Raw genomic sequence first — 55,381 nt, forward strand, 5'->3', positions numbered from 1 at the left:
CGCTTAATATCAATAACCGAAATGGGGTCAACGCCGGCAAACGGCTCATCAAGTAAAATGAATTTGGGATTCGCCGCCAGCGCGCGGGCAATTTCCACGCGTCGACGTTCGCCGCCGGACAGCGCCTGGCCCATGCTGTCGCGCAGGTGCTCAATATGGAACTCTTCCATCAGCTCTTTAGCGCGATCGTCACGCTGCTCGGCCGTCAAATCGTCACGTATTTGCAGCACTGCCATCAGGTTGTCGTAGACGCTCAAACGGCGAAAAATTGACGCTTCCTGCGGTAAATAACCAATACCGCGACGCGCGCGTGCATGCAGCGGCAGCAAGCTAATGTCTTCGTCATCAATGATGATATTACCGGCGTCACGCGGCACGATACCCACAACCATATAAAAGGTGGTGGTTTTCCCTGCGCCGTTAGGACCGAGAAGGCCGACGATTTCGCCAGAGTTCACCGTCAGGCTGACATCTTCAACAACACGACGGCCTTTATAAGCCTTGGCGAGATTCTTTGCAGTTAAGGTTGCCATAACGAATTAGTTACTCTTTTTTTGCGCCGGAGCCGGGGTTTTGTTGCCGTTTTTATCCTGCAACTGCGAAGGCACCAGTACGGTAGTTACGCGTTTACCTTTCTCACTGAATGCCTGCATTTTCTGCTCTTTGACCAGATAGGTGATTTTGTCGCCCTTGATATTGCTATCCAGTTGTTCGAGGTAAGCATTGCCAGTTAACACCACGAAGTCGTTAGCCAGTTCGTAATGCATCTGCGAGGCGTGGCCTTTTACGGGTTTACCGTTATCCTGCATCTGGTAGAAGGTGGCCGGGTTGCCATAGCCATCGATGATCTCTTTGCCCTGCTCACCGCCCGGGCGGGTAACCACGACTTTATCGGCATTAATTTTGATTGTCCCTTGTGTGACCACAACATTGCCAGTGAACGTCACAATGTTGCCTTGCATATCCAGTGACTGCTGATCGGAGTCGATATGGATCGGCTGCTCGGTGTCACCCGTGACGGCAAGCGCCGGAAGCGCAGCGGCAAAAAGCGTACTGGCCAGGATAAGATTAAGGCTGAGTTTGTTTGTTTTGGATTTCATAGGAGCTTTTAACCTTTTCAATCAGCTCGGCGTTTTTGCTGCGTAAATTGCCGCGCATTTTCAGGCCGGTGGAATTAAATGTTGTACCGTACAACGTGACCTGAACATCGGAGGTAACATCCTGCGTTACCAGGTTGATCTGGGCGTTATCCGTGGTGATTTTTCGTAACTGTGCGTCCGCTGTCAGGGCGTTGACCTCAACATGTCCGTAAAGATAAAGCATTCTGTTATCGGTCAGCTTTGCTTTATCCGCCTTGATTGACCAGGTCGGGACCTTATCCTTATCAAAGGTGGTCAATAGCGGCTGAGCGAACCAGCTCACACCCTCAGCGGAAAAATATTCTACATTTTGCGCGATCAAGCGGTAGTTCAGCGCCCCTTCCGGGCTGTAGGCCACTGAGTCGGTATGCTGGCTCTTATAAGTCGGCTCGTTACTGTTAGTCGCAACCGGCTCTGGTGCATCCTGAGTCGTCAGGTTGATACCAATTAGCACCAGTACCGCCAGCGACAGCAGAATGATGACCCAACGTCTGGTTTTACTCATATTGATTGCCCTTTGGCCTCATCCAGCTTGCCCTGCGCCAGCAGCAACAAATCACAGACTTCCCGAACAGCGCCGCGCCCGCCGTTAATACGGGTGACATAGTCTGCACGCGGGACGAGTAACGGGTGCGCATCCGCCACGGCGACGCTTAAACCTATTTCTGCCATCACAGGCCAGTCGATCAGGTCATCACCAATATAAGCGACCTGATCCGGCGCCAGATCCAGCTTCGTCAATAATTCACGATAAGCCAGCAGCTTATCGGATTGTCCCTGATACAGGTGTGTGATGCCAAGTGTCTCGCAACGATCTTCTACCAGTTTAGCTTTTCGTCCGGTAATAATGGCGATCTCAATGCCGGAGGTGAGCGCGCTACGGATGCCGTAGCCGTCACGGACGTTAAACGCTTTTAATTCTTCGCCGTTGTTGCCCATATAAATGAGCCCATCGGACAACACACCGTCGACATCCAGGATTAACAGCCGGACGTTACGGGCTTTTGCCATGACTTCCGCGCTTACCGGCCCGTAGCAGGTTGCAAGCGACGCGTCAGCGTTACTCATTCTCGTGTCCTTCTTTACACTACGCCTGCGCGCAGCAGATCATGCATATGTAACACACCCAGCAACTGGTCGCCATCGGCAACCATAACGGAGGTAATATGCCGGGATTGCATCAGGTTAAGGGCATCGACGGCCAGCGTGTTCGGACGTACGCGAACACCTCCCATCGTCATCACATCTGCAATACCTAAGTTGCGTACGTCGCCGCCCATATCGAACACGCGGCGCAAGTCACCATCGGTAAAAATGCCTTCAATCTTCATGAGGTCGTCGCAAATCACCGTCATGCCGAGATTTTTGCGCGTAATTTCCAGCAGGGCATCGCGCAGGCTGGCGCTTTTGCTCACATGCGGGATCTCGTCGCCAGTATGCATAATATCGTTGACCCGCAGCAGTAGCTTCCGACCCAGCGCGCCGCCAGGATGCGACAGCGCAAAATCTTCGGCAGTAAAGCCGCGGGCTTTCAGCAAGGCGACAGCCAGCGCATCGCCCATCACCAGCGCTGCTGTGGTACTGGATGTCGGTGCCAAACCCAGAGGGCAGGCCTCTTTTGGCACTTTTACGCAGAGATGGATATCCGCCGCGCGCGCCATGCTGCTTTCCGGGCGGCTGGTCATGCAGATCAAGAAGACTTTCAGTCGTTTCAGTACCGGGATCAGCGCAAGGATCTCATTCGATTCGCCGGAGTTCGACAGCGCAATAACCACATCCTGTGGGCTGACCATGCCCAAATCACCGTGCGCGGCTTCTCCGGGATGCACGAAGAAAGAAGACGTGCCGGTACTGGCAAAAGTGGCGGCCATTTTTCTGCCAATGTGGCCGGATTTGCCCATGCCCATGACGACCACTTTACCTGCGCAATAGAACATCTTCTCGCACGCCTGTGCGAACGCCTCATTGATGTATTGATCCAGCTCAGCGAGGCCTTCACGTTCAATCTCCAGGACCTCTTTTCCTGCCTGTTGAAAGTCAAAACCCGGCTGCAAATCTCTCTGCGACATAATGCGTATCCGATTATCCAGTCAAAAGCGGCGACAGCCAGTAAAGCAGCGCCAGCCATACGATAAACCCGCTTAACAATAGCGCGCCTACGCCCCGGGTGATTTGCTTACGCTTCCAGCAAATAAGGGCAAAAATGGCGCTGACCAGCAACATCACGCCGTAATCACGCGTGAAGGCCATTGGGTTGAAACTGCCCGGCGCAATCAGCGCAGGCAGGCCCAGCACAATGGCGATGTTAAAAATGTTTGAGCCGATAATATTGCCAATGGCGATATCATCCTCACCTTTACGCGCGCCGGCGATGGCTGTTGCCAGCTCCGGCAACCCGGTACCGATGGCGATGACCGTCAGACCAATGGTGAGTTCGCTGATGTCAAAATAGTTCGCCACCACGGTGGCGTTATCCACCACCATGCGTGTTGCCATCGGCATAATAATTAATGCTACGCCAAGCCACAGGCAGGCTACCGAGAGACTTCCTTCTCGCGGTAATTCGGCGAGTTGCTCGCGGGTCAGGCTGTCGTTACCCTGTCGTTCGGCCAGGCGGGCGATTTTAACAATGAACACCAGCCATAGCACAGCTAATATCAGTAAAATAATGCCGTCGAAGCGGCTGAGTTCCCCATCATACAGCACGGCGCCCGCCAGCAGGCTGGCAACTAAGGTTAGTGGCAATTCACGGCGCAGAATATCGGAATGCACGGTAAAAGGGTGAAGCAGAGCGGCAACACCGAGAATCAGCAGAATATTCGTGATGTTGGAGCCGATAGCGGTACCGATAGCCAAATCCAGTTGGCCGTGAAGCGATGCGGCGACAGAGGTGATAATTTCTGGCAGGGACGTCCCGATGCTGACCACCGTCATCCCGATAATTAATGGCGGAATGCCGAGTGCCCGGCAGAAGATGGAGGCGGCAAAAACCAGACGATCGGCGCTGTAGACCACCAAGAGTAAACCAATTATCAATAGCGCCGTCGCTAAAAGCATCTAACGTCCTTTCTTCAGGTATAATCGCCGGTTCGCAGGCTGCCATGCCGGAGGATACCGGGTGTTCCGCGTAGCGTAATGATTCCTAATTTTGACTTTATGCGGCTCAAAAGTAAAACAAATGCCAGCTTTCGCTAACCTCTGCGGGTAATATTCTGTAAAAATGTTGTGTTTGTAGTGTTATCCGGCGTCATGCTTACACCCGGTAAGGCTTATAAGGAAAAGTCAATGAGCCAGAATGTGGCGAATTTGGTCGATGTTCGTGGCGTCAGCTTCTCCCGTGGCAGCCGCCCCATCTTTGACAATATTTCACTCACGGTGCCGCGCGGTAAAATCACCGCCATTATGGGGCCGTCGGGGATCGGTAAAACAACATTGCTGCGCCTTATTGGTGGGCAGATCCCGCCGGACAGCGGCGAAATTCTGTTCGATGGCGAAAATGTGCCGGAGATGACCCGTTCGCGCCTGTTCACCGTGCGTAAAAGAATGAGCATGCTGTTTCAGTCTGGCGCTCTGTTTACCGATATGAACGTGTTTGACAATGTCGCTTATCCCTTGCGCGAACATACGCAATTATCTGAGTCGCTGTTGCACACCACCGTCATGATGAAGCTGGAAGCAGTGGGGCTGCGCGGCGCGGCAAAATTGATGCCTTCTGAGCTTTCCGGCGGCATGGCGCGCCGTGCGGCACTGGCCCGCTCGATTGCGCTGGAGCCGGACCTGATTATGTTCGATGAGCCGTTTGTCGGTCAGGATCCGATCACCATGGGTGTGCTGGTGAAACTGATTTCGGAACTCAATAGCGCATTAGGCGTCACATGTATCGTTGTTTCCCACGATGTACCGGAAGTGCTGAGCATCGCCGATTATGCCTACATTGTGGCGGACAGAAAGATCGTAGCCCATGGCAGTGCGCAAGGATTGCAGGAGAATAGCGATCCCCGGGTACGTCAGTTTCTTGATGGTATTGCCGACGGACCGGTTCCATTCCGTTATCCTGCCGGCGACTATCAGCTCGATTTATTAGAAACAGGGAGTTAAGCACTCATGCTGTTAAATGCACTGGCATCGCTTGGGCATCGCGGGATCAAAACGATCGCGACGTTCGGGCGCGCCGGTTTGATGCTCTTCAACGCGGTGGTCGGTAAGCCCGAGTTCCGCAAGCATGCGCCGTTGCTGGTACGCCAACTCTATAATGTCGGCGTATTGTCGATGCTCATCATTATTGTCTCCGGCGTGTTCATTGGCATGGTGCTGGGCCTGCAAGGGTACCTGGTGTTGACCACATACAGCGCGGAAACAAGCCTTGGCATGCTGGTGGCCCTGTCGCTGTTGCGTGAGTTAGGACCCGTTGTCGCCGCACTGCTGTTTGCCGGGCGCGCCGGATCGGCGTTGACCGCCGAAATCGGTTTGATGCGCGCAACAGAGCAGCTTTCAAGCCTTGAAATGATGGCGGTAGACCCGCTGCGTCGCGTGATTTCTCCGCGCTTTTGGGCCGGGGTTATCTCGCTGCCGCTGCTGACGATCATCTTTGTGGCCGTTGGTATTTGGGGCGGTTCCCTGGTGGGCGTTAACTGGAAAGGCATTGATACCGGCTTCTTCTGGACTGCGATGCAAAACGCCGTTGACTGGCGTATGGATCTGGTCAACTGTCTGGTCAAAAGTGTGGTGTTTGCCATCACCGTGACCTGGATTGCGCTGTTTAACGGTTATGACGCGATCCCGACGTCCGCCGGGATCAGCCGTGCGACAACACGTACCGTTGTGCACTCCTCGCTGGCCGTCCTTGGCCTTGATTTTGTGCTCACCGCATTGATGTTTGGGAATTGAGTTCATGCAAACGAAAAAAAGTGAAATTTGGGTAGGCGTTTTTCTGTTGCTGGCGCTGCTGGCTGCACTGTTTATCTGCCTGAAAGCGGCAGATGTCGCCTCAATGCGTACCGAGCCCACTTACCGTGTCTACGCCACGTTCGACAATATTGGTGGTCTGAAAGCCCATTCGCCAGTACGTATCGGCGGGGTAGTGATTGGCCGTGTGGCGGATATTACCCTCGATCCTAAAACCTATTTGCCGCGTGTGGCGCTGGATATTGAAGAGCGCTACAACCAAATACCCGATACCAGTTCGCTTGCGATTCGCACGTCTGGTCTGCTTGGCGAGCAATACCTGGCATTAAATGTCGGGTTTGATGACCCTGAGCTGGGAACTTCTATGCTTAAAGAAGGCAGCACCATTCAGGATACAAAATCCGCCATGGTGCTTGAGGATCTGATAGGACAATTCCTTTACAACAGTAAAGGCAGCGACAATAAGAATTCAGGCGATGCGGCGGCGCAAAGCGAAGCAAATACTCAAGCCGCACCGTCTGCAGGTCAGACGAAATAACGAGGAGAAGCGACGCATGTTCAAACGTTTATTAATGGTTGCCCTGCTGGTAGTTGCACCGCTGGGCGCGGCCGTTGCCGCCGACCAAAGCAACCCTTACGCAGCCATGAAAGAAGCAGCGCAGAAAACATTCGATCGCCTGAAAAGCGAACAACCCAAGATTCGCGCCAATCCCGATTACCTGCGCGATGTGGTTGATCAGGAATTGTTGCCATATGTACAGGTGAAATACGCTGGTGCACTGGTCCTGGGGCGTTACTACAAAGATGCTACCCCTGCACAGCGTGAAGCCTATTTTGCCGCTTTCCGTGAATACCTGAAGCAGGCTTACGGCCAGGCACTGGCAATGTACCACGGTCAGACTTACCAGATTGCGCCGGAACAACCGCTTGGCGATGCCACGATCGTGCCGATCCGCGTCACTATCATTGATCCTAATGGTCGCCCACCGGTACGTCTCGACTTCCAGTGGCGTAAAAATACCCAGAGCGGCAACTGGCAGGCATACGACATGATCGCCGAAGGCGTAAGTATGATCACCACCAAGCAGAATGAGTGGAGCGACCTGCTGCGCACAAAAGGGATTGATGGCCTGACAGCGCAACTGCAATCTATTTCCCGCCAGAAAATTACTCTGGACGAGAAAAAGCAATGACCCCTCAGTTGAGCTGGTCGCGCGATGGAGCACGATTGACGTTGCTGGGCGAGCTGGATCAGGATGTGCTCAACCCACTGTGGGATGCGCGCGTGCAGGCGATGAAAGGGGTGACCTGCATTGATTTGCACGGATTATCGCGCGTCGACACGGCAGGCATCGCGCTACTGGTTCACCTCGTGGCGCTGGGTAAAAAGCAGGGTCTGAGCGTGCAGCTTGATGGTGTGAGCGAGAATGTCGCCACGCTGGCAGCGCTCTACAATTTGCCCCTGGATGTATTGCCCCGTTAACTTTTTCAATACGTTACTACCTAAAGCCCCATCCTTTATATTGATGGGGCTTTTTGCTTGTTTAAGCCTGCGTCACTTTCCTCTAAGATGTGTGACTGTTTTCACTATCAGATGATATTTACGCCCATGGAAAATCATGAAATTCAGGCAGTGCTCATGAAAGCACTCCCTCTCGAGGAAGCCCACGTCACTGGCGATGGCAGTCACTTTCAGGTTATTGCTGTGGGTGAAATTTTTGATGGCATGAGTCGGGTCAAGAAGCAGCAGACCATTTATGGCCCATTGATGGAATACATTGCGGATAATCGTATTCATGCCCTGTCGATCAAAGCATACACTCCTGCGGAGTGGGCACGGGATCGCAAACTTAACGGCTTTTGAGCGCTGGGGGGATACTCCTTAGCGCGTGTGAATTCTTAACAGAGATCAGATTAATGGATAAGTTTCGTGTACAGGGGCCGACGCGCCTCCAGGGCGAGGTGACAATTTCAGGCGCGAAAAACGCTGCGCTGCCGATCCTTTTTGCCGCATTGCTGGCGGAAGAGCCGGTTGAAATTCGTAACGTTCCGAAACTGAAAGATATCGACACCACCATGAAGCTGCTCAGTCAGCTGGGCACCAAGGTGGAGCGCAATGGTTCCGTGTGGATCGATGCGAGCAATGTCAATGTGTTCTGCGCACCCTATGAACTGGTGAAAACCATGCGTGCCTCGATTTGGGCTCTGGGTCCGCTGGTGGCGCGTTTCGGTCAGGGTCAGGTTTCCCTGCCTGGCGGCTGCGCTATTGGTGCGCGTCCGGTGGATCTCCACATCACCGGCCTGGAACAATTGGGCGCAGAGATCACCCTCGAAGAGGGTTACGTTAAGGCTTCTGTTAATGGCCGCCTGAAAGGCGCGCATATCGTAATGGATAAAGTGAGCGTTGGCGCCACGGTTACCATTATGTCTGCGGCCACGCTGGCTGAAGGCACCACAATTATTGAGAACGCGGCGCGTGAGCCGGAAATTGTTGATACGGCGAACTTCCTTAATACCCTTGGTGCGAAAATCACCGGTATGGGAACCGACCGTATAACCATCGAAGGGGTGGCGCGTCTGGGCGGTGGTGTGTACCGCGTTCTGCCGGACCGTATCGAAACCGGTACCTTCCTGGTGGCGGCGGCGATCTCTGGTGGTAAGATTGTTTGCCGTAATGCACAGCCAGATACGCTGGATGCTGTGCTGGCAAAACTGCGTGATGCAGGGGCTGACATTGAAGTTGGCGATGACTGGATCAGCCTGGATATGCATGGTAAACGTCCGAAAGCCGTTAACGTGCGCACCGCTCCGCACCCGGGATTCCCGACAGACATGCAGGCGCAGTTTACGCTGCTGAACCTGGTGGCTGAAGGGACCGGCGTGATAACGGAAACCATCTTCGAAAACCGTTTCATGCACATTCCTGAGCTGATCCGTATGGGAGCTCATGCCGAAATCGAAAGTAATACTGCTATCTGTCACGGTGTGGAGAAACTGTCCGGTGCTCAGGTAATGGCAACCGATCTGCGTGCCTCCGCAAGCCTTGTACTGGCGGGCTGTATTGCCGAAGGGACCACTTTTGTCGATCGTATTTATCACATCGACCGTGGTTACGAACGTATTGAAGACAAGCTCAGCGCCCTCGGGGCTCATATCGAGCGAGTTAAGGGCGAATAAGTTTTACCCGCGTAAAAGGGAGCTAAAGCTCCCTTTTTTATGGGCTTACTGAAAGGATGCCAGGCTAATGACGACTGCACCGTTTAGCGGTTTTGACCTCAGCGAATTCTGGAACGATAGCAAATACGCGCATGAGGCTTATATTAATGCCCCGTTTAGCGACGAGGAACTGGCTGCGATTGAAACCGCGCTTGGATACCGTTTGCCGGCTTCGTATGTCTGGTTAATGAAGCAGCACAATGGCGGCATCCCTCACAAACAGAATTTCCCAACCTGTGAGGCGACCAGTTGGGCGGAGGATCATATTGCCATTACTGGCATTTTTGGCATCGGCAGTAAACGTTACTCGCTTGGCAGTGACTTCGGCAGCCGTTTCTGGATCGAGCACTGGGGTTACCCGGATATTGGTATTGCAATTTGCGACTGTCCCTCCGCAGGGCACGATATGGTCTTTCTTGATTACCGGCATTGCCGGACACCGGAAGATGAGCCCGCCGTCGTGCATATTGATCAGGAATCTGATTACCAGATCGTGCATCTCGCGGATAATTTTGAAGCCTTTATACGTGGTCTGGTCGATGATGATGCTTTTGATATGTAGCCGGTCATTTGTGGCTCGCACCGTTCTCTGATCCCGCCCGTATAGCCCCTTGCGAAGAGACGCAAGGGGGATTGCTGCTTGATACGCTACCGCCTTACTTCGTGGTTCGCTTCTTTCTCATCAGCTTTGTTTTATCGATAAATTCATGGGTGATTGGATCGTGATAGCGCGAGGGCCAGATAACCCAGGGATCGGTGTCCAGTGCCTGGGCGATGATCCATTCCCCTTTAGGCCATGAGCGGGTTAATGCATTGGCAAGCGTCGAAGAGCTAAGGCCGTTCTTGCGTGATTCCGCCGCAAGCGATGTGCCTTTCTTGCGCAAGCCGGCAATAATATCGGCCTGGTGCCAGTCGGTAAATTTCGTTTCCATACTACCTCCCTGAGAATAAAACGCTCTGTACTTAAGTTGCGTAATGGCACTTACTATACGCATACAAGTGCATATGCTCTAAAAGGTTCATGTAGTGATGGCGCGTTTTAGGATTACGCCAGGGAGCGTAGTATAAGGTTGTGGGTGTTTTTTGATTTTTTATATGAACTTATTGGAGCTTTCCCGCAACAATATGCGGGAAAGTAAAGCGGCTTAGCGGTCGCGCTGAACGGCGATATGGGCAAGGCCAATCAGTGCTTCGCGCCAGGGGGTATCCGGCAGAACCTGTAAAGCTGCAATGGCTTTATCCGCCTCTTCTTCCGCACGACGACGTGTCCACTCCAGTGAGCCGCACGCGGCCATAGCTTCCAGAACTGGCTCCAAAAGGTGCCGGCCATTACCTTGTTCAATAGCATTGCGGATCATCAAGGACTGCTCAGGGCTACCATGGTGCATTGCATGCAGCAGAGGCAGGGTTGGTTTGCCTTCGTTGAGATCATCGCCGGTATTTTTCCCAAGCGTTTCGCCGTCAGCACTGTAGTCCAGCAAGTCGTCAATCAGCTGGAAAGCAGTGCCAAGATAACGGCCATAATCCTGCAACCCTTTCTCCTGCGCTTCGCTGCATCCAGCAAGAAGACCCGAGCATTGTGCCGCCGCTTCAAACAGACGTGCTGTTTTGCTGTAGATCACGCGCATGTAGTTTTCTTCGGTGATGTTCGGATCGTTGACGTTCATCAACTGCAGTACTTCGCCTTCTGCAATAACGTTCACGGCTTCTGACATCACTTCCAGCACTTTCAGCGAGCCCAGGCTGGTCATCATCTGGAAGGCGCGGGTGTAAATGAAATCGCCAACCAGAACGCTTGCAGCATTGCCAAACGCCGCATTGGCCGTCGCCTTGCCGCGTCGCATATCTGACTCATCCACAACGTCATCATGCAGAAGCGTAGCTGTATGAATAAATTCGATTAACGCGGCGATAGTGACATGCGAGTTGCCTTCATAACCTACTGCGCGAGCCGCCAGTACGGCAATCATGGGGCGGATACGTTTTCCGCCGCCGCTAACGATGTAATAACCCAACTGGTTGATTAACTGAACGTCCGAGTTGAGTTGGTTCAGGATCGTCGCATTCACACCCGCCATGTCTTGCGCGGTTAACTCATTGATTTTTTCTAAATTCATCGCAAAAGCCGGGCTTTCAGTCCTGTTTACCACATATCAAAATGGGATAACGAAGGGTTACGGGTTAGAATAGTATCGCTGATTGTACTGAAAAAACGCGCCAGATAAACGTTACCTTACATGTTGTGTTTTTTTTCTTCATGGATCGCTGATCGCTCTTGTCAAAGGCTCACGACTTGCGTAATATTCGCGCCCTATTGTGAATATTTTTAGCGCGCTCTGAATCATTCAGAAGAAGTGCGCGGAAGCGGAGTTTTATATGTACGCGGTTTTCCAAAGTGGTGGTAAACAACACCGAGTAAGCGAAGGTCAGACCGTTCGCCTGGAAAAGCTGGACATCGCAACTGGCGAATCTGTTGAATTCGCAGAAGTTCTGATGATCGCAAACGGTGAAGAAGTCAAAATCGGCGTTCCTTTCGTTGATGGCGGCGTAATCAAAGCTGAAGTTGTTGCTCATGGTCGTGGCGAGAAAGTTAAAATCGTTAAGTTTCGTCGTCGTAAACACTACCGTAAGCAGCAGGGTCACCGTCAGTGGTTCACTGATGTGAAAATCACTGGCATCAGCGCCTAAGACCTGAGGAGAGATTTAAATGGCACATAAAAAGGCTGGCGGCTCAACTCGTAACGGTCGCGATTCAGAAGCTAAACGTCTGGGCGTAAAACGCTTTGGCGGCGAAGCAGTTCTGGCAGGTAGCATCATCGTTCGTCAGCGTGGCACCAAGTTCCACGCCGGCTCTAACGTTGGTTGCGGCAAAGATCATACTCTGTTCGCTTTGACTGACGGTAAAGTTAAGTTCGAAGTTAAAGGCCCGAAAAACCGTAAATTCATCAGCATCGTTGCTGAATAAGTTTTTCGAGTCCCGGTAACGGAAGAAAGCCCCGCAACACGTTGCGGGGCTTTTTACATTAGAAGTCCGGAAAAATTCTGGCAGGGAATACGGGCATGAAACAGCAGGCTGGCATCGGTATCCTCCTGGCGCTCACTACCGCGATGTGCTGGGGTGCGCTACCCATTGCGATGAAGCAGGTGCTGGAAGTGATGGAGCCGCCGACGGTGGTATTTTATCGCTTTTTAATGGCAAGTATCGGCCTCGGTCTGATCCTTGTCTGGAAAAGAAAACTTCCGCCTGTGCGTATTTTTCGCAAGCCACGCTGGCTAATTCTGCTTGCTATTGCGACAGGGGGGCTGTTCGGGAATTTCATTCTGTTCAGCTCTTCCTTGCAATATGTCAGCCCTACGGCTTCCCAGGTGATTGGGCAGCTTTCACCAGTGGGGATGATGGTTGCCAGTGTCTTTATTTTGAAAGAGAAGATGCGCGCGACGCAGGTCGTGGGTGCCCTGATGCTGATTAGCGGGCTGGTGATGTTCTTTAATACCAGTCTGGTGGAGATTTTTACCCGGCTCACGGATTACACCTGGGGCGTAATTTTTGGCGTAGGCGCTGCCACCGTGTGGGTCAGTTATGGCGTGGCGCAAAAAGTATTATTGCGGCGACTGGCGTCCCAGCAAATTCTCTTTTTGCTGTACACTTTATGTACAATTGCTTTGCTGCCGCTGGCGAAGCCAGCCGTAATATTGCAGTTAAGTGACTGGCAACTGGCATGCCTGATATTTTGCGGGCTGAATACGTTGGTCGGTTATGGCGCGCTGGCGGAAGCCATGGCGCGTTGGCAGGCGGCGCAGGTCAGTGCGTTAATCACGCTGACACCGCTGTTTACCCTGCTATTTTCAGATGTGTTATCAATGGCCTGGCCCGATGTTTTCGCCAGACCGATGTTAAACCTTGTAGGTTATCTCGGTGCGTTTGTCGTGGTTGCGGGCGCGATGTTTTCCGCTATTGGCCATCGTCTTTTGGGACGCTGGCGCAGTCGTGAAGTGGTCGCCACTGTGCCCCGCTCAGGCGAATGAGTTACGGAGAGTAAAATGAAGTTTGTTGATGAAGCTACAATCCTGGTTGTAGCGGGTGATGGCGGTAACGGTTGTGTAAGCTTCCGCCGCGAGAAGTATATTCCGAAAGGCGGCCCTGATGGCGGTGACGGCGGTGACGGCGGTGATGTCTGGCTGGAAGCCGACGAGAACCTGAATACCCTGATCGACTACCGTTTTGAAAAATCTTTCCGCGCTGAACGCGGCCAGAATGGTCAGAGCCGTGATTGCACCGGTAAACGTGGTAAAGATATCACGGTAAAAGTCCCTGTCGGTACGCGTGTCATTGACCAGGGTACGGGCGAAACCATGGGGGATATGACCAAACATGGTCAGCGCCTGCTGGTTGCAAAAGGCGGCTGGCACGGTTTGGGTAATACCCGTTTCAAATCTTCAGTTAACCGTACTCCGCGTCAAAAAACGATGGGCACGCCAGGCGATAAGCGCGATCTGCAACTGGAACTGATGTTGCTGGCAGATGTCGGTATGCTCGGTATGCCGAACGCCGGTAAATCGACATTTATTCGTGCGGTTTCTGCTGCAAAACCGAAAGTGGCGGATTACCCGTTTACGACGCTGGTACCCAGCCTTGGCGTTGTGCGTATGGACAACGAAAAGAGCTTTGTGGTTGCCGACATTCCGGGCCTGATTGAAGGCGCAGCGGATGGCGCAGGCCTTGGCATTCGCTTCCTGAAGCACCTGGAACGCTGCCGTGTGCTGCTGCATCTCATCGATATTGATCCAATCGACGGTTCCGATCCCGTTGAGAATGCGCGCATTATCGTGGGTGAGCTGGAGAAATACAGCGATAAGCTTGCGGCTAAGCCACGCTGGCTGGTGTTCAACAAAATTGACCTGATGGATAAAGCCGTAGCGGAAGAAAAAGCGCAGGCCATCGCGCAGGCGCTGGGTTGGGAAGAGAAATACTACCTGATTTCCGCCGCCAGCCAGCAGGGGGTTAAAGACCTGTGCTGGGACGTAATGACCTTTATCATCGAAAACCCTGTCGCACAGGCGGAAGAAGATAAACAGCCTGAGAAAGTCGAGTTTATGTGGGATGATTACCATCGCCAGCAGCTCGAAGAAGCGGTAGAGGAAGACGACGAAGAGTGGGATGACGACTGGGACGAAGACGACGAAGAAGGCGTCGAGTTCATTTACAAGCGTTAGTTCCGCTATCTCCCCGCTCAGCCGGGGAGTGTGCCGCTAAAATGCCGGGGCAGCTTTTTTGCTCCCCGGCATTTTTGTTAGTTGTTTTGGTAAATGTCTTTGTAGAGACGGCTCTCAAAACGTACCAGCGGGATACGGCGGTTACGCTGATCTGCTGGCTCCACAGCATAGCCTGAAAGGTACTGTACAAACGCCATCCGCTGACCGCTGGCAGTGGTAATAAAGCCCGCCAGATTATACACGCCCTGCAGCGAACCCGTTTTCGCAGAGACTTTGCCATCGACACCAGCCTGATGTAGTCCCGCGCGATATTGCAATGAGCCGTCATAGCCCGCTAATGGCAACATTGAGATAAAGTTAAGCTCCGTATCATGCTGTGCGATGTATTGCAGCACCTGCATCATGGTTGCTGGTGCCAGCAAGTTATGTCGCGACAGGCCGGAACCGTCGGCAATGATCGTATTGCCGAGATCTACACCGGCTTGCTGACGCAGGATCTGACGCACCGCATCTGAGCCGGCGCGCCATGTTCCGGGGACGCCAAATCGCGCATGGCCGATCATGCGAAAGACGGTGTCGGCAATCATATTGTCTGACTTTTTAAGCATGATCTTCAGCAGATCGTGTAACGGCGCTGATTGTTTGCTGGCAATCACTGTGCCTGGCTGGTTCTCTTGCGTCTGGCGGAGCAGCGTGCCGGTGTAAGTTATCCCCGCGTCTTTCAGCTCATCTTTAAGAATGGCACCAGCGTAACTGGCGCCGTCCTGGATAGCGAAAGCCAGCGGCAGCGGATCGGCTCGTTGGGGCAGGCAACCCGTTAAGGTAAAGCGGTTGAGGTCCCCTGGCACCACATCCAGCTCGCAGTATTGCGCATCAGACGATCCCCGGGCGAGGGTACGCACCTGACTGAACATGTTGACCGGATAATAGGAAGCGACACGGATGTACGCCAGGTCGCCAGGTTTCTGCGCGCTGTACAGTGAAATTGAGAAGCAGTTGCGGTCCACGATCGCCGCAGCAGGTGGCGCGCTAAAGCACTGCGTCATATCGTTCCACGGCCAACCAGGCGCTTTATCATGGCTGGCGAAAATGGAGGTATCGACAAATACATTGCCGTCGATCTTCTGCACGCCTGACTTTTTCAATGCTGCGACCATGTTGCGAAGATCCTGACGTTTAAATGTCGGATCGCCGCCAAATCGCGCAATTAAGTCGCCTTTTAATGTGCCATTGTCGACGGAGCCTTTGCTTTCCAGCGTTGTGGTAAAGCGAAAGTCTGGCCCAAGTTGTAGCAGTGCCGCCAGTGCAGTAATCACTTTCTGGGTACTCGCAGGCAGCGCCATTTGCTGACCGTGATAGTCGATTTCTGGCGCTTGTGCTCCCACTTTTTGCACCATCAGTGCCAGGTTCGCCCCATCCGGAAGCTGGTTAATGTATTCGTCGACATTCGCGGCCTGAACATTCAAGGCTATACTGGTGGTCAATCCGATGATAAAGCTGGAAAATCGCATAATCTCGCGCTAAGAACCTGGAAACAAGACGCCATACTACGGCGCATCGCCCTCGAAAGTAAACGATGACCCATAGTGAACTTCCGGGTAAAATACGTATCAAATTGAAAAATTGCTGCTGACCTGGGGCTTTGTCTCCGGGTCAGTTTTCTTTTGCTTCTGCCCGGCGGTATGCGCCTGTAATCGGGCAGGTAGAGCTGTCGGGGCGGGGCAACTGCTCCTTACAGGAATGTTCAAGAGGTATAAAAAATGCAAGCTATTCCGATGACCTTACGTGGTGCTGAAAAACTGCGCGAAGAACTGGAGTTTCTGAAATCCGTTCGTCGCCCTGAAATTATCGCCGCTATCGCAGAAGCCCGCGAACATGGCGATCTGAAAGAGAACGCGGAATATCACGCGGCGCGCGAGCAACAAGGCTTTTGCGAAGGCCGGATTAAAGACATTGAAGCAAAACTGTCTAATGCGCAGGTTATCGATATTTCAAAGATGCCGAAGAGCGGACGTGTCATTTTTGGTTCGACGGTTACCGTGCTAAATCTGGATAACGACGAAGAGCAAACCTACCGCATTGTGGGCGACGATGAAGCTGATTTTAAACAGAACCTCATCTCGGTGAATTCACCCATCGCGCGCGGTCTGGTCGGTAAAGAGCAGGATGATGTGGTGGTGATCCGCACGCCTGGCGGCGAAGTGGAATACGAAATCATTAAAGTAGAGTATTTGTAATTACGCTGCGGACTTAGTTGTTGACGCATTGTAAAGAAAAGAAAAAGGCCGCATTGCGGCCTTTTAACAACTTCAGGAGCGTGGCATTTTGCACGTCTGCTGGCGGAAAACCCCTCGTTTTACACAGATTTTGTGTTCAATTCAGGATATTCTTAGCGTGGCAGCGAGATTTTACGCTCTGCGGTTGGGCGATAAAGCACCAGCGTTTTCCCGATGACCTGTACGTTACAGGCGCCGGTTTCGCGAACGATAGCTTCCACAATCAAGGTTTTAGTTTCTCTGTCTTCAGAGGCGATCTTCACCTTGATAAGTTCATGGTGTTCTAACGCTTGTTCAATCTCGGCCAGTACCCCTTCGGTCAAACCATTGTTGCCAAGCATAACTACTGGCTTGAGCGGATGTGCCAGACCTTTCAGGTGCTGTTTTTGTTTAGTACTCAGATTCATCGTATATTTTGCTTACGTTGGGATTGAAAACGGTTCATTCTACCGCCATCTCCTCTGTATCGCCAAATTGCGCGTCGAAATTTATCGATGTCTACGATGAACCCGGATGGAAAGTTAAATGACAGGTAAAAAGCGTTCTGCCAGCTCAAGCCGCTGGCTCCAGGAACACTTTAGCGATAAATATGTTCAACAAGCGCAGAAAAAAGGGTTACGTTCCCGTGCCTGGTTTAAACTTGATGAAATACAGCAAAGTGACAAACTTTTTAAACCAGGGATGACGGTTGTTGACCTGGGTGCCGCACCCGGTGGGTGGTCGCAATATGCGGTCACGCAAATCGGTGGCAATGGTCGTATTATCGCTTGCGACCTTTTACCGATGGATCCAATCGTCGGCGTTGACTTCCTTCAGGGCGATTTTCGTGATGAATTAGTCCTGAAAGCATTACTGGAACGCGTCGGCGACAGTAAAGTGCAAGTTGTCATGTCAGATATGGCGCCAAACATGAGTGGAACGCCAGCGGTAGATATCCCTCGCTCTATGTATCTGGTAGAGCTGGCGCTGGATATGTGCCGTGATGTATTGGCGCCTGGCGGTAGTTTTTTAGTGAAGGTGTTCCAGGGCGAAGGTTTCGATGAGTACCTGACGGAAATTCGCTCCCTGTTTACGAAGGTGAAAGTTCGTAAACCGGACTCTTCGCGTGCACGTTCTCGCGAAGTGTATATTGTAGCGACCGGGCGAAAATGATACCCCGTTGACTTCGGCCTTTGGTTTGAATGAGATGGGATATGTTGTATCCTGACGCTGTTTTTAACACAGTTGTAATATGAGGTTAATCCCTTGAGTGACATGGCGAAAAACCTAATACTCTGGCTGGTCATTGCCGTCGTGCTGATGTCAGTATTCCAGAGCTTTGGGCCCAGCGAGTCTAATGGCCGTAAGGTGGATTACTCTACCTTCCTGCAAGAGGTCAACCAGGACCAGGTTCGCGAAGCGCGTATCAACGGACGTGAGATCAACGTTACCAAGAAAGATAGTAACCGTTACACGACTTACATCCCGGTCAACGATCCGAAACTGCTCGACAACCTGCTGACGAAAAGCGTCAAGGTTGTAGGCGAACCCCCTGAAGAGCCGAGCCTGCTGGCTAACATCTTCATTTCCTGGTTCCCGATGCTGCTGTTGATTGGGGTCTGGATTTTCTTTATGCGCCAGATGCAGGGCGGTGGTGGCAAAGGTGCCATGTCGTTCGGCAAGAGCAAGGCGCGCATGCTTACGGAAGATCAGATCAAAACCACCTTCGCCGATGTTGCTGGCTGTGACGAAGCAAAAGAAGAAGTTGGCGAACTGGTCGAATATTTGCGTGAGCCGAGCCGTTTCCAGAAACTGGGCGGTAAAATCCCGAAAGGCGTCCTGATGGTCGGGCCTCCGGGTACCGGTAAAACGCTGCTGGCGAAAGCTATCGCGGGTGAAGCAAAAGTACCGTTCTTTACTATTTCTGGTTCTGACTTCGTGGAAATGTTCGTAGGTGTGGGTGCATCTCGTGTGCGCGACATGTTCGAACAGGCCAAGAAAGCTGCACCGTGCATTATCTTTATCGATGAAATCGATGCCGTTGGCCGTCAACGTGGCGCCGGTCTCGGCGGTGGTCATGATGAACGTGAACAGACCCTGAACCAGATGCTGGTTGAGATGGACGGGTTCGAAGGTAACGAAGGTATCATCGTTATCGCCGCGACTAACCGCCCTGACGTGCTTGACCCTGCGTTGCTGCGTCCTGGTCGTTTTGACCGTCAGGTTGTGGTCGGACTGCCGGATGTGCGTGGTCGCGAGCAAATACTGAAGGTGCATATGCGTCGCGTACCGCTGTCTCCGGACATTGATGCGGCGATCATTGCGCGTGGTACGCCAGGCTTCTCAGGTGCCGATTTGGCTAACCTGGTGAACGAAGCAGCGCTTTTCGCCGCGCGCGGTAACAAACGCGTTGTTTCTATGGTGGAATTCGAAAAAGCGAAAGACAAAATCATGATGGGCGCGGAACGCCGCTCTATGGTGATGACAGAAGCGCAAAAAGAATCCACGGCATACCATGAAGCAGGCCACGCGATCATTGGCCGTCTGGTTCCTGAACACGATCCAGTGCATAAAGTGACGATCATTCCTCGTGGACGTGCGTTGGGTGTGACGTTCTTCTTGCCAGAAGGCGATGCTATTAGCGCCAGCCGTCAGAAACTGGAAAGTCAGATTTCAACCCTGTACGGTGGTCGCCTGGCTGAAGAGATTATTTACGGCGTCGAGCATGTCTCTACCGGTGCGTCGAACGACATTAAAGTCGCGACCAACCTGGCGAGAAACATGGTCACTCAGTGGGGCTTCTCCGACAAGCTGGGCCCGTTGCTGTATGCGGAAGAAGAAGGCGAAGTATTCCTTGGCCGTTCCGTGGCAAAAGCGAAACATATGTCGGATGAAACGGCACGTATCATCGATCAGGAAGTGAAAGCATTGATTGAGCGTAACTACAATCGTGCGCGTCAGCTCCTGAATGAGAATATGGACATCCTTCACGCCATGAAAGATGCGTTGATGAAGTATGAAACCATCGATGCGCCGCAGATTGATGACCTGATGTCACGTCGTGATGTACGTCCGCCGGCGGGCTGGGAAGAGCCGGGTACGAACAATTCTGACAATAATGGTACGCCTCGTGCGCCACGTCCGGTTGATGAACCACGTACGCCGAATCCGGGCAACACCATGTCAGAACAGCTGGGCGACAAATAAGTTATCCGCTGTGTGGAACCTGTTCTTCTTTGAAACCCCGGGGCTTGCTCCGGGGTTTTTCTTTACCGATTAACTGCAATAATTTCAGGGATTTTAGTCATGAAACTTCATGCTCAGGGCTCAATGCTCGATCTCTCTCATCCTCATGTGATGGGGATCCTCAATGTCACGCCAGATTCGTTCTCTGACGGCGGCACGCACAATACACTGATTGAAGCCGTCAAACATGCCAATCTGATGATCAATGCTGGTGCGACAATTGTGGATATCGGCGGCGAGTCAACGCGGCCAGGTGCAGCGGATGTGAGCGTCGAAGAAGAACTGCAGCGAGTTATTCCGGTGGTCGAAGCCATTGCCCAGCGCTTTGAAGTGTGGATTTCAGTCGATACGTCAAAACCGGAAGTCATTCGCGAGTCGGCGCGCGTTGGGGCGCATATTATCAATGATATTCGCTCGCTTACCGAGCCGGGGGCACTGGAAGCCGCAGCAGAAACGGGCCTGCCCGTCTGCCTGATGCATATGCAAGGTCAGCCGAAAACCATGCAGGAAGCACCAAAATATGATGATGTGTTTGCTGATGTGAATCGCTTTTTTGCGCAGCATATCGCGCGGTGTGAGGAGGCAGGCATCGCAAAAGATAAATTGTTACTCGACCCGGGATTCGGTTTCGGTAAAAATCTCTCCCACAATTATGCGCTGCTTGCCCGGTTGGCTGAATTTCATCACTTTGGGCTGCCGTTGCTGGTGGGAATGTCCCGCAAGTCTATGGTCGGTCAGCTATTAAATGTCGGTCCTTCCGAACGGTTAAGCGGCAGTCTGGCCTGTGCGGTGATTGCCGCCATGCAGGGTGCGCAGATTATTCGTGTTCACGATGTGAAAGAAACAGTAGAGGCTATGCGGGTGGTGGAAGCCACGCTGTCAGCGAAGGAAAATAAGCGTTATGAGTAATCGTAAATATTTTGGCACCGATGGCATTCGTGGCCGTGTTGGCGACGCACCTATCACCCCTGATTTTGTTTTGAAACTGGGCTGGGCTGCGGGTAAGGTTCTCGCCCGTCACGGTTCGCGTAAAATTATTATTGGTAAAGATACGCGAATCTCTGGCTATATGCTGGAATCAGCGCTCGAAGCGGGCCTCGCCGCTGCCGGTCTTTCCGCATCGTTCACTGGTCCAATGCCGACACCGGCGGTTGCTTACCTGACGCGCACTTTCCGTGCGGAAGCGGGTATTGTCATTTCTGCCTCGCATAACCCTTTCTATGATAATGGCATTAAATTCTTTTCGATTGATGGCACGAAATTGCCGGATGCCGTAGAAGAGGCCATTGAAGCTGAAATGGAAAAAGAGCTGACATGCGTCGATTCTGCTGAATTGGGGAAAGCCAGCCGCATTGTTGACGCCGCAGGCCGTTATATCGAGTTCTGTAAGGCGACGTTCCCTAATGAACTGAGCCTTAATGCACTGAAAATTGTTGTTGATTGCGCTAATGGCGCAACTTATCACATTGCGCCTAGTGTTTTCCGCGAGCTGGGGGCGAAAGTCATCGCGATGGGTTGTGATCCTGACGGGGTCAACATTAATGAAAAATGTGGTGCCACGGATGTTGCCGCGCTGCAGCAGCGAGTGCTGGCTGAAAAGGCCGACCTGGGCATTGCATTTGATGGTGACGGCGATCGGGTCATTATGGTTGACCACCAGGGCAATAAAGTCGATGGCGATCAGATCATGTATATCATTGCGCGTGAAGGGCTACGCCAGGGGCAACTGCGCGGTGGCGCGGTGGGCACGCTGATGAGCAACATGGGATTAGAAGTGGCCCTCAAGCAACTGGGTATTCCTTTTGCCCGCGCGAAAGTGGGCGATCGCTATGTGCTGGAAAAAATGCAGGAAAAAGGCTGGCGCATTGGTGCGGAAAACTCCGGGCATGTGATCCTGCTTGATAAAACTACCACCGGGGATGGGATCGTGGCGGCATTGCAAGTTGTGGCAGCGATGGTGCGCAATCATATGAATCTGCACGATCTGTGCAGTGGTATGAAAATGTTCCCGCAGGTGCTGGTGAATGTGCGCTTTACGGCTGGCAATGGCGATCCGCTCGAAGACGAAACGGTTAAAGCGGTAACGGCGGAAGTGGAGTCGACACTGGGCAACTGTGGCCGCGTACTGCTGCGTAAGTCGGGTACTGAGCCGCTGATCCGCGTAATGGTGGAAGGCGAGGATGAAGCACAGGTCACGGCGCTAGCGAATCGCATTGCAGATGCGGTAAAAGCGGTATAAGTGCATGTTAAGTGCTTAAAAAGGCGGCTATTGATACCTTTTTTGTGGACAGATATCGCAGTTTTGCTGTTTTTTTCCGCACTTGATAAAATGCGCTGAAATTGCCCTTGCGAAGGTCATTCGCTTTAGTTAGTATTCACACCCGCTTCAGTGGGAAAGCAAGAAGAGTCCCGCGTTTATTGGTTTGAAGCATTGGCTGCGGCAACCCCGCAAGGAACAGGTTGATTATGTACGAAGCTCTTTTAGTTATTTTCCTTATTGTAGCGCTGGCTCTGGTGGGTCTGATTATGCTGCAGCAAGGTAAAGGCGCTGACATGGGAGCCTCTTTTGGCGCTGGCGCGTCCGGTACACTGTTCGGTTCAAGTGGTTCTGGTAACTTCATGACCCGCATGACCGCAGTACTGGCAACTCTGTTTTTTATCATTAGCCTGGTGTTGGGTAATATCAACAGCAATAAAACCAATAAAGGAAGCGAGTGGGAAAATTTGAGTGCTCCGGCTAAAACCGAGCAAACTCAGCCAGCAGCGCCGGCGCAGCCGAGCAGCGATATCCCGCACTAATCAGTAAGTCGTGCCGAGGTGGTGGAATTGGTAGACACGCTACCTTGAGGTGGTAGTGCCCGATTGGGCTTACGGGTTCAAGTCCCGTCCTCGGTACCAATATTCCGGAAAAAAGACATCGAAAGATGTCTTTTTTTCGTCTGTAATCCGGGCGCTGAAATTCACTGGGTGTATTTGACTGTCAGAAACAAATAAACGCGTTTATCATAAGTGGCATGGTTGAGACCCTTGCGAACCTGCCCCCCTAAAAATAAGCCCTGCCTGTTCTGTCAGTTTTCACTTTAAACTCGCCATACCTGTTGCTTACCGCGCCCATGGGCGTGCTACTTAACTGGCAACAAAAAGGCGCCTTTCGGCGCCTTTTTCTACTCACATTCGCGATTACTTTTTATCATTGTGTTCCAGGTTTTCTACCTGCGGCAGGCCATTGCCGGAGGTGGTAGAGATCAAACCTGTCTGTACGTAGTTAAACAGTTTCTCACGCGTATCGGTAATATCCAGGTTCCGCATTGTTAACTGGCCAATACGATCGTCCGGGGAGAAGACGGACTCTCCTTTTTCCATGGTCAGACGCTCTGCTTTGTAGGTCAGGTTGTCAGACACGGTATTCAGGATGGAGTAATCGTTACCGCGACGCAGTTCCAGTGTGACTTCACCGGTAATGGCGCTTGCAACCCAACGTTGCAACGCATCACGCAGCATCAGCGCCTGCGGATCAAACCAGCGGCCCTGATACAACAACCGACCCAGCTGGCGACCATGCGCATGGTACTGCTCGATGGTATCTTCGTTATGAATACCGGTCAAAAGGCGTTCGTAAGCGATATGCAGCAGCGCCATCCCCGGTGCTTCGTAAATGCCGCGGCTTTTTGCTTCAATGATACGGTTTTCTATTTGGTCGCTCATACCCAGGCCGTGACGGCCACCAATGCGGTTGGCTTCCAGCATCAACTCTACATCATCAGTAAATGTTTTACCGTTCAGCGCCACCGGGTGACCACGTTCAAAACGCACTGTCACTTCTTCAGCCGGAATTTTGACGTTCTCATCCCAGAACTTAACACCCATAATCGGGTTGACGATTTTCACACTCGAATTAAGGAACTCAAGATCCTTCGCTTCGTGTGTTGCGCCCAACATATTGGAGTCAGTTGAGTAGGCTTTTTCTGCCGACATTTTGTAGTCAAAACCGGAAGCGGTCATGAATTCGGACATTTCCTGACGGCCGCCCAGCTCATCAATAAAATCGGTATCCAGCCACGGCTTATAGATTTTCAGTTCGGCGTTGGTCAGCAGACCGTAACGATAGAAGCGCTCAATATCATTACCTTTATAGGTGCTTCCATCACCCCAGATGTTTACGCCGTCTTCTTTCATCGCAGCAACCAGCATCGTACCGGTTACGGCACGGCCGAGCGGCGTGGTATTGAAATAGGTCAGGCCGCCAGTAGTATTGTGGAATGCGCCGCACTGAATCGCCGCAATACCTTCAGCAACGAGCTGTTTCCGGCAGTCGATCAGCCGGGCATTTTCCGCACCGTATTCTTTCGCGCGACGGGGAATCGCTTCATAGTCATCCTCATCCGGTTGGCCCAGATTTGCCGTATAGGCATAAGGAACCGCGCCTTTTTGGCGCATCCACAACAGCGCCGCGCTGGTATCCAGACCGCCAGAGAAAGCGATGCCAATACGTTGACCTGCGGGAAGATGCTTGAGAATCGTCGTCATAAAAAAATCCCTGCTTGATAGACCTATGGAGAAAGACTTTACAGCCACGCCACCACGTTTGTGCCATTCATTTGAGTTTCCTAATGAATGGTTATGCAAAATAAATGAGTTTTCATTTAATCATCTTTTGATGATGACCGGAAGAGAAGAGTGCAATTTTCATCGTAATATTGCCGTGATACCTCGACTGACCACGTTAAAATTTTGGGGGACTCTATGCATACTTCCAGGCGCACGGGATGCTAACGCTGTGAGGTTGACAGATAGTTATGTTTTTCAATATACTGCAAGCCGATTTTACGTCCCGTCTTCGGTACCAAATCCCAGCATTATTTGCAAATTCGCTCTCGAACGAGTAGAATTTGCCACGTTTCAGGCGCGGGGTGGAGCAGCCTGGTAGCTCGTCGGGCTCATAACCCGAAGGTCGTCGGTTCAAATCCGGCCCCCGCAACCACTTTCCCTAAGTGTTCTTTTTCAAATATACTATGAGGACTTAACGCCTTCGTAGCTGGATTTGAAAAAAACACTCATGGAAGGTTCTCCAGACCGCATTTGCGGTTATAGGGTTCAGTTATTTAAAGCCCCGATTTATCGGGGTTTTTTGTTATCTGACTACGGAATAACTGGGCTATAGGCCCTTTTTTTATGTCTTGGGGGTGGACTTGTCCACATTAGAGCAAAAGTTAACAGAGATGATTACGGCGCCGGTTGAAGCACTGGGCTATGAACTGGTCGGTATTGAGTTTGTACGTGGGCGTACATCCACGCTGCGCATCTATATTGATAGTGAAGATGGCATCAATGTTGATGATTGCGCTGATGTTAGCCACCAGGTCAGTGCGGTATTGGACGTTGAAGATCCGATTACCGTAGCTTACAACCTGGAAGTTTCTTCTCCAGGTCTTGAGCGTCCTTTGTTTACGGCTGAGCACTATACGCGTTTTAAGGGCGAAGAAGTCTCGCTGGTGCTGCGTATGGCGGTACAGAATCGTCGTAAGTGGCAGGGCATCATTAAAGATGTCGATGGCGAGATGATCACCGTTACGGTCGAAGGTAAAGATGAAGTGTTCGCATTGAGCAATATTCAGAAAGCGAACCTGGTCCCCCACTTTTAACAGTCTGAATTGAGGTGAAAGGCCCCCGATGAACAAAGAAATTTTGGCTGTTGTTGAAGCTGTTTCTAACGAAAAATCGCTTCCGCGTGAAAAAATCTTTGAAGCGCTGGAAAGTGCTCTGGCTACAGCAACCAAGAAAAAATATGAACAAGAGATCGATGTGCGTGTAAGTATCGATCGTAAAAGCGGTGATTTCGATACATTCCGTCGCTGGCTCGTTGTTGAAGAAGTAACGCAGCCGACGCGTGAAATCACTCTGGAAGCGGCACGTTACGAAGATGAGAGCCTGAACGTTGACGATTACGTCGAAGATCAGATCGAATCCGTCACCTTCGACCGCATCACTACGCAAACTGCGAAGCAAGTTATCGTACAGAAAGTACGTGAAGCTGAACGCGCCATGGTGGTAGACCAATTCCGCGAGCATGAAGGCGAAATCATCACCGGCGTTGTGAAAAAAGTGAACCGCGACAATATCACGCTTGATCTTGGCAACAATGCGGAAGCTGTGATCCTGCGTGAAGATATGCTCCCGCGTGAAAACTTCCGCCCAGGCGATCGCATCCGTGGTGTACTGTACGCAGTGCGTCCGGAAGCCCGGGGTGCGCAGCTGTTTGTGACCCGTTCCAAACCGGAAATGTTGGTCGAGCTGTTCCGCATTGAAGTGCCGGAAATTGGCGAAGAAGTGATTGAAATTAAAGCTGCGGCTCGCGATCCGGGTTCACGCGCTAAAATCGCGGTGAAAACGAACGACAAGCGTATCGATCCGGTCGGTGCTTGCGTTGGTATGCGTGGCGCGCGCGTTCAGGCGGTTTCAACGGAACTTGGCGGTGAACGCATTGATATCGTGCTGTGGGACGACAACCCGGCACAGTTTGTTATCAACGCGATGGCACCGGCTGACGTTGCCTCAATCGTGGTGGATGAAGACAAACACACGATGGATATCGCAGTAGAAGCGGGCAACCTGGCGCAAGCGATCGGCCGTAATGGGCAGAACGTGCGTCTCGCGTCTCAACTGAGCGGCTGGGAACTCAACGTAATGACCGTTGAAGACCTGCAATCTAAGCATCAGGCTGAAGCGCATGCGGCGATTGATACCTTCACTCGTTACCTGGACATCGACGAAGATTTCGCTGCCGTTCTGGTCGAAGAAGGTTTCTCTACGCTGGAAGAACTGGCCTATGTGCCAATCAAAGAGCTGCTGGAAATTGACGGTCTGGATGAAGATACCGTCGAAGCCCTGCGCGATCGTGCGAAAAATGCGCTGACCACTCTGGCGCTGGCACAGGAAGAAAGTCTGGGCAATAAAGAACCCGCTGAAGACTTACTTAACCTGGAAGGGCTGGATCGCGCACTGGCATTTAAACTGGCTGCTCGTGGTGTTTGTACGCTTGAAGACCTCGCCGAACAAGGCGTGGACGACCTGAGCGATATCGAAGGGTTAACCGACGAGAAAGCAGGTGAGCTCATCATGGCCGCACGTAATATTTGCTGGTTTGGTGACGAAGCGTAATAAACTGTAGCAGGAAGGAACAGCATGACAGATGTAACCGTAAAAACGCTGGCCGCTGAGATTCAAACCTCTGTGGACCGCCTGGTACAGCAATTTGCTGATGCAGGGATCCGCAAGTCTGCTGAAGACTCAGTAACAGCGCAAGAAAAGCAGACGCTATTAGCGCACCTGAACCGTGAACATGGCTCAGGTCCTGATAAGCTGACGCTGCAGCGTAAAACGCGCAGCACATTAAGTATTCAGGGCACCGGTGGTAAAAGTAAATCGGTGCAGATCGAAGTCCGTAAAAAGCGCACCTTTGTAAAACGCGATCCACAAGAGGCTGAACGTCTCGCTGCGGAAGAAGAGGCGATGCGCGAAGCGGAAGAGAAGGCCCGTCGTGAAGCACAGGAACTTGCTGAGCGCGAAGCCGAAGAAAAAGCAAAGCGTGACGCCGAAAGCCGTGTGAAACGTGAAGCCGAAGAAAAAGCTAAACGCGAACATGCTGAAAATGCAAAACGTGAGGCTGCGGAAAATAGCAAAGTGAGCAATCAACAATCTGACGAAATGACCAGGACTGCCCAGGCGGAAAAAGCCCGCCGTGAATCCGAAGCGCAAGAACTCAAGCGCAAAGCGGAAGAAGAGGCTCGTCGTAAACTGGAAGAAAACGCACGTCGCGTAGCGGAAGAAGCTCGTCGTATGGCAGAACAGAATGAAAATGGCTGGAAAGCCGGCGAAGAAGAAGAAACTGTCGGTGATTATCACGTAACCACTTCCCAGCACGCGCGTCAGGCTGAAGATGACAATGACCGCGAAGTTGAAGGTGGTCGTGGTCGTGGCCGCACCGCAAAAGCGCCGCGTCCGAAAAAAGGTAACAAACACGCTGAAAGCAAAGCCGACCGTGAAGAAGCGCGTGCTGCGGTTCGTGGCGGTAAAGGTGGGCGCCAGCGTAAAGGTTCTACTCTGCAACAGGGCTTCCAGAAGCCGGCGCAGGCGGTTAACCGTGATGTTGTGATTGGCGAAACCCTGACTGTTGGCGAACTGGCCAACAAGATGGCGGTGAAAGGTTCTCAGGTCATCAAAGCGATGATGAAACTGGGCGCAATGGCCACCATCAACCAGGTGATCGACCAGGAAACGGCACAACTGGTTGCCGAAGAAATGGGCCACAAAGTTATCCTGCGTCGTGAAAACGAGCTGGAAGAAGCAGTAATGAGCGACCGTGATACTGGCGCTGCCGCTGAACCGCGCGCACCGGTTGTGACCATTATGGGTCACGTTGACCACGGTAAAACCTCTCTGCTCGACTACATTCGTTCTACGAAAGTGGCTTCTGGCGAAGCGGGCGGCATTACTCAGCATATCGGTGCTTACCACGTTGAAACTGACAACGGGATGATCACCTTCCTGGATACCCCAGGCCACGCCGCGTTTACCGCAATGCGTGCCCGTGGTGCGCAGGCAACAGATATCGTGGTATTGGTTGTTGCTGCAGACGACGGCGTAATGCCGCAAACTATTGAGGCTATCCAGCACGCGAAAGCGGCGCAGGTGCCAGTGGTAGTTGCAGTAAACAAAATTGATAAGCCGGAAGCTGATCCGGACCGTGTGAAGAATGAACTGACTCAGTACGGGATCATTCCGGAAGAGTGGGGCGGCGAAAGCCAGTTCGTCCACGTATCTGCTAAAGCGGGTACCGGCATTGATGAACTGCTCGACGCGATTCTGCTGCAGGCGGAAGTTCTGGAGCTGAAAGCGGTTCGTAAAGGTATGGCAAGTGGCGTCGTTATCGAATCCTTCCTGGATAAAGGTCGTGGTCCGGTAGCAACGGTTCTGGTGCGTGAAGGTACGCTGCATAAAGGCGATATCGTACTGTGTGGTTTTGAGTACGGTCGCGTGCGTGCGATGCGTGATGAACTGGGTCGTGAAGTGACCGAAGCGGGTCCGTCCATTCCGGTGGAAATTCTCGGTATGTCCGGTGTCCCTGCAGCGGGTGACGAAGCGACAGTCGTCCGTGACGAGAAAAAAGCGCGTGAAGTGGCGCTGTATCGTCAGGGTAAATTCCGCGAAGTCAAACTGGCACGTCAGCAGAAATCCAAACTGGAAAACATGTTTGCCAACATGACCGAAGGCGAAGTTCACGAAGTGAACATCGTCATGAAGGCCGACGTTCAGGGTTCTGTGGAAGCGATTGCCGACTCTCTGCTGAAATTGTCTACCGACGAAGTCAAAGTGAAGATCGTGGGCTCTGGCGTAGGTGGTATCACCGAAACCGACGCAACACTGGCTGCGGCTTCGAATGCGATTCTGGTGGGCTTCAACGTTCGTGCTGATGCGTCTGCGCGCCGCGTTATCGAGGCGGAAAGCCTGGATCTGCGTTACTACTCGGTCATTTATAACCTGATCGACGAAGTGAAAGCAGCGATGAGCGGTATGCTTTCTCCGGAACTGAAACAGCAGATCATCGGTCTGGCTGAAGTTCGCGACGTCTTCAAATCGCCGAAATTTGGCGCGATCGCAGGCTGTATGGTTACCGAAGGTGTGGTTAAACGTCACAACCCAATCCGTGTCCTGCGCGACAACGTGGTTATCTATGAAGGCGAGCTGGAATCCCTGCGTCGCTTCAAAGATGACGTCAACGAAGTTCGTAACGGTATGGAGTGTGGTATCGGCGTGAAGAACTACAATGACGTACGTACTGGCGATATGATCGAAGTGTTCGAAATTATCGAGATCCAGCGTACCATCGAGTAATCAACGCGATAGTGCAATGTAGGCCGGGGAAGCGCAGCGCCACCCGGCAAGAAATATCAAAAGGGGCTACGGCCCCTTTTTAGTCTGGAGAATTATTATGGCGAAAGAATTTGGTCGCCCTCAGCGCGTCGCTCAGGAACTGCAAAAAGAGATTGCGATTATCCTGCAGCGCGAGATCAAAGATCCGCGTTTGGGTATGATGACCACGGTTTCCGGTGTTGAGGTGTCCCGCGATCTGGCGTATGCCAAAGTGTTTGTCACCTTCCTCAACGATAAAGATGAAGCCTCGATTAAAGCAGGCATCAAAGCGTTGCATGATGCATCCGGTTTTATTCGTACCCTGTTGGGCAAAGCGATGCGTCTGCGTATTGTGCCGGAACTGACCTTCTTCTATGACAATTCGCTGGTCGAAGGGATGCGTATGTCCAATCTCGTCACCAGCGTGGTGAAACACGATGACGAGCGTCGTGTGAACCCGGACGACAACAAGGAGGACTGATGAGTCGTCCTCGTCGTCGCGGTCGCGATGTGCATGGCGTACTGCTGTTGGATAAACAGCAAGGTGCGTCCAGTAATGATGTACTGCAGAAAGTAAAACGTCTCTATAATGCCAACCGCGCTGGGCATACCGGCGCGTTGGATCCGCTGGCTACCGGCATGCTGCCGATTTGCCTCGGAGAAGCGACGAAATTCTCCCAGTATCTGCTTGATTCTGATAAACGTTACCGGGTCATTGCCCGCCTCGGGCAGCGTACCGATACATCGGATGCGGATGGGCAGGTTGTGGAAGAACGCCCGTTGACCTTCACCGCCGATCAATTGACGGTGGCACTGGAGAGTTTCCGCGGCGATACACAGCAAGTGCCTTCGATGTACTCTGCATTGAAATATCAGGGGAAGAAACTCTACGAATATGCGCGCCAGGGGATAGATGTCCCCCGTGAGGCACGCCCAATTACCGTTTATGAACTGTTGTTCATTCGCCATGAAGGTAACGAACTGGAGCTTGAAATCCACTGTTCGAAGGGCACCTATATCCGCACTATCATTGATGATCTGGGCGAAAAACTGGGCTGTGGCGCGCACGTTATCTATTTGCGCCGCCTGGCGGTCAGCAAATATCCCGTTGAACGCATGGTAACGCTGGAACAGCTGCAGGAACGTGTAACGCAGGCTGAACAACAAGGTATCCCGGCGGCGCAACTGTTGGATCCTCTGTTGATGCCGATGGATAGCCCGGCGTCAGATTTCCCGGTGGTGAATATCCCTTCTGTTGTGGCGGCGTACTTTAAAAACGGTCAGCCAGTGCGTGCCTCAGCCGCGCCAAAAGATGGCCTGGTTCGCGTCACGGAAGGTGAAGACGAGACGTTTATCGGGATGGGCGAAATTGATGGTGAGGGGCGTGTTGCTCCCCGTCGTCTTGTGGTCGAATATCCTGCTGTATAACGGGCCTGGCTTGCGGGAATCCGTGACTACGAGTAGAATATTGCCGCTTAATGTCTGGCTTAGTGGTTAACTGGGTCTGGCGTTAAACCTGGGGTCGCTGAATTAGAGATCGGCACCCTTTCCTTTTTTTATCACTGGAGTTCAAAATGTCTCTAAGCGTTGAAGCTAAAGCAAAAATCGTTTCCGAGTTTGGTCGTGGTTCTAACGACAGCGGTTCTACCGAAGTTCAGGTTGCGCTGCTGACTGCTCAGATTAACCACCTGCAGGGTCACTTTGCAGAGCACAAAAAAGATCACCACAGCCGTCGTGGTCTGCTGCGCATGGTTTCTCAGCGTCGTAAACTGCTCGACTACCTGAAACGTAAAGACGTTGCACGCTACACCGCGCTGATCGAGCGTCTGGGTCTGCGTCGCTAAGTCTGGCGAGTTTCAAGAAGGGGCCTACAAGGCCCCTTTTTTCAACCAGGCGGCAGCAATTGGCAGTAAACTAATGTATTGTTGCCATGTATGATCTTCTCTGCAGAGGTTCGCGCGGCTAATGAGAGCCTTTATCCGCAATGGGGCGGGTCAGGATTGTCATTAGTCGCGAGGATGCAAGAAGGTCCTGTTAAATAATCAGCACGCCTGAGGTGTGCTGATCTTCATTAAGAAAGGATAGAATTTTGCTGAATCCGATCATTCGTAAATTCCAGTATGGTCAACATACCGTCACGCTGGAAACCGGCATGATGGCGCGTCAGGCCACTGCTGCCGTAATGGTAAGCATGGATGACACCGCTGTATTTGTGACCGTTGTTGGCCAGAAAAAAGCTAAACCGGGTCAGGACTTTTTCCCACTGACCGTTAACTACCAGGAGCGTACCTACGCTGCCGGTAAAATCCCGGGCGGTTTCTTCCGCCGCGAAGGCCGTCCGAGCGAAGGCGAAACCCTGATTGCACGTCTGATTGACCGTCCGGTTCGTCCGCTGTTCCCGGAAGGTTTCGTTAACGAAGTGCAGGTTATTGCGACCGTTGTTTCCGTTAACCCACAGGTTAACCCGGACATCGTTGCAATGATCGGTGCGTCTGCTGCGCTGTCACTGTCCGGTATTCCGTTCAACGGCCCGATCGGTGCTGCTCGTGTGGGTTATATTAATGACCAGTACGTACTGAACCCGACCCAAGAAGAGCTGAAAGAAAGCAAGCTGGATCTGGTGGTTGCTGGTACCGAAGCTGCGGTGCTGATGGTTGAGTCTGAAGCAGAACTGCTGAGCGAAGATCAGATGTTAGGTGCAGTGGTATATGGCCACGACCAGCAGCAGGTTGTTATCCAGAACATCAACGATCTGGTGAAAGAAGCGGGTAAACCGCGTTGGGACTGGCAGCCAGAAGCCGTGAACGAAGCGCTGAACGCGCGCGTTGCTGCACTGGCTGAATCACGTCTGAGCGATGCTTACCGCATCACCGACAAACAAGAGCGTTATGCTCAGGTTGATGTTATCAAATCTGAAACCATCGCGACGTTGGTTGCCGAAGACGAAACGCTGGACGCTAACGAGCTGGGCGAAATCCTGCACGCTATCGAGAAAAATGTCGTTCGTAGTCGCGTGTTGGCTGGCGAACCGCGTATCGATGGCCGTGAAAAAGACATGATCCGTGGTCTGGACGTCCGTACCGGCGTTCTGCCGCGTACCCACGGTTCTGCTCTGTTCACCCGTGGTGAAACTCAGGCGCTGGTAACGGCGACGCTGGGTACGGCGCGTGATGCTCAGATCATCGACGAACTGATGGGTGAGCGTACTGACTCCTTCCTGTTCCATTACAACTTCCCTCCGTACTCCGTAGGTGAAACCGGGATGGTAGGTTCGCCGAAACGTCGTGAAATTGGTCACGGCCGCCTGGCAAAACGCGGTGTACTGGCTGTCATGCCGGATGCAGATAAATTCCCGTACACCGTACGTGTTGTTTCTGAAATCACCGAATCCAATGGTTCTTCTTCCATGGCTTCTGTGTGTGGCGCATCTCTGGCGCTGATGGATGCCGGTGTTCCGGTGAAAGCTGCCGTTGCGGGTATCGCAATGGGCCTGGTGAAAGAAGGCGAAAACTTCGTCGTGCTGTCTGACATCCTGGGTGATGAAGACCACCTGGGCGATATGGACTTCAAAGTAGCGGGTTCCCGCGACGGTATCTCTGCTCTGCAGATGGATATCAAAATTGAAGGCATCACCAAAGAGATCATGCAGGTTGCGCTGAACCAGGCGAAAGGTGCACGTTTGCATATTCTGGGCGTGATGGAGCAGGCGATTAACGCGCCGCGTGGTGATATTTCAGAATTCGCACCGCGTATTCACACCATTAAGATCAATCCGGACAAAATCAAAGATGTGATCGGTAAAGGCGGCTCCGTAATCCGTGCGCTGACCGAAGAAACCGGCACGACCATTGAAATCGAAGATGACGGTACTGTGAAAATTGCAGCGACCGATGGCGATAAAGCGAAACATGCTATTCGTCGTATCGAAGAGATCACGGCTGAGATCGAAGTGGGCCGCATCTACAACGGTAAAGTGACCCGTATCGTCGACTTTGGCGCGTTTGTTGCCATTGGTGGCGGTAAAGAAGGTCTGGTACACATTTCTCAGATCGCTGACAAGCGTGTAGAGAAAGTGACTGACTACCTGCAGATGGGTCAGGAAGTGCCAGTTAAAGTTCTGGAAGTTGACCGCCAGGGCCGTATCCGTCTGAGCATTAAAGAAGCAACTGAGCAAACTCAGCCTGCAGAAGCGGTAGAAGCGCCGCAAGCAGAGCAGGGCGAGTAAGTCAGGTTGCCTTTGCCCTCCGCATTAGCGGAGGGCTTATTAGCAGGCAGGACGCCATGTTTGCAGCCGGGGGACAGGACGTTCATCCAATTGTTGTCTTCGGGAGTGGGAAATGAAGCCTTTTTTGCGCTGGTGTTTCGTTGCGACAGCTTTAACGCTGGCAGGATGCAGCAACTCTGCCTGGCGTAAGAGCGAAGTCCTCGCGGTGCCATTGCAACCGACTTTGCAGCAAGAAGTGATTCTGGCACGTATGGAACAAATTCTTGCCAGTCGGGCTTTAACCGATGATGAACGCGCACAGCTTTTATATGAGCGCGGAGTATTGTATGATAGCCTCGGTTTGAGAGCCTTAGCGCGAAATGATTTCTCACAAGCGCTGGCGATTCGACCTGATATGCCTGAAGTATTCAATTACTTAGGCATTTATTTAACGCAGGCAGGCAATTTTGATGCTGCCTATGAAGCGTTTGATTCTGTACTTGAGCTTGATCCAACTTACAACTACGCGCACTTAAATCGCGGTATCGCATTACATTACGGCGGCCGTAATAAGTTAGCGCAAGATGATCTGCTGGCGTTTTATCAAGACGATCCTAATGATCCTTTCCGGAGTCTGTGGCTTTATATCGTTGAGCGGAAGCTCGATGAGAAGCAGGCTAAAGAAGCACTGAAACAGCGCTTCGAAAAATCGGATAAGGAACAGTGGGGATGGAACATTGTCGAGTTCTACCTCGGTGACATCAGTGAAGCAACGCTGATGGATCGCCTGAAGGCGGACGCAACGGATAACACCTCGCTCGCTGAGCATCTCAGTGAAACCAACTTCTATTTAGGTAAGTACTACCTAAGTCTGGGGGATAAGGACAGCGCCACGGCACTGTTCAAACTAGCGGTTGCCAACAACGTCCATAATTTTGTTGAGCACCGTTACGCATTGTTGGAATTAGCGCTCTTGGGCCAGGAGCACGACGACCTGGCAGAATCGGACCAGCAATAGCTGACGAACATATCAGCCCGTAATCTCTTTTGATTGCCATCATCTTCGCGGGTGAGGGCTTTATTGTTCGTTAATTAACCTACTTTGAGCCGGTTCACACTTTTCAATGAAAATTGCTAATTTTTTTCACGATGAGTTATGTAGACTGGCCGCCAATGACATAGAGGCACTTGTACTACATGGCTGAATTCGAAACCACTTTTGCAGATCTGGGCCTGAAGGCTCCTATCCTTGAAGCCCTTAACGATCTCGGTTACGAAAAACCATCTCCGATCCAGGCTGAGTGCATTCCGCACCTGCTTTCTGGTCGTGACGTGCTGGGTATGGCCCAGACTGGTAGCGGTAAAACCGCAGCGTTTTCCCTGCCACTGCTTAACAACATCGATCCGGACCTGCGTGCGCCGCAGATCCTCGTGCTTGCTCCGACCCGCGAACTGGCGGTTCAGGTTGCTGAAGCCATGACCGATTTCTCTAAACATATGCGCGGCGTAAGCGTGGTTGCCCTGTATGGCGGCCAGCGTTATGACGTGCAATTACGCGCCCTGCGCCAGGGGCCGCAGATCGTCGTCGGTACGCCGGGTCGTCTGCTGGATCACCTGAAACGCGGCACGCTGGATCTCTCTAAACTGAGCGGTCTGGTGCTGGATGAAGCAGACGAAATGCTGCGCATGGGCTTTATCGAAGACGTTGAAACCATTATGGCGCAGATCCCGGAAGGTCATCAGACCGCTCTGTTCTCTGCAACCATGCCGGAAGCCATTCGTCGCATCACCCGTCGCTTTATGAAAGAGCCGCAGGAAGTGCGCATTCAATCCAGCGTGACCACACGCCCGGACATCAGCCAGAGCTACTGGACGGTGTACGGCATGCGCAAAAACGAAGCGCTGGTGCGTTTCCTGGAAGCGGAAGATTTTGATGCGGCGATCATTTTCGTCCGTACCAAAAACGCAACGCTGGAAGTGGCTGAAGCGCTGGAGCGCAACGGCTACAACAGCGCCGCGCTGAACGGTGACATGAACCAGGCGCTGCGTGAGCAAACGCTGGAACGTCTGAAAGATGGTCGTCTGGATATTCTGATCGCAACCGACGTTGCTGCACGTGGTCTGGACGTTGAACGTATCAGCCTGGTCGTTAACTACGACATCCCGATGGATTCTGAATCCTACGTTCACCGTATTGGCCGTACCGGTCGTGCGGGTCGCGCCGGCCGCGCACTGCTGTTCGTTGAGAACCGCGAACGTCGTCTGCTGCGCAACATTGAACGTACGATGAAGCTGACCATTCCGGAAGTGGAACTGCCGAACGCAGAACTGCTGGGCAAACGCCGTCTGGAAAAATTCGCCGCTAAAGTTCAGCAGCAGCTGGAAAGCAGCGATCTGGATCAGTACCGTGCACTGCTGGCAAAAATCCAGCCTGCTTCCGAAGAAGAGATGGATATCGAAACGCTGGCCGCTGCACTGCTGAAAATGGCTCAGGGCGAACGTCCACTGATCCTGCCGCCGGATGCGCCGATGCGTCCGCGTCGCGAGTTCCGTGAGCGTGATGAGCGTTTCGAACGCCGCGGCGACCGTAACGATCGTGGCCCGCGTGGCGACCGTCCGGAACGTGCTGGTGAAGACCGTCCGCGCCGTGAGCGTCGTGATGTTGGCGAAATGGAACTGTACCGTATTGAAGTGGGCCGTGATGACGGTGTTGAAGTTCGTCATATCGTTGGCGCCATCGCGAACGAAGGTGACATCAGCAGCCGTTACATCGGTAACATCAAACTGTTCGGTACCCACTCCACTATCGAACTGCCGAAAGGCATGCCGGGCGAAGTTCTGCAGCACTTTACCCGTACGCGTATTCTGAACAAGCCGATGAATATGCAACTGCTGGGCGATGCACAGCCGCGTGAGCGTAGCGAACGTCGCGGTGGTGGTGAGCGCCGTGGTGGTGGTTTCGGTGGCGAACGTCGTGAAGGCGGTCGCGGTGGTGAAGGCCGCCGTTTTAGCGGTGAGCGTCAGGAAGGTCGTGGTTTCGGCGGTGAACGTCGTGCCCCGCGCCGCGATCGTGACGACAGCGCCCCACGTCGCCGTAACGACGCATAATTCGCGTTACATAGCGTAAAGAAATAGATACAGCCCCGATCGAAATGATTGGGGCTTTTTTTATCTGTAATGTACTCCTGTACTGGTACAATGTGGCGTTTTCACTTTCCGGCATTGACCATCACAGGAGAATTTTTCAGATGTCGACACTGACAACCACTCAGGCTTCCCCTTCGCTGTTCGGCGGGGTGGTGATTATCGGCGGCACGATCATTGGCGCAGGCATGTTTTCGCTGCCCGTGGTGATGTCCGGCGCGTGGTTCTTCTGGTCGCTGCTGGCACTGGTTTTTACCTGGTTTTGCATGTTGCACTCCGGGCTGATGATCCTTGAGGCAAACCTGAACTATCGCAGCGGCGCGAGCTTTGACACCATCACTAAAGATCTGCTCGGCAAAGGCTGGAACCTGGTCAACGGCGCCTCCATTGCCTTTGTTCTCTATATTCTGACTTATGCCTATATTTCAGCGAGCGGCTCCATTCTGCATCACACCTTTGCGGAAATGTCGCTGAATGTGCCAGCTCGTCTGGCAGGCTTTGTCTTTGCGCTGGCGGTGGCGTTTATCGTCTGGCTCTCCACCCACGCAGTGAGCCGTATGACAGCGATTGTCCTCGGCGCGAAAGTGATCACCTTTTTTCTCACTTTCGGCAGTCTGCTGGGGCACGTACAGCCCGCCACGCTGTTCAATGTGGCGCAAAGCAATGCGTCCTACACGCCCTATTTGTTAATGACGCTGCCGTTCTGTCTGGCATCGTTCGGGTACCACGGTAATGTCCCTAGTCTGATGAAATATTACGGCAAAGACCCCCGCACCATCATCCGTTGCCTGGTTTACGGCACGCTGCTGGCGTTGGGGTTGTATGTTGTCTGGCTGCTGGTGACGATGGGCAATATTCCGCGCCCTGCATTTATTGAGATCGCAGCGAAAGGCGGCAACATTGATGTGCTGGTACAGGCGTTAAGCGGCGTGCTGAACAGTCGCAGCCTGGATCTGCTACTGGTCATTTTCTCTAACTTTGCGGTTGCCAGTTCCTTCCTGGGCGTCACGTTGGGGCTGTTTGATTACCTTGCGGATCTGTTTGGTTTTGATGATTCGCCGCGCGGGCGTTTTAAAACGGCACTGCTGACATTCATCCCGCCGGTTATCGGTGGAGTGCTCTGGCCGAACGGTTTTTTATACGCCATTGGTTATGCGGGCCTGGCAGCGACCATATGGGCAGCCATTGTTCCGGCGCTGCTGGCAAACGCTTCCCGTAAACGCTTTGGCAGCCCGGCGTTTCGCGTCTGGGGCGGGAAAGCGATGATTGCCCTGATCCTGCTCTTTGGCGCAGGTAACGCCGTCGTACATCTGCTGTCCAGCTTTAACCTGTTACCCGTTTACCAGTAACGTCTGACACTTTGCCCGGCCCGCAAATCGTGCGGGCCGGGCAAAGAACGGTTTACCCCAATAGTTCTTCTTTCACCTGCATTGCCAACTCAAACGAGTAGAGCCGTGCCTGGTGATCAAAAATCTGCCCGTTCACCATGATCTCGTCGGCTCCAGTTTCACGCAGGATGGATTCGAGGCCGTGGCGCACTTTCGCTTTGTCCCCCACCAGCGACATACTCAATGCCTGCTGCACGCCATACTGCTCCGACGGCGACCAGAACTTATCCATATTCTCGATAGGTGGCGGCAGTTGCGCACTTTCACCACGACGCAGCCGGACAAACGCCTGCTGCATAGAGGTAAACAGAAACTCCGCATCGCGATTACTGTCGGCGGCAACAATATTAATGCACACCATCGCGTAGGGTTTTTCCAGCCGTTCGGAGGGTTTGAATTGCGTACGGTAAAGGTGCAGCGCCTGGAACAGCATATCCGGAGCAAAATGCGAGGCGAAAGCAAAGGGCAAGCCGAGTTGCGCCGCCAGTTGCGCACTGTACAGGCTTGAGCCTAACAGCCACACCGGGATCTTTTCACCATAACCCGGTACGGGGCGTACAGGCGGGTTCGGATCGCGCGCGTCAAACCAGTTCACCAGTTCCGCCACGTCGCGCGGGAAGTTATCAATATCGCCACTCATATGGCGACGTAACGCCATCATGGTGCGCTGATCGCTGCCTGGCGCACGGCCAAGCCCAAGATCGATACGGCCAGGATAGAGTGTATTCAACGTGCCGAACTGCTCAGCGATCACCAGCGGTGAGTGGTTAGGGAGCATCACGCCGCCAGAACCCAGGTGCAGGGTTTGTGTGTTCGCCGCCAGATAACCAATCAGCACCGACGTCGCCGCGCTGGCGATGCCGGTCATATTGTGGTGTTCTGCCAGCCAGTAACGATGATAACCGCGCTTTTCGGCAAGTTTCGCCAGATCCAGCGAATGGGTGAATGCCTCGCGGGCACTGGAATGTTGCGGGATCGGTGCCAGATCGAGCACCGAAAAAGGAATGGCTTTCTCAGACATAAAAGACTCACTTTGCTACAGCATCGTCATCAGATTGAAGGTCTTCTTCCAGCCTGGCGCAAAGTGCTGCACCCGGCCAGAAAAGCTGCAACTTTCATACTGCATGAGGATCGGTATATTGCTGTTAACAAAGTGAGCTATTTATTTACAACTGCAACGCAAGGCCAGGTAATCTGCGCCAGTAGCCATTACAATCGCTATTTGCTGCCAGCGGTAGCGGCGCTGCGCCGGTTTCATTTGCGCGAAAGGCATCAAGCATGGCAAACGTGTCATTACCCATCGGCGACAGACGCACCATATCAACGATCCCTTTCATGGACGCCAGTTCATTACCAAGGTTATACACATAACCGCTCATGGTCTGGATACCGTTCAGGACGAATACCTGCTGATTTTCCTGCGACAACATGCTGCGCCCGTTCGGGTATTTAATACAGCACGTTTCACATTCATCTTTCGGTCTGTCTTCCGAGCGGGCGGTAAAGCAGCGCGCGGAGTAGGCCAGCGGCAGGTGCCCGTAGCTCAACACTTCCACTTCAAAGTGCTGGCGAATGCCCAGGCTTTCACACTGCTCAAGCAGGTTGACAAGCCAGTCGCGGGAAAGCTCCACCGGCATGCACCAACGTACCATGCCCTGTTTTTGCAGCAGGCGCAGGGTAACCGCGTTATAGCAGTTAAGCGCATGGCCTGCGACGAACGGTAATTTACGTTCCGCACACAGGTTCACCACGCCTAAGTCGCTGGCTTCCAACAGGAAGTCGCCGTTATCGACATAGCGCTTAAGCTCATTCAGCTCGGAAGAGGCCTGCACAAGAGCCAGCGTGGAAAGCACCACCTGTTTGCCGCTGCCAGCCAGTGTTTTCGCCATATCCAGCCAGTCGCCCACTTTGGTCGCACGGCGTTTGCTGCACACGGTTTCGCCAAGATAAATCACGTCGGCAGCGCTGCCGGCGGCCTGCTGGTAAAAATCCTCCAGCGTCTCTTTTGCCCAGTAGTAAAGCACTGGCCCTAATGAATATTTCATTTTCTTCCTACTGCCATTTACGGTGGTATGCGCCGAGGGTGGTTTGAGTGCCTTCCGACATTGAGCCCAGCGTATCCATCCATGCGGGCTGCGGCACAAAGTTTTGCGGCGAGGCCATACAGCGATCGATGGCCTGACGCCACACTTTTGCCACCTGGCTAACATAGGCCGGGCTACGCTGACGACCTTCAATTTTTACCGACGCAATCTTGGCTGCCAGCAGTTCCGGCAGCAGTTCCAGCGTATTGAGACTGGTGGGCTCTTCCAGCGCGTGGTAACGCTCGCCGTCGACCAGATAACGCCCTTTACATAAGGTGGGATAACCGGCGTTTTCCCCATCCTGGTAGCGGTCGATTAACACATCATTAAGACGTGACTCCAGCCCCTGCGGCGTTTGCTGCCAGCGTACAAACCGCGCAGGTGAGCAGGCTCCAACGGTATTCGGTGACTCACCCGTCAGGTAAGAGGAGAGGTAGCAGCGACCCTCCGCCATAATGCACAAACTGCCAAAGGCGAAGACCTCCAGCGGTACCGGTGTAACGCGCGCCAGCTGTTTAACCTGGTGAATGGATAACACTCGTGGCAGTACCACCCGCGCGACGTCAAAATGGCGATGATAAAAGCGAATCGCTTCTTCGTTGGTAGCGGAGGCCTGCACCGAAACGTGACGTTCAATGTGCGGATAGCGCGCAGCGGCATATTCCAGCATCGCCAAATCGGCGAGGATCAACGCGTCGGCGCCAATTTGCGCCGCCATGTCTACCGCGCGTTCCCAGCGCTGGTAACCGTCCGGGTGCGCAAAGGTATTGATGGCGATATGCAACTTGCGGCGGTGCTGATGGACAAAATTGACCGCTTCCTGGAGTTTCTTCTCCGTAAAATTGAGTCCGGCAAAATGACGGGCGTTGGTGTCATCTTTCAGGCCGATATACACAGCATCGGCGCCGTTTTCAATGGCCGCCTTCAACGCCGGAAGATTTCCGGCAGGGCAGAGCAACTCCATAGTGTATCCTGCTGTCTGGGGCCGCTGTGGCCCGGTCGAACCCCTAAGGGTGCTAAGTTGTTAATGAACTGGGATTTTAGTTAACCTGCCTGCGACAATTTTTGATTTGAGGCAGTTAAATGTGCATTGGCGAGGCCAATAATTGCGGCCTGTTTATTGTGTAATTGTTGATTTGCGCCGCTATGCAAGGGCGCTAATGTGGCAGAATAGCCCCCATTATCATTTCAGGGAGTAAAGCTCGTGTTGGAAAAATTGCGCTCACATCTTGTTCACTTCGGTCCGTCGATACTGAGTGTGCCGGTTAAGTTGACGCCTTTCGCCATTAAGCGCCAGGTACTGGAGCAGGTGCTGCGCTGGCAGTTCCAACAGGCTCTGGCGGACGGAGAGCTTGAGTTTCTTGAAGGCCGCTGGTTAAGTATTCAGGTACGTGATATCGGCCTGACGTGGTATACCTCTGTTGAGGATGAACAGCTTATTGTGCGCGAGTCGGCAGAGGCCGATGTGAGTTTCAGCGCCGATGCCAGCGACCTGTTGATGATTGCGGCACGCAAACAGGATCCCGATACACTCTTCTTCCAGCGCCGTCTGGTTATTGAAGGTGACACGGAGCTGGGGCTGTACGTTAAGAATTTGATGGATGCGATTGAACTGGAGCAGATGCCAAAGCCCCTGCGGGTGATGCTGCTGCAGTTGGCGGAATTTGTTGAGGCGGGTCTGCAAGCACCGCCTCTAACGACACAACCTTCTGTAGGTGAGCCATGCTGATAAGAGTTGAAATTCCCATTGATGCGCCGGGTATCGACGCGTTACTCCGTCGCAGCTTCGGCGGCGAAGGCGAAGCCCGGCTGGTACACGATCTGCGTGAAGAGGGGTTGATTACCCTGGGATTTGTCGCGACGGATGATGAAGGGCAGGTCATCGGCTACGTTGCTTTTAGCCCGGTCACGGTCGAAGGTGAAGAACTGCAATGGGTCGGGCTTGCGCCGCTGGCCGTGGACGACCAATACCGCGGGCAGGGCATTGCCCGCCAGTTAGTGTACGAAGGGCTGGATTCGCTCAATGAATTTGGCTATGCGGCAGTAGTGACGCTGGGGGATCCCGCGTTTTATGGTCGTCTCGGTTTTGAAAAAGCCGCACAGTATGCGCTGCGCTGCCGCTGGCCGGACAGCGCCGATGCTTTTCTGGTGCATCGTCTGGCTGATGACGCTTTTAACGGCGTTAGCGGCCTGGTGGAGTATTCCGATCACTTCAATCGCCTGTAACCCCAGGCGATAACAAACTTTCCCGCAGCGCTTCGAATGAGCCATCTCCGGCAACGAGGCGCTCTTTCTGGCGCTTGTTAAGTTGTTTAATGCGGTATTCCAGCCGCAGCGCCAGCGATCTTTCGCCGACCGGCGCTGAAAAGACCAGCTCCAGTGCGCCTTTCCCCCGTAATGCTTTGGCCCCTTTTCCGCTTTGATGCTGCATAAAGCGGCGGGCAACATCAGTTGTAATACCGGTATAAAGCGTATTGTCGTTGGTGCGGATAAGATAGAGAAACCAGGGCGTCATGACAGCGTTCAGTATGTTAATGTCGACGAAAAATAACACGAGGAAGAGCAAAAATGGAAACTCTTGCAGCCATTAATCGCTGGCTGGCGAAGCAGCATGTGGTGACATGGTGTGTCGCAAACCGGGGAGAGTTATGGTGCGCGAATGCGTTTTATATTTATGATCCGCAGAGAGTGGCGTTTTACGTTCTCAGCGAAGATCAGACCCGGCATGCCCAGATGACAGGGTTGCATGCACCGGTGGCGGGCACGGTCAACGGCCAGCCTAAAACTGTTGCGCTGATCCGCGGCGTGCAGTTTAGCGGTGAGATCCGCCGTCTCGAAGGAGAGGAAAGCGCGGCACCGCGTGCGCAGTACAACCGACGCTTTCCTGTCGCCCGCATGTTGTCAGCCCCCATGTGGGAAATTCAGCTTAACGAGGTGAAATTCACCGACAACACGCTGGGGTTTGGCAAAAAACTTCACTGGCTTCGGGCATCAGGCACCCAGTAAGCGCAGCGCTTCGCGGTTAAATGCCGGTAAATCATCGGGGGTGCGGCTGGTCACTAACTGGTCTTGATCCACGACCACTTCCTGGTCATAGAATTCGCCCCCGGCGTTTTTCACATCGATGACAATCGGTTTGACCGCAGTGAGTTTACGCCCGCGTATCGCATCAGCGCTAATCAACAGTTGTGGCCCATGGCAGATGGCGAACACCGGTTTCCCACTGCTGATAAAATCTCGCGTAAAGGTGACAAAACGATCGTCGCCGCGCAGATGATCGGGCGAATGTCCTCCGGGCAGCAACAGGGCGTCGAAGTCTGCCGGGCGAACCTCATCAATCGCCTTATCGATGACCACATCGGCGTCGCCTTGCTTGCCGTGCACGGTTTTTCCCGCCTGCTTCTCAATGGTGATAACTTCATGTCCGGCCTGACGGAACTCCTGTGCCGGGGAAGTGAATTCTGAATCTTCGAACTCGTCGGTGATCAAGACAGCAATTTTCTTGCTCATAATTCCTCCGTTGTTTTGGCTTCAGAGTGGAGAGTTAACCATACTAATAACTCGCCAGAACAGTAAGCCTGGTTCAGCAGGCGGACAATGCAACACGGATTCATCTGCAAAGGAGGAGAAATGCGACGTGTATTACTGACCGGAGCGACAGGCCTGGTAGGCGGTCACTTACTGCGCCTGCTGATGACCGAACCGCGCGTTACTGCCATTGCCGCACCAACGCGGCGCCCGCTGAGCAATGCGCCCGGCGTCTTCAATCCTCACGATCCGCAGCTCACCGATGCGTTGCTACAGGTGACAGAGCCGGTGGATACCGTCTTTTGCTGCCTGGGAACGACGCAGCGCGAAGCGGGAAGTAAAGAGGCATTTATTCATGCCGACTATACGTTAGTGGTCGACACGGCGATAACCGGCCTGCGGCTGGGGGCGAAACAGATGCTGGTGGTCAGCTCGCTGAGCGCCAGTCCGCGATCGCCTTTTTTCTATAGTCGGGTGAAAGGTGAAATGGAAAATGCGCTGATAGCGCAGGAGTGGCCTTCGCTAATCATCGCCCGTCCGTCGATGTTGCTGGGCGATCGGCAGAGACCGCGGTTGAATGAATCTTTCCTTGCGCCGCTTTTCCGCTGGCTACCGGGTAACTGGCGTGCAATCGCCGCACAGGATGTTGCCCGCGCATTGTTGGCGTTGTCTCTGTCTTCTGATGAAAGGGGGGTGCAAATCATCAGGTCGGCACAGTTACGTGAGATCGCAGCCAGGGACGCGTTTGCAAAATAATTTTTCAGGCGTACTATTCGCAGGCTTAAAATTCCATTATCCCCGGTGAATGTTATGACTGGTCAGTCTTCATCTCAGGCGGCACCCCGTTTTCAGTGGTGGAAACCCGCACTGTTCTTTCTTGTTGTTATTGTTGGTCTTTGGTACGTGAAATGGCAGCCTTATTATGGCAAAGCCTTCACTGCTGCCGAAACACACAGCATAGGTAAATCCATTCTTGCCCAGGCGGATGCCAGCCCTATAAAAGCGGCGATCGATTACGCCATGGTCTATTTTCTCGCTGTCTGGAAAGCCGCCGTGCTTGGCGTGCTGCTTGGTTCATTGATTCAGGTGTTGATCCCGCGCGACTGGTTACTCAGAACGCTGGGGCAGCAACGTTTTAGCGGCACGCTGTTCGGCACTCTGTTCGCGTTGCCGGGCATGATGTGCTCCTGCTGTGCAGCGCCTGTGGCTGCAGGAATGCGCCGTCAGCGCGTTTCAATGGGCGGTGCGCTGGCATTCTGGATGGGGAACCCGCTGCTTAACCCGGCCACGCTAGTATTTATGGGCTTTGTGCTCGGCTGGCATTTTGCCGTCATTCGCCTGGTGGCGGGGCTGGTGACGGTAACGGGCGTGGCGATGCTGGTGCAGGCGCTGGTGAAAGAGAACCCGCAGCAGGCAGACGCAATCGATATTACCTTGCCGGAACCGCAGGGCAGCTTTATGGCGCGCTGGGCTAGGGCGCTGTGGCAGCTGTTCTGGAGCACCATTCCGGTGTATATCCTGGCCGTGCTGGTGCTGGGGGCTGCGCGCGTCTGGTTATTCCCACATGCAGAGGGGGCTATTGATAACACCTTACTGTGGGTGATTGCGATGGCGATTGTGGGTTGTCTGTTCGTGATCCCGACGGCGGCGGAAATTCCCATCGTGCAGACTATGATGCTGGCCGGTATGGGCATGGCGCCCGCGCTGGCGTTGTTAATCACTCTGCCAGCGGTCAGCCTGCCGTCACTGATCATGCTGCGTAAGTCATTTCCGGCAAAAGCCCTTTGGCTGACAGCGCTGCTGGTGGCGTTATGTGGAGTGATCACCGGCGCGATTGCGTTGTGGTGATAAAACAGAAAAGTGTTAGCCCGGCCAGTGCGCCGGGCTTTTTATTACTTGAGGATCGTAAAGGCTGTCGTGACGTGTTTTACACCGCTAACGCGGCTGGCGATATCTGCCGCCGCACGGCCTTCACGCTCGGTGACCAGCCCCATCAGGAACACTTCGCCGTTCTCGGTGGTGACTTTCACGTTGGAGGATTTTACCTGATCGCTGCCCAGCAACTGGGAACGTACTTTTGTCGTTATCCAGGTATCTGTGGAGGCCGTGCCCAGACCAATCGGCTGGCCCTGACGGATCTCGTTGAACACTTCGACCGTGCCTTCTACGCCAACGGCAATTTGTTTCGCCCGCGAGGAGAGATCGGTCGTCGGCGCCTGGCCGGTTAACAGGACTTTACCCTGATAGGCGGTGACATTCACACGCGCTTCTTTCTTGATCTGTTCGTCTTTCGACAACGCGCTGTTTACGCGCAATTCCAGTGTACTGTCGTCGACCTGAGTGCCAACAGTACGGGGATCTGTTGCGGCTTTGGTGCCCACGGCTGCGGAACCAACCACCACTGCGCCAACACAACCCTGTAACAGCAGCGCGGAAATAAGGACTGCGAGGGGCGTAATTGCCTTCATGTGTACTCCTTAATCATCCTGGTGAGGAAAAAGCGTGTTATCAATCAGATCGCATAAGCAATTTACCGTCAGCATGTGCATTTCCTGGATGCGTGCGCTGCGGTGGGAAGGAATACGAATTTCGACATCCTGCGGCCCCAGCAGACCCGCCAGCTCACCACCGTCATAGCCCGTCAGCGCGATAATAGACATGTCACGCGTCACCGCTGCTTCCACGGCTTTCACGATATCGCGACTGTTGCCCCGCGTAGAAATGGCGAGCAGAATATCGCCCGTATGGCCGAGTGCGCGAACCTGCTTGGCATAAATCTCATCATGCAGACGATCGTTTGCGATCGCGGTTAAGACCACATTATCGGTATTAAGTGCAATGGCAGGTAAACTGGGACGTTCTGTTTCAAAACGGTTGATCATGCTGGCAGCAAAATGCTGTGCGTTGGCGGCGGAGGTACCATTACCACAACAGAGGATTTTGTTGCCGTTCAGCAGGGAGTGAACCATTGTCATGGCGGCACGTGAAATTGCATCAGGCAGGGCTTCTGCCGCCGCAATTTGAGTTTGAATGCTTTCCGTAAAGCAGACTTTAATTCGTTCGAGCACGGTAATCCCTATAATTCAGCAATTATGAGTGGTCATTAAACGCGTTTTGTATCCACTCAACCTCATTTCCGGTGAAGGCTACCACATCAAACCGGCAATCCACAGTATCAAAACTCCCATTGTGCCGGGCCAGCCACAAACGGGCGGTGTGCAGCAGTTTCACTTGCTTGGCATGGGTAACGCTACTTAATGCGCCACCGAAATTGGCCGACTTGCGATAACGTACTTCGATAAAGACGGTGCAGTGACGGTGACGCATGATCAAATCGATTTCGCCGCCGCGCTCATGCACATTGGCGGCGATAAATTGCAGTCCTTTGCTCTCCAGCCAGCGACGCGCTTTGGCTTCCCACGCATCGCCGGTCTGTTTGCGGCTTAGTTTGCCGGGACGATTTGCCCCTGCTGGTATTTGAGCCATGACAACTTCCTGTTGATCACGCAATCCTGATTCGCGGTTAAATCGCCCGTGTTGCCGTTGAGTTCAAACCCAGGCACCTGACGCATTTGGGTAAAGTTATTCGCCAGTGACCAGGCATCCGCACCCATGGCATACAGCCGCGCCAGCGAGTAATCGTTATTTACGCTTTTCAGCGCCTGCTGCATGAGCGACGGATTAGCGCCCGCCAGCATCGGAATGTCGTTAAACTGCAACCCTTCCATTTCGAGGCGGAAGTCCGGGCCAGCACCGCCCTGAGCGCTGCGCGAGCTGGCATAGAGCATGACGCCGCTCTGGCTGCCGGTGCGCATGGTGATCATCGGTTTGATCAGCGCAATTTCATCCTGCGTGGCCACAATATAGGCTGCGTCAACATTGCCGCCACTGGTGATTTGCGCATCGCTCGGGGCCGCCGGAATGTTCAGACCACCAATGGTCACGCCCTGCTGTTTCGGCAGACTGGCAACAACCGGACTGCCGGTCATGGCAATACCTGAGCCGCTGTTGATGCCCATGCGCAGCTCGGCGGTAGAGCCAAATTTTTGCGCCAGCACTACACCGCCGCCCAGTTTTTGCCACTCCTGCGCAAAGGCGTTGCTGATACGATCGCCCAGCGCGCTGCGCGGGATAAGGAGCAGCGGCGTATGGCGCCCCTGTTCATGGATATGACGTGCGGCATCACGTGCTTCATCTTCAGGCGACAGCGCGAAGTAACAGATGTTGGCCCGGTTCTCGATGTTTTCTGGCTGATTAAGCGCCAGCACATTCAGCGTGGTGTGGCTGCGCATCAGTTCTTCTACGTGGTTTTTCAACAGCGGCCCGACCACAATGCTGGCACCATCCTGCTGCACCTGGTTAAGGATCTGATCCATCGGCTGTGAACTGGTGTCATAGACTTTCAGCTCCGCAGACGGGTTGGCAGGCGTTGCGGCCACTGCCGGTGCGGCGACAGGTTGAGCAACATTGGCCTCTGCTGGCTGGGCGGTGTTATCGGTCCCGGCTTCATCAGACGTTGCTGCTGCCGTTTGCGCTGCGCTATCCGGTGCCTGTGCCTGTTGTGCATCCGGCGCGGCGGCAGTCTGTTGAGCGGACGGATTTGTTAAATCGCTCACGCTGGTTTGCGATGGGCTGACCACCGTGCTGGCGGCCTGGGCTACCTGTTGCGGTACGGCCGGACCCGATACCGGGGATGCGCCATTTTTCGCGGCTTCAAAACCTTGCTGAATCGCACGGCCAAACACCGCTGCCTGACCGTTTAACGGCAGTAAAAGCGCGACTTTGTTTGTTGAGGCCGGTTTGAAATTCTGCAAATTTGCCAGCTGCGTAGGCAGCATTTTCGCGCCCGGGTTCTGCGGGTAGCGGGTCTGCCAGTCGGCGATCCCGGCTTTCAGCATGGTCGGATCGTTGCGATTGTCGAACCAGACACGCTGTAAATCGAGCCATCCCTGCAGGGTGACTTCATCAGCATTGATCACAAAGGTTTTCGCCTGGTCCTGGGTAATGGAGGACAGCGCTTGCCAGGTCGCATCAATATTTTTCTGTTTCAGGTCTGCTGCCGTTAACAGCGGCTCTTGTGCAACCAGCGCTCGCAGCAGTGTCAATGAGGGTTTACCTTGTGCGGCAGTGATGCCAATCTGCCAGTAACGTGCTTGCTGGTTTTGCTCGAGGTCAGCAGGATCGATCTTACCCAGCAGCGCCTGGGCGCCGGCAAAATCCTGCTGCGCCAGTTTCATTTCAGCAGCCAGTAGTGCGTACTCTTTACGCTGATTGTCGTTCAAATCCTGCGGCAGTTGCGCGAACAGCTCGCTTGCCTGCTGGGTTTTCCCCTCTTTCAGCAGTGCACGAATGGCGAGTAATTGCCAGTTGGTCTTGCTATCATCTGTGCTTTGCTGCATCTGCTGCAGGTAAAAACTGGAGTCAGCCTGCGCCGAGCCCTGCATATGTGTGCTGCTCTGGTCGGTAGACTGTGTGCCGCAGCCAGCAAACAGCAGGGCGGCCAGCACCACAGGCAGGCAGCGTGTGGCTTTCGAACGTAGATATCTTGACGGTAGCATACTGTATCCAGTGATATTTTTTACGCAATGCTCAATATTAAATCGGCAATACGGATGAAACAATGAAACAACACGAATCGGCGGAGAATTCTCAAGGTCAGCTCTATATTGTACCCACTCCTATCGGGAATTTGGCTGATATTACGCAACGTGCGCTGACTGTGTTGCAAGCCGTTGATTTAATAGCAGCGGAAGACACCCGTCACACCGGTTTACTGCTCCAGCACTTTGCCATTAATGCCCGGTTGTTTGCGTTGCACGATCACAATGAGCAACAAAAAGCCGAAACGCTGGTGGCCAAACTGCGGGAGGGGCAGAACATTGCGCTTGTCTCTGATGCCGGCACGCCGTTGATTAACGATCCTGGTTACCATCTGGTGCGTACCTGCCGCGAGGCCGGAATTCGCGTTGTGCCGCTGCCCGGTCCTTGCGCGGCGATTGCGGCGCTCAGTGCCGCCGGTTTACCGTCGGACCGTTTCTGCTATGAAGGTTTTCTGCCTGCAAAATCTAAAGGTCGCCGCGACACGCTAAAAGCGCTGGAAACCGAAAGCCGCACGCTGATTTTTTATGAATCAACCCACCGTTTGCTGGAAAGTCTGGAAGATATGGTCGCCGTCTGGGGCGAATCCCGGTATGTGGTGCTGGCGCGAGAACTGACCAAAACCTGGGAAACCATTCAGGGTTTGCCGGTTGGCGAACTGCTGGCCTGGGTCAAAGAAGACGAAAACCGCCGTAAAGGTGAAATGGTGCTGATCGTCGAGGGCCACAAAGCGCAGGAGGACGAACTGCCCGCCGATGCGTTGCGTACCCTGGCGTTGCTACAAGCGGAGCTGCCGTTGAAAAAAGCAGCGGCACTGGCCGCAGAAATCCACGGCGTGAAGAAAAATGCGCTGTATAAGTACGCGCTGGATAAACAAGAGCAGTAATGCGCAAAAAAAAAGCATGGCCGGAGCCATGCTTAACGTGAGGTTTACTGCTTTCTTATAAAATCAGGTCACCGGAGCCGGGTTAAACACCGCCAGCTGGTTGTGAAGGCCCCATTGATCGGAGAAGGTTTTCTTCCGACCGCTGGCCACATCAAGGATAAAGTGGAACAACTTCCAGCCTACATCCTCAATCGTTTCTTCACCTGTGGCGATGGTACCGGCGTTGATATCCATCAGATCAAACCAACGGTTTGCCAGTTCAGTACGGGTCGCCATTTTGATAACCGGTACGGCAACCAGACCGTAAGGCGTACCGCGACCGGTGGTGAACACCTGAACGGTAATGCCGGAAGCCACCTGCTGCGTACCACAAACAAAATCGCTCGCCGGCGTTGCAGCGTAAATCAGACCGCGTTTGGTCGGACGCTGGCCCGGAGAGAGCACTTCCGAAATGGCGCTCTTACCGGATTTGGCAATAGAACCCAGCGCTTTTTCCACCACGTTTGCCAGGCCGCCTTTTTTGTTCCCCGGCGACGGGTTGGCGCTGCGGTCGGTCTGGCCCATGTCCAGGTAATTGTCGTACCAGGCCATCTCTTCCAGCAGGCGTTTGCCCACTTCTTCGTTGATGGCACGCGGGGTCAGCAGGTGGATCGCATCGCGAACTTCCGTGACTTCAGAGAACATTACTGTGCCGCCGCAGCGAATAATCAGGTCAGAGGCATACCCCACTGCCGGGTTTGCCGTGACGCCGGAAAAGGCGTCACTACCGCCACACTGCATTCCTACCACCAGTTCAGAGGCCGGGCAGGTTTCGCGTTTACGCTGATTGAGCTTCGCCAGATGGCGCTCAGCAACCTGCAGAATATCATCGACCATCGAGCGGAAACCCACATGGTGCTCATCCTGCAGACGCACAATGCTGGCGCTGTCCACCGGGATCGCCTGCACATCTTCCGTGCCTTGCAGCAGGCGCTCCGGTTGTAATTTTTCACACCCCAGGCCAATCACCATCACTTCGCCGCCGAAGTTCGGGTTAAGGGAAATATTGTGAATGGTGCGGATCGGGATCACCGCTGCCGGCGCGTTGATCGCCACGCCGCAGCCGTAGAGGTGGTTCAGGCCGACTACGCCATCAACGTTAGGGTATTTTGGCAGCAGGTCGCGTTCGATGATCTTCACGACGTAATCCACTACGCCGGCAACGCAATGGACGCTGGTGGTAATGCCGAGCAGATTTTTGGTACCGACACTGCCGTCTGCATTGCGGTAACCTTCGAAGGTGTAACCTTCCAGCGGCGGCAGCGGCTCAGGTACTTTGGTGGCCAGCGGCAAGGTATTCAACGGCGGTGCTTTTGGCAGCTCGACCATCGATTCATCAATCCAGCTACCGCGTGGGATATCGCGCACGGCGTAACCAATGACTTCACCATAACGCACGATTTCGCCCTGATGCGGAATATCGACAAGGGCGACTTTATGGCCCTGTGGAATGTGCTCAACCAGCTCGAGACCGTCCGGAAAACGCGTCCCCGCTTTTAAGCCATTGTCATTAACGATGATAGCGACATTATCAGTGTCGTGTACTTTAATATAAAACGCCCCAGGCGATTGCTGTCTAATTTCAATGTCGGACATTGTTAAGTAATCTCCAGCTAACTGTACGATGCATTACTCAATAAGAGGAACCAATTCTTTATTCTGGAATTAACATCAGAAATAAAAAGTGTGTATCTTGTTTGCTGAAATAAGAATGTCAGGAGTTCAAATATTAAAATGTGATCTAAATCACCTAATGCCGCGATTCGCCAGCTGTCGGGGCTGGTTAATGCAAGATATGTGCATTAGCGCCCAGACTTATGTGCATATGCTTAAAATAATCTTCCCGCAAAATACTAAAATTGAGCAATTCAACAGTGTACGACCTCACTACGCCGATTATACTGAGGGCTATAAAGTCGAATTACCAATTATCTGATATTAAGTTCCGAGTGTTTAAATAAAAGAAAATAGTAAATCTCGCGATAATTATATTCTAAAATTAGCGGTGCCCGAGGAAATTAAAATGGCTATTGAAAATACCGTTGAGGTTAAACGGAACTTCCCCACACGTTATTTGATTCTGTTAATAATATTTATTGTAACCGCAGTTAACTACGCTGACCGTGCCACCCTTTCGATTGCCGGAACGGATGTTGCCAAAGAGCTGCAGCTTGATTCTGTGTCGATGGGCTACATTTTTTCAGCGTTCGGCTGGGCCTATCTGCTGATGCAAATCCCTGGTGGCTGGTTGCTGGACCGCTTCGGCTCGAAAAAAGTTTATACCTACAGTTTGTTTTTCTGGTCGCTGTTCACGTTCTTGCAAGGCTTTGTCGACGTCTTCCCGATTGCCTGGGCTGGCGTGTCGATGTTTTTCATGCGCTTTATGCTGGGCTTCTCTGAAGCGCCATCCTTCCCGGCGAACGCCCGTATCGTGGCGGCATGGTTCCCGGCGAAAGAGCGTGGTACCGCGTCGGCAATTTTTAACTCTGCACAATACTTCTCGCTCGCGCTGTTCTCACCGTTATTGGGCTGGCTAACGTTTGCCTGGGGCTGGGAACATGTATTTACCGTTATGGGCGCGATCGGTTTTGTACTGACTTTCGCCTGGGTTAAGTTTGTTCATAATCCGACCGACCATCCTCGTATGACCCGCGAAGAGCTGGAGTACATCGAGAAGAATGGCGCAGTCGTGGATATGGATCACAAGAAAACCGACGACAGCAAAAAAGCCGGTCCGAAAATGGATTACATCAAGCAGTTGCTGTGCAACCGCATGATGCTCGGCGTGTTCTTCGGGCAATATTTCCTGAATACCATTACCTGGTTCTTCCTGACGTGGTTCCCTATTTATCTGGTGCAGGAAAAGGGCATGTCGATTTTGAAGGTCGGGTTTGTCGCATCCATTCCGGCGCTTTGCGGCTTTGCGGGTGGCGTGCTGGGCGGGTTGTTCTCCGATTATCTCATCAAACGTGGCTCAACCCTGACGGTTGCGCGTAAATTCCCTATCGTGGTGGGAATGTTACTGGCGTCCAGCATCATTCTCTGTAACTACACCGATAGCACCCCGCTGGTTGTGGCCCTGATGGCGCTCGCATTCTTCGGTAAAGGGTTTGGCGCTTTGGGGTGGCCGGTTATCTCCGACGTCGCGCCAAAAGAGATTGTCGGACTGTGCGGCGGTGTATTCAACGTATTCGGTAACGTGGCGTCTATCGTAACGCCGCTGGTCATCGGGTACATGGTTAAAGAGTTGCATTCTTTCAACGGTGCACTGGTGTTCGTCGGCTGTTCAGCGCTGATGATGATGGTTAGCTACCTGTTCGTGGTTGGCGACATCAAACGTATGGAACTGAAGAAATAAGCAACAACTCATTAAGGTACAAAAGATGAATAACGATATCTTCCCAAACAAATTCAAGGCTGCGCTGGCAGCCCAACAGATTCAAATTGGTTGTTGGTCTGCGCTGGGTAGTCATATCAGCACTGAAGTTCTGGGGCTAGCGGGCTTTGACTGGCTGCTTCTGGACGGCGAACACGCCCCTAACGACGTGCTCACTTTTGTACCGCAATTAATGGCGTTGAAAGGCAGCGTCAGCGCACCGGTAGTACGCGTACCCACTAACGATCCGGTGATTATCAAACGCCTGCTGGATATTGGGTTTTACAACTTTCTGATCCCGTTTGTCGAAACAGAAGAAGAAGCTGTGAATGCGGTAGCTGCAACGCGGTATCCGCCGGAAGGCATTCGCGGCGTTTCGGTTTCTCACCGCGCCAATATGTTTGGCACCGTACCAGATTACTTCCGCCAGTCTAACGCCAACATCACCATTCTGGTGCAGATCGAAAGCCAGGCGGGCGTGGACAACCTGGACGCCATTCTCGCGACCGATGGGGTAGACGGTGTGTTTGTTGGTCCAAGCGATCTGGCCGCGACCCTGGGGTATATCGGCAATGCCGCACACCCGGAGGTCCAGCGTACCATTCAACACATTTTTGCCCGCGCCAAAGCGCACAACAAACCGAGCGGCATTCTGGCGCCGGTGGAAGCGGACGCGCGTCGTTACCTCGAATGGGGAGCGACTGTGGTGGCCGTCGGCAGCGATTTGGGCGTGTTCCGTTCGGCTACGCAGAAACTGGCCGACACCTTTAAAAAATAACCAAACCACCATTAAACAGAGAGAGACGCAATTATGACGATGAAAGTTGGTTTCATTGGCCTGGGCATCATGGGTAAACCAATGAGTAAAAACCTCATTAAAGCAGGTTACTCACTGGTGGTCGTGGACCGTAACCAGGACGCCGTTGCTGAAGTGATTGCTGCAGGTGCCGAAGCGGCTACCAGCGCGAAAGCCGTAGCCGAACAGTGTGATGTGATCATCACCATGTTGCCGAACTCCCCGCATGTAAAAGACGTGGCGTTGGGTGAAGGCGGCATTATTGAGGGCGCAAAGGCGGGCACTGTACTGATCGACATGAGCTCTATTGCGCCGCTGGCAAGCCGTGAAATCAGCGAAGCACTGAAAGCCAAAGGCATTGAAATGCTGGACGCCCCGGTCAGCGGCGGCGAACCGAAAGCTATCGACGGCACCCTGTCTGTGATGGTTGGCGGCGAAAAAGCGATTTTCGATA

Annotated in this window: 59 protein-coding genes and 2 tRNA genes (2 of these 61 only partly in view); 40 read left to right on the forward strand and 21 right to left on the reverse strand. The window is 53.1% G+C overall.

The annotated features are described in order from the left end of the window. The 6 genes in view from lptB to ACUY4S_RS02865 are tightly spaced (at most 14 nt apart) and all read right to left on the reverse strand, a layout consistent with a single transcriptional unit that may run on beyond the window. A protein-coding gene (gene lptB, locus ACUY4S_RS02840) for an LPS export ABC transporter ATP-binding protein (protein ID WP_263099140.1) crosses the window boundary here: on the reverse strand, positions 1 to 533 show its 5' portion. It extends 193 nt beyond the left edge of the window; 533 of the gene's 726 nt are visible here — the first part of the coding sequence; its start codon is at positions 531 to 533; the stop codon falls past the left edge of the window. Positions 534 to 539: 6 nt separating this feature from the next. Then, on the reverse strand, positions 540 to 1,100 hold the full coding sequence (gene lptA / locus ACUY4S_RS02845) for a lipopolysaccharide ABC transporter substrate-binding protein LptA (RefSeq protein WP_312691216.1): 561 nt from the start codon (positions 1,098 to 1,100) through the stop codon (positions 540 to 542). After that, positions 1,069 to 1,644 (reverse strand): LPS export ABC transporter periplasmic protein LptC, encoded by a 576-nt coding sequence (lptC, locus tag ACUY4S_RS02850; RefSeq protein ID WP_458022848.1) that lies wholly within the window; start codon positions 1,642 to 1,644, stop codon positions 1,069 to 1,071. The genes lptA and lptC overlap by 32 nt, the downstream gene beginning before the upstream one ends. After that, positions 1,641 to 2,207: a 3-deoxy-manno-octulosonate-8-phosphatase KdsC gene (gene kdsC, locus ACUY4S_RS02855; RefSeq protein WP_312691218.1), complete on the reverse strand. Its 567-nt coding sequence runs from the start codon at positions 2,205 to 2,207 to the stop codon at positions 1,641 to 1,643. The genes lptC and kdsC overlap by 4 nt, the downstream gene beginning before the upstream one ends. Positions 2,208 to 2,221: 14 nt before the next feature. Beyond that, the gene (kdsD, locus tag ACUY4S_RS02860) at positions 2,222 to 3,208 is read right to left on the reverse strand and encodes an arabinose-5-phosphate isomerase KdsD (protein WP_312691219.1); all 987 of its coding nucleotides are present in this window, start codon (positions 3,206 to 3,208) and stop codon (positions 2,222 to 2,224) included. A 13-nt stretch (positions 3,209 to 3,221) separates the two neighbouring features. Continuing rightward, positions 3,222 to 4,196 carry a calcium/sodium antiporter gene (locus ACUY4S_RS02865; RefSeq protein ID WP_458022849.1) on the reverse strand — a complete coding sequence of 325 codons (975 nt, stop codon included), beginning with the start codon at positions 4,194 to 4,196 and terminating at the stop codon, positions 3,222 to 3,224. Positions 4,197 to 4,424: 228 nt separating this feature from the next. On the opposite strand from ACUY4S_RS02865, the gene mlaF reads away from it, so the two are divergent. From mlaF to ACUY4S_RS02905, 8 genes are all read left to right on the forward strand, one after another. Next, positions 4,425 to 5,237, forward strand: coding sequence for a phospholipid ABC transporter ATP-binding protein MlaF (mlaF, locus tag ACUY4S_RS02870; RefSeq protein WP_312691221.1), 813 nt, complete (start codon positions 4,425 to 4,427; stop codon positions 5,235 to 5,237). Between the two features lie 6 nt (positions 5,238 to 5,243). Beyond that, complete coding sequence (gene mlaE / locus ACUY4S_RS02875; RefSeq protein ID WP_312691222.1) at positions 5,244 to 6,026, forward strand: lipid asymmetry maintenance ABC transporter permease subunit MlaE; 783 nt, start codon at positions 5,244 to 5,246, stop codon at positions 6,024 to 6,026. A 4-nt stretch (positions 6,027 to 6,030) separates the two neighbouring features. Continuing rightward, entirely contained in the window at positions 6,031 to 6,582 is a 552-nt protein-coding gene (mlaD, locus tag ACUY4S_RS02880) for an outer membrane lipid asymmetry maintenance protein MlaD (protein ID WP_312691223.1), read from the forward strand. Positions 6,583 to 6,598: 16 nt separating this feature from the next. Continuing rightward, complete coding sequence (gene mlaC / locus ACUY4S_RS02885) at positions 6,599 to 7,237, forward strand: phospholipid-binding protein MlaC (protein ID WP_312691224.1); 639 nt, start codon at positions 6,599 to 6,601, stop codon at positions 7,235 to 7,237. After that, positions 7,234 to 7,527: a lipid asymmetry maintenance protein MlaB gene (mlaB, locus tag ACUY4S_RS02890; protein WP_312691225.1), complete on the forward strand. Its 294-nt coding sequence runs from the start codon at positions 7,234 to 7,236 to the stop codon at positions 7,525 to 7,527. The genes mlaC and mlaB overlap by 4 nt, the downstream gene beginning before the upstream one ends. Positions 7,528 to 7,653: 126 nt before the next feature. Then, entirely contained in the window at positions 7,654 to 7,908 is a 255-nt protein-coding gene (gene ibaG, locus ACUY4S_RS02895; protein ID WP_312691226.1) for a BolA family iron metabolism protein IbaG, read from the forward strand. Between the two features lie 53 nt (positions 7,909 to 7,961). After that, entirely contained in the window at positions 7,962 to 9,221 is a 1,260-nt protein-coding gene (gene murA, locus ACUY4S_RS02900; RefSeq protein WP_312691227.1) for a UDP-N-acetylglucosamine 1-carboxyvinyltransferase, read from the forward strand. A gap of 67 nt (positions 9,222 to 9,288) precedes the next feature. Next, entirely contained in the window at positions 9,289 to 9,822 is a 534-nt protein-coding gene (locus tag ACUY4S_RS02905; RefSeq protein ID WP_312691228.1) for an SMI1/KNR4 family protein, read from the forward strand. A gap of 94 nt (positions 9,823 to 9,916) precedes the next feature. Here ACUY4S_RS02905 and sfsB read toward each other — a convergent pair whose 3' ends face one another. Then, positions 9,917 to 10,192 carry a DNA-binding transcriptional regulator SfsB gene (gene sfsB / locus ACUY4S_RS02910; RefSeq protein ID WP_312691229.1) on the reverse strand — a complete coding sequence of 92 codons (276 nt, stop codon included), beginning with the start codon at positions 10,190 to 10,192 and terminating at the stop codon, positions 9,917 to 9,919. A 213-nt stretch (positions 10,193 to 10,405) separates the two neighbouring features. Then, entirely contained in the window at positions 10,406 to 11,377 is a 972-nt protein-coding gene (ispB, locus tag ACUY4S_RS02915) for an octaprenyl diphosphate synthase (RefSeq protein ID WP_312691230.1), read from the reverse strand. A gap of 259 nt (positions 11,378 to 11,636) precedes the next feature. On the opposite strand from ispB, the gene rplU reads away from it, so the two are divergent. From rplU to cgtA, 4 genes are all read left to right on the forward strand, one after another. Further along, positions 11,637 to 11,948, forward strand: coding sequence for a 50S ribosomal protein L21 (gene rplU / locus ACUY4S_RS02920; protein ID WP_003025032.1), 312 nt, complete (start codon positions 11,637 to 11,639; stop codon positions 11,946 to 11,948). A 19-nt stretch (positions 11,949 to 11,967) separates the two neighbouring features. Then, a complete protein-coding gene (rpmA, locus tag ACUY4S_RS02925; protein ID WP_121267728.1) occupies positions 11,968 to 12,225 on the forward strand; it encodes a 50S ribosomal protein L27 in 258 nt (85 codons plus the stop codon). Positions 12,226 to 12,320: 95 nt separating this feature from the next. Next, entirely contained in the window at positions 12,321 to 13,286 is a 966-nt protein-coding gene (locus ACUY4S_RS02930; RefSeq protein WP_312691231.1) for a DMT family transporter, read from the forward strand. Positions 13,287 to 13,301: 15 nt separating this feature from the next. Next, complete coding sequence (cgtA, locus tag ACUY4S_RS02935) at positions 13,302 to 14,474, forward strand: Obg family GTPase CgtA (protein WP_312691232.1); 1,173 nt, start codon at positions 13,302 to 13,304, stop codon at positions 14,472 to 14,474. Between the two features lie 77 nt (positions 14,475 to 14,551). Here the strand turns inward: cgtA and dacB are convergent, their stop codons facing one another. Next, positions 14,552 to 15,985, reverse strand: coding sequence for a serine-type D-Ala-D-Ala carboxypeptidase (gene dacB, locus ACUY4S_RS02940; RefSeq protein WP_312691233.1), 1,434 nt, complete (start codon positions 15,983 to 15,985; stop codon positions 14,552 to 14,554). Positions 15,986 to 16,234: 249 nt separating this feature from the next. Between dacB and greA the strand changes: the two genes are divergently transcribed. Further along, positions 16,235 to 16,711: a transcription elongation factor GreA gene (gene greA / locus ACUY4S_RS02945; protein WP_017457342.1), complete on the forward strand. Its 477-nt coding sequence runs from the start codon at positions 16,235 to 16,237 to the stop codon at positions 16,709 to 16,711. A 152-nt stretch (positions 16,712 to 16,863) separates the two neighbouring features. Here the strand turns inward: greA and yhbY are convergent, their stop codons facing one another. Next, entirely contained in the window at positions 16,864 to 17,157 is a 294-nt protein-coding gene (gene yhbY, locus ACUY4S_RS02950; protein WP_007369919.1) for a ribosome assembly RNA-binding protein YhbY, read from the reverse strand. Between the two features lie 118 nt (positions 17,158 to 17,275). Here yhbY and rlmE point away from each other — a divergent pair, with 118 nt between their 5' ends. The 6 genes from rlmE to ACUY4S_RS02980 all read left to right on the forward strand — a co-directional run bounded on the left by rlmE (position 17,276) and on the right by ACUY4S_RS02980 (position 22,873). Next, the gene (gene rlmE, locus ACUY4S_RS02955) at positions 17,276 to 17,902 is read left to right on the forward strand and encodes a 23S rRNA (uridine(2552)-2'-O)-methyltransferase RlmE (RefSeq protein WP_312691234.1); all 627 of its coding nucleotides are present in this window, start codon (positions 17,276 to 17,278) and stop codon (positions 17,900 to 17,902) included. Positions 17,903 to 18,004: 102 nt separating this feature from the next. Continuing rightward, complete coding sequence (gene ftsH, locus ACUY4S_RS02960) at positions 18,005 to 19,936, forward strand: ATP-dependent zinc metalloprotease FtsH (protein ID WP_312691235.1); 1,932 nt, start codon at positions 18,005 to 18,007, stop codon at positions 19,934 to 19,936. A 99-nt stretch (positions 19,937 to 20,035) separates the two neighbouring features. Next, positions 20,036 to 20,884: a dihydropteroate synthase gene (gene folP, locus ACUY4S_RS02965; protein WP_312691236.1), complete on the forward strand. Its 849-nt coding sequence runs from the start codon at positions 20,036 to 20,038 to the stop codon at positions 20,882 to 20,884. Further along, positions 20,877 to 22,214 (forward strand): phosphoglucosamine mutase, encoded by a 1,338-nt coding sequence (gene glmM, locus ACUY4S_RS02970; RefSeq protein WP_458022850.1) that lies wholly within the window; start codon positions 20,877 to 20,879, stop codon positions 22,212 to 22,214. The genes folP and glmM overlap by 8 nt, the downstream gene beginning before the upstream one ends. A 227-nt stretch (positions 22,215 to 22,441) precedes the next feature. Then, positions 22,442 to 22,774, forward strand: a complete 333-nt coding sequence (gene secG, locus ACUY4S_RS02975) for a preprotein translocase subunit SecG (protein WP_458022851.1) — start codon at positions 22,442 to 22,444, stop codon at positions 22,772 to 22,774. Between the two features lie 12 nt (positions 22,775 to 22,786). Next, positions 22,787 to 22,873: transfer RNA gene (locus ACUY4S_RS02980), tRNA-Leu, on the forward strand. A gap of 282 nt (positions 22,874 to 23,155) precedes the next feature. Here the strand turns inward: ACUY4S_RS02980 and argG are convergent. Further along, on the reverse strand, positions 23,156 to 24,502 hold the full coding sequence (gene argG / locus ACUY4S_RS02985) for an argininosuccinate synthase (RefSeq protein ID WP_458022852.1): 1,347 nt from the start codon (positions 24,500 to 24,502) through the stop codon (positions 23,156 to 23,158). 377 nt (positions 24,503 to 24,879) lie between these two features. Here argG and ACUY4S_RS02990 point away from each other — a divergent pair. The 12 genes from ACUY4S_RS02990 to mtr all read left to right on the forward strand — a co-directional run bounded on the left by ACUY4S_RS02990 (position 24,880) and on the right by mtr (position 38,581). Beyond that, a tRNA-Met gene (locus ACUY4S_RS02990) sits at positions 24,880 to 24,956 on the forward strand. Between the two features lie 208 nt (positions 24,957 to 25,164). After that, positions 25,165 to 25,617, forward strand: coding sequence for a ribosome maturation factor RimP (gene rimP, locus ACUY4S_RS02995; RefSeq protein ID WP_312691240.1), 453 nt, complete (start codon positions 25,165 to 25,167; stop codon positions 25,615 to 25,617). Positions 25,618 to 25,645: 28 nt separating this feature from the next. Then, positions 25,646 to 27,133, forward strand: coding sequence for a transcription termination factor NusA (gene nusA / locus ACUY4S_RS03000; RefSeq protein WP_458022853.1), 1,488 nt, complete (start codon positions 25,646 to 25,648; stop codon positions 27,131 to 27,133). A gap of 24 nt (positions 27,134 to 27,157) precedes the next feature. Next, entirely contained in the window at positions 27,158 to 29,866 is a 2,709-nt protein-coding gene (gene infB / locus ACUY4S_RS03005; RefSeq protein ID WP_312691242.1) for a translation initiation factor IF-2, read from the forward strand. 97 nt (positions 29,867 to 29,963) lie between these two features. Then, positions 29,964 to 30,365, forward strand: a complete 402-nt coding sequence (rbfA, locus tag ACUY4S_RS03010; protein ID WP_312691243.1) for a 30S ribosome-binding factor RbfA — start codon at positions 29,964 to 29,966, stop codon at positions 30,363 to 30,365. Further along, complete coding sequence (gene truB, locus ACUY4S_RS03015; RefSeq protein WP_312691244.1) at positions 30,365 to 31,312, forward strand: tRNA pseudouridine(55) synthase TruB; 948 nt, start codon at positions 30,365 to 30,367, stop codon at positions 31,310 to 31,312. The genes rbfA and truB overlap by 1 nt, the downstream gene beginning before the upstream one ends. Positions 31,313 to 31,458: 146 nt before the next feature. Continuing rightward, on the forward strand, positions 31,459 to 31,728 hold the full coding sequence (gene rpsO, locus ACUY4S_RS03020) for a 30S ribosomal protein S15 (RefSeq protein WP_017457357.1): 270 nt from the start codon (positions 31,459 to 31,461) through the stop codon (positions 31,726 to 31,728). A 245-nt stretch (positions 31,729 to 31,973) separates the two neighbouring features. Continuing rightward, positions 31,974 to 34,109 carry a polyribonucleotide nucleotidyltransferase gene (pnp, locus tag ACUY4S_RS03025; RefSeq protein ID WP_312691245.1) on the forward strand — a complete coding sequence of 712 codons (2,136 nt, stop codon included), beginning with the start codon at positions 31,974 to 31,976 and terminating at the stop codon, positions 34,107 to 34,109. A 112-nt stretch (positions 34,110 to 34,221) separates the two neighbouring features. After that, positions 34,222 to 35,106, forward strand: coding sequence for a lipoprotein NlpI (gene nlpI, locus ACUY4S_RS03030; RefSeq protein ID WP_312691246.1), 885 nt, complete (start codon positions 34,222 to 34,224; stop codon positions 35,104 to 35,106). A 106-nt stretch (positions 35,107 to 35,212) separates the two neighbouring features. Next, positions 35,213 to 35,293, forward strand: coding sequence for a protein YrbN (yrbN, locus tag ACUY4S_RS03035; protein ID WP_097400725.1), 81 nt, complete (start codon positions 35,213 to 35,215; stop codon positions 35,291 to 35,293). Then, positions 35,286 to 37,196: a DEAD/DEAH family ATP-dependent RNA helicase gene (locus ACUY4S_RS03040; protein ID WP_312691247.1), complete on the forward strand. Its 1,911-nt coding sequence runs from the start codon at positions 35,286 to 35,288 to the stop codon at positions 37,194 to 37,196. Before yrbN ends, ACUY4S_RS03040 begins: the two co-directional genes overlap by 8 nt. Before the next feature lie 140 nt (positions 37,197 to 37,336). After that, positions 37,337 to 38,581, forward strand: coding sequence for a tryptophan permease (gene mtr / locus ACUY4S_RS03045; protein ID WP_312691248.1), 1,245 nt, complete (start codon positions 37,337 to 37,339; stop codon positions 38,579 to 38,581). 52 nt (positions 38,582 to 38,633) lie between these two features. Here the strand turns inward: mtr and ACUY4S_RS03050 are convergent, their stop codons facing one another. The 3 genes from ACUY4S_RS03050 to ubiU form a co-directional block, all read right to left on the reverse strand. Further along, positions 38,634 to 39,641, reverse strand: coding sequence for a luciferase-like monooxygenase (locus ACUY4S_RS03050; protein ID WP_312691249.1), 1,008 nt, complete (start codon positions 39,639 to 39,641; stop codon positions 38,634 to 38,636). A gap of 145 nt (positions 39,642 to 39,786) precedes the next feature. Then, positions 39,787 to 40,665: a U32 family peptidase gene (locus ACUY4S_RS03055; RefSeq protein ID WP_312691250.1), complete on the reverse strand. Its 879-nt coding sequence runs from the start codon at positions 40,663 to 40,665 to the stop codon at positions 39,787 to 39,789. Between the two features lie 7 nt (positions 40,666 to 40,672). Beyond that, on the reverse strand, positions 40,673 to 41,668 hold the full coding sequence (gene ubiU / locus ACUY4S_RS03060) for a ubiquinone anaerobic biosynthesis protein UbiU (RefSeq protein ID WP_458022854.1): 996 nt from the start codon (positions 41,666 to 41,668) through the stop codon (positions 40,673 to 40,675). A gap of 240 nt (positions 41,669 to 41,908) precedes the next feature. Here ubiU and ubiT point away from each other — a divergent pair, with 240 nt between their 5' ends. Continuing rightward, on the forward strand, positions 41,909 to 42,433 hold the full coding sequence (gene ubiT / locus ACUY4S_RS03065; RefSeq protein ID WP_312691252.1) for a ubiquinone anaerobic biosynthesis accessory factor UbiT: 525 nt from the start codon (positions 41,909 to 41,911) through the stop codon (positions 42,431 to 42,433). Beyond that, complete coding sequence (locus ACUY4S_RS03070) at positions 42,427 to 42,930, forward strand: GNAT family N-acetyltransferase (protein WP_312691253.1); 504 nt, start codon at positions 42,427 to 42,429, stop codon at positions 42,928 to 42,930. Before ubiT ends, ACUY4S_RS03070 begins: the two co-directional genes overlap by 7 nt. On the opposite strand, the gene ACUY4S_RS03075 is transcribed toward ACUY4S_RS03070, so the two are convergent. Next, positions 42,917 to 43,219: a GIY-YIG nuclease family protein gene (locus tag ACUY4S_RS03075; protein WP_312691254.1), complete on the reverse strand. Its 303-nt coding sequence runs from the start codon at positions 43,217 to 43,219 to the stop codon at positions 42,917 to 42,919. The genes ACUY4S_RS03070 and ACUY4S_RS03075 overlap by 14 nt on opposite strands. 53 nt (positions 43,220 to 43,272) lie before the next feature. Between ACUY4S_RS03075 and ACUY4S_RS03080 the strand changes: the two genes are divergently transcribed. After that, on the forward strand, positions 43,273 to 43,710 hold the full coding sequence (locus tag ACUY4S_RS03080) for a YhbP family protein (RefSeq protein WP_312691255.1): 438 nt from the start codon (positions 43,273 to 43,275) through the stop codon (positions 43,708 to 43,710). On the opposite strand, the gene ACUY4S_RS03085 is transcribed toward ACUY4S_RS03080, so the two are convergent. Continuing rightward, complete coding sequence (locus tag ACUY4S_RS03085) at positions 43,696 to 44,214, reverse strand: type 1 glutamine amidotransferase (protein WP_312691256.1); 519 nt, start codon at positions 44,212 to 44,214, stop codon at positions 43,696 to 43,698. The two genes, ACUY4S_RS03080 and ACUY4S_RS03085, sit on opposite strands and share 15 nt — an antisense overlap. A 120-nt stretch (positions 44,215 to 44,334) precedes the next feature. Between ACUY4S_RS03085 and ACUY4S_RS03090 the strand changes: the two genes are divergently transcribed. Together ACUY4S_RS03090 and ACUY4S_RS03095 are read left to right on the forward strand one after the other, a co-directional pair. Then, the gene (locus tag ACUY4S_RS03090; RefSeq protein ID WP_312691257.1) at positions 44,335 to 44,988 is read left to right on the forward strand and encodes an NAD-dependent epimerase/dehydratase family protein; all 654 of its coding nucleotides are present in this window, start codon (positions 44,335 to 44,337) and stop codon (positions 44,986 to 44,988) included. A gap of 54 nt (positions 44,989 to 45,042) precedes the next feature. After that, positions 45,043 to 46,080, forward strand: a complete 1,038-nt coding sequence (locus ACUY4S_RS03095; protein WP_458022855.1) for a permease — start codon at positions 45,043 to 45,045, stop codon at positions 46,078 to 46,080. Between the two features lie 44 nt (positions 46,081 to 46,124). On the opposite strand, the gene dolP is transcribed toward ACUY4S_RS03095, so the two are convergent. The 4 genes from dolP to ACUY4S_RS03115 are packed head-to-tail and all read right to left on the reverse strand — an operon-like array spanning position 46,125 to position 49,790. After that, entirely contained in the window at positions 46,125 to 46,700 is a 576-nt protein-coding gene (dolP, locus tag ACUY4S_RS03100) for a division/outer membrane stress-associated lipid-binding lipoprotein (protein WP_458022856.1), read from the reverse strand. Between the two features lie 9 nt (positions 46,701 to 46,709). Continuing rightward, positions 46,710 to 47,300, reverse strand: a complete 591-nt coding sequence (diaA, locus tag ACUY4S_RS03105) for a DnaA initiator-associating protein DiaA (protein ID WP_040016590.1) — start codon at positions 47,298 to 47,300, stop codon at positions 46,710 to 46,712. A gap of 22 nt (positions 47,301 to 47,322) precedes the next feature. Continuing rightward, positions 47,323 to 47,718, reverse strand: coding sequence for a YraN family protein (locus ACUY4S_RS03110; RefSeq protein ID WP_312691260.1), 396 nt, complete (start codon positions 47,716 to 47,718; stop codon positions 47,323 to 47,325). Continuing rightward, positions 47,676 to 49,790, reverse strand: a complete 2,115-nt coding sequence (locus ACUY4S_RS03115) for a penicillin-binding protein activator (RefSeq protein WP_458022857.1) — start codon at positions 49,788 to 49,790, stop codon at positions 47,676 to 47,678. Before ACUY4S_RS03115 ends, ACUY4S_RS03110 begins: the two co-directional genes overlap by 43 nt. Before the next feature lie 62 nt (positions 49,791 to 49,852). On the opposite strand from ACUY4S_RS03115, the gene rsmI reads away from it, so the two are divergent. Further along, on the forward strand, positions 49,853 to 50,716 hold the full coding sequence (rsmI, locus tag ACUY4S_RS03120; protein WP_312691262.1) for a 16S rRNA (cytidine(1402)-2'-O)-methyltransferase: 864 nt from the start codon (positions 49,853 to 49,855) through the stop codon (positions 50,714 to 50,716). Positions 50,717 to 50,779: 63 nt separating this feature from the next. Here rsmI and garD read toward each other — a convergent pair whose 3' ends face one another. After that, positions 50,780 to 52,351, reverse strand: a complete 1,572-nt coding sequence (gene garD / locus ACUY4S_RS03125; protein ID WP_312691263.1) for a galactarate dehydratase — start codon at positions 52,349 to 52,351, stop codon at positions 50,780 to 50,782. A 427-nt stretch (positions 52,352 to 52,778) separates the two neighbouring features. Here garD and ACUY4S_RS03130 point away from each other — a divergent pair, with 427 nt between their 5' ends. The 3 genes in view from ACUY4S_RS03130 to garR are tightly spaced (at most 33 nt apart) and all read left to right on the forward strand, a layout consistent with a single transcriptional unit that may run on beyond the window. Beyond that, complete coding sequence (locus ACUY4S_RS03130; RefSeq protein WP_458022858.1) at positions 52,779 to 54,113, forward strand: MFS transporter; 1,335 nt, start codon at positions 52,779 to 52,781, stop codon at positions 54,111 to 54,113. Between the two features lie 25 nt (positions 54,114 to 54,138). Beyond that, positions 54,139 to 54,909 (forward strand): 2-dehydro-3-deoxyglucarate aldolase, encoded by a 771-nt coding sequence (gene garL / locus ACUY4S_RS03135; RefSeq protein WP_020455394.1) that lies wholly within the window; start codon positions 54,139 to 54,141, stop codon positions 54,907 to 54,909. A 33-nt stretch (positions 54,910 to 54,942) separates the two neighbouring features. Further along, positions 54,943 to 55,381: the 5' portion of a 2-hydroxy-3-oxopropionate reductase gene (gene garR / locus ACUY4S_RS03140; protein ID WP_458022859.1), read on the forward strand. Its footprint extends 452 nt past the window's final position; only the first 439 of its 891 coding nucleotides appear in the window; it begins with the start codon at positions 54,943 to 54,945; the stop codon falls past the right edge of the window.

Source organism: Kosakonia beeri (assembly GCF_054165705.1).

Excerpts from the sequence above, each read along its gene's own strand:
- lptA (WP_312691216.1), bottom strand. The coding sequence starts at position 1,100 with ATGAAATCCAAAACAAACAAACTCAGCCTTAATCTTATCCTGGCCAGT.
- lptC (WP_458022848.1), bottom strand. The coding sequence starts at position 1,644 with ATGAGTAAAACCAGACGTTGGGTCATCATTCTGCTGTCGCTGGCGGTA.
- kdsC (WP_312691218.1), bottom strand. The coding sequence starts at position 2,207 with ATGAGTAACGCTGACGCGTCGCTTGCAACCTGCTACGGGCCGGTAAGC.
- kdsD (WP_312691219.1), bottom strand. The coding sequence starts at position 3,208 with ATGTCGCAGAGAGATTTGCAGCCGGGTTTTGACTTTCAACAGGCAGGA.
- ACUY4S_RS02865 (WP_458022849.1), bottom strand. The coding sequence starts at position 4,196 with ATGCTTTTAGCGACGGCGCTATTGATAATTGGTTTACTCTTGGTGGTC.
- mlaF (WP_312691221.1), top strand. The coding sequence starts at position 4,425 with ATGAGCCAGAATGTGGCGAATTTGGTCGATGTTCGTGGCGTCAGCTTC.
- mlaE (WP_312691222.1), top strand. The coding sequence starts at position 5,244 with ATGCTGTTAAATGCACTGGCATCGCTTGGGCATCGCGGGATCAAAACG.
- mlaD (WP_312691223.1), top strand. The coding sequence starts at position 6,031 with ATGCAAACGAAAAAAAGTGAAATTTGGGTAGGCGTTTTTCTGTTGCTG.
- mlaC (WP_312691224.1), top strand. The coding sequence starts at position 6,599 with ATGTTCAAACGTTTATTAATGGTTGCCCTGCTGGTAGTTGCACCGCTG.
- mlaB (WP_312691225.1), top strand. The coding sequence starts at position 7,234 with ATGACCCCTCAGTTGAGCTGGTCGCGCGATGGAGCACGATTGACGTTG.
- ibaG (WP_312691226.1), top strand. The coding sequence starts at position 7,654 with ATGGAAAATCATGAAATTCAGGCAGTGCTCATGAAAGCACTCCCTCTC.
- murA (WP_312691227.1), top strand. The coding sequence starts at position 7,962 with ATGGATAAGTTTCGTGTACAGGGGCCGACGCGCCTCCAGGGCGAGGTG.
- ACUY4S_RS02905 (WP_312691228.1), top strand. The coding sequence starts at position 9,289 with ATGACGACTGCACCGTTTAGCGGTTTTGACCTCAGCGAATTCTGGAAC.
- sfsB (WP_312691229.1), bottom strand. The coding sequence starts at position 10,192 with ATGGAAACGAAATTTACCGACTGGCACCAGGCCGATATTATTGCCGGC.
- ispB (WP_312691230.1), bottom strand. The coding sequence starts at position 11,377 with ATGAATTTAGAAAAAATCAATGAGTTAACCGCGCAAGACATGGCGGGT.
- rplU (WP_003025032.1), top strand. The coding sequence starts at position 11,637 with ATGTACGCGGTTTTCCAAAGTGGTGGTAAACAACACCGAGTAAGCGAA.
- rpmA (WP_121267728.1), top strand. The coding sequence starts at position 11,968 with ATGGCACATAAAAAGGCTGGCGGCTCAACTCGTAACGGTCGCGATTCA.
- ACUY4S_RS02930 (WP_312691231.1), top strand. The coding sequence starts at position 12,321 with ATGAAACAGCAGGCTGGCATCGGTATCCTCCTGGCGCTCACTACCGCG.
- cgtA (WP_312691232.1), top strand. The coding sequence starts at position 13,302 with ATGAAGTTTGTTGATGAAGCTACAATCCTGGTTGTAGCGGGTGATGGC.
- dacB (WP_312691233.1), bottom strand. The coding sequence starts at position 15,985 with ATGCGATTTTCCAGCTTTATCATCGGATTGACCACCAGTATAGCCTTG.
- greA (WP_017457342.1), top strand. The coding sequence starts at position 16,235 with ATGCAAGCTATTCCGATGACCTTACGTGGTGCTGAAAAACTGCGCGAA.
- yhbY (WP_007369919.1), bottom strand. The coding sequence starts at position 17,157 with ATGAATCTGAGTACTAAACAAAAACAGCACCTGAAAGGTCTGGCACAT.
- rlmE (WP_312691234.1), top strand. The coding sequence starts at position 17,276 with ATGACAGGTAAAAAGCGTTCTGCCAGCTCAAGCCGCTGGCTCCAGGAA.
- ftsH (WP_312691235.1), top strand. The coding sequence starts at position 18,005 with ATGGCGAAAAACCTAATACTCTGGCTGGTCATTGCCGTCGTGCTGATG.
- folP (WP_312691236.1), top strand. The coding sequence starts at position 20,036 with ATGAAACTTCATGCTCAGGGCTCAATGCTCGATCTCTCTCATCCTCAT.
- glmM (WP_458022850.1), top strand. The coding sequence starts at position 20,877 with ATGAGTAATCGTAAATATTTTGGCACCGATGGCATTCGTGGCCGTGTT.
- secG (WP_458022851.1), top strand. The coding sequence starts at position 22,442 with ATGTACGAAGCTCTTTTAGTTATTTTCCTTATTGTAGCGCTGGCTCTG.
- argG (WP_458022852.1), bottom strand. The coding sequence starts at position 24,502 with ATGACGACGATTCTCAAGCATCTTCCCGCAGGTCAACGTATTGGCATC.
- nusA (WP_458022853.1), top strand. The coding sequence starts at position 25,646 with ATGAACAAAGAAATTTTGGCTGTTGTTGAAGCTGTTTCTAACGAAAAA.
- infB (WP_312691242.1), top strand. The coding sequence starts at position 27,158 with ATGACAGATGTAACCGTAAAAACGCTGGCCGCTGAGATTCAAACCTCT.
- rbfA (WP_312691243.1), top strand. The coding sequence starts at position 29,964 with ATGGCGAAAGAATTTGGTCGCCCTCAGCGCGTCGCTCAGGAACTGCAA.
- truB (WP_312691244.1), top strand. The coding sequence starts at position 30,365 with ATGAGTCGTCCTCGTCGTCGCGGTCGCGATGTGCATGGCGTACTGCTG.
- rpsO (WP_017457357.1), top strand. The coding sequence starts at position 31,459 with ATGTCTCTAAGCGTTGAAGCTAAAGCAAAAATCGTTTCCGAGTTTGGT.
- nlpI (WP_312691246.1), top strand. The coding sequence starts at position 34,222 with ATGAAGCCTTTTTTGCGCTGGTGTTTCGTTGCGACAGCTTTAACGCTG.
- yrbN (WP_097400725.1), top strand. The coding sequence starts at position 35,213 with ATGAAAATTGCTAATTTTTTTCACGATGAGTTATGTAGACTGGCCGCC.
- ACUY4S_RS03040 (WP_312691247.1), top strand. The coding sequence starts at position 35,286 with ATGGCTGAATTCGAAACCACTTTTGCAGATCTGGGCCTGAAGGCTCCT.
- mtr (WP_312691248.1), top strand. The coding sequence starts at position 37,337 with ATGTCGACACTGACAACCACTCAGGCTTCCCCTTCGCTGTTCGGCGGG.
- ACUY4S_RS03050 (WP_312691249.1), bottom strand. The coding sequence starts at position 39,641 with ATGTCTGAGAAAGCCATTCCTTTTTCGGTGCTCGATCTGGCACCGATC.
- ACUY4S_RS03055 (WP_312691250.1), bottom strand. The coding sequence starts at position 40,665 with ATGAAATATTCATTAGGGCCAGTGCTTTACTACTGGGCAAAAGAGACG.
- ubiU (WP_458022854.1), bottom strand. The coding sequence starts at position 41,668 with ATGGAGTTGCTCTGCCCTGCCGGAAATCTTCCGGCGTTGAAGGCGGCC.
- ACUY4S_RS03070 (WP_312691253.1), top strand. The coding sequence starts at position 42,427 with ATGCTGATAAGAGTTGAAATTCCCATTGATGCGCCGGGTATCGACGCG.
- ACUY4S_RS03075 (WP_312691254.1), bottom strand. The coding sequence starts at position 43,219 with ATGACGCCCTGGTTTCTCTATCTTATCCGCACCAACGACAATACGCTT.
- ACUY4S_RS03080 (WP_312691255.1), top strand. The coding sequence starts at position 43,273 with ATGGAAACTCTTGCAGCCATTAATCGCTGGCTGGCGAAGCAGCATGTG.
- ACUY4S_RS03085 (WP_312691256.1), bottom strand. The coding sequence starts at position 44,214 with ATGAGCAAGAAAATTGCTGTCTTGATCACCGACGAGTTCGAAGATTCA.
- ACUY4S_RS03090 (WP_312691257.1), top strand. The coding sequence starts at position 44,335 with ATGCGACGTGTATTACTGACCGGAGCGACAGGCCTGGTAGGCGGTCAC.
- ACUY4S_RS03095 (WP_458022855.1), top strand. The coding sequence starts at position 45,043 with ATGACTGGTCAGTCTTCATCTCAGGCGGCACCCCGTTTTCAGTGGTGG.
- dolP (WP_458022856.1), bottom strand. The coding sequence starts at position 46,700 with ATGAAGGCAATTACGCCCCTCGCAGTCCTTATTTCCGCGCTGCTGTTA.
- ACUY4S_RS03110 (WP_312691260.1), bottom strand. The coding sequence starts at position 47,718 with ATGGCTCAAATACCAGCAGGGGCAAATCGTCCCGGCAAACTAAGCCGC.
- ACUY4S_RS03115 (WP_458022857.1), bottom strand. The coding sequence starts at position 49,790 with ATGCTACCGTCAAGATATCTACGTTCGAAAGCCACACGCTGCCTGCCT.
- rsmI (WP_312691262.1), top strand. The coding sequence starts at position 49,853 with ATGAAACAACACGAATCGGCGGAGAATTCTCAAGGTCAGCTCTATATT.
- garD (WP_312691263.1), bottom strand. The coding sequence starts at position 52,351 with ATGTCCGACATTGAAATTAGACAGCAATCGCCTGGGGCGTTTTATATT.
- ACUY4S_RS03130 (WP_458022858.1), top strand. The coding sequence starts at position 52,779 with ATGGCTATTGAAAATACCGTTGAGGTTAAACGGAACTTCCCCACACGT.
- garL (WP_020455394.1), top strand. The coding sequence starts at position 54,139 with ATGAATAACGATATCTTCCCAAACAAATTCAAGGCTGCGCTGGCAGCC.